Below are 57,671 nucleotides of genomic sequence, written 5' to 3'. Positions count from 1 at the left end.
CGCTCACGGTCTTCCTGCTGATCCCGCACTTCAATCCGCAGCACCACTTCGACTACTGGTCCAAGCTGCCGGGCGGCACCCACCCCAAGCTCTGGCAGGTGCTCAGCGGCCCGTTCACCCGGCTGACGGTCTGGAAGACGACCGGGTGGCTCTTCGGAATCGTCGGGTTCCTGGCCCTGCGCTCGCCGCTGGTGGTGCTCGCGCTGCCCACGCTGGCCTGGCGGTTCGGCTCGTCCAACCCGATGTTCTGGGGTCCGGACTGGCACTACAACGCGACCCTGATGCCGATCCTCTTCCTCGCGCTGGTGGACGCGGTGCAGCGGCTGGGCCGCTCCGCTCGTCCGGGCCTGCGGGCGTTCGCGGACGGGATGGTGCCGGCCGCGCCGGGCATCGCGGTGGCCTGCCTGGTGAGCCTGCCGGTCGGGTTCGGCGGCCTGGCCGACCCGGCGGCCTGGAGCGGCGGGCAGCACGCGGCGGTGTTGCGGGCGGCGATCGCGCAGATCCCGCCGGATGTCCGGGTCGAGTCCTCGATGGGACCGCTGGCACAGCTGGCGGCGCGCGACGACACGTACTGGCTCGGCGGCTGCACGCCGGTGCCGCCGGAGTACCTCCTGGTGGACCGGGACGGCTGGGGCGACGCGCCCACCGACATGCCCGGGTACGCGTCGGCGCTGCACCCGGGCGCGCGCTACGGCGCGGTCTTCGACCGGGGCGGTGTCGTGGTGCTGCGCCGACTGCCGTGAGCCCTGGGGCCGTTGGGGCTGTTGGTCAGCCCAGGCAGCTGCAGTTGGTCATCAGCGCCTCGACGCTCCGCACGTAGCCGGGGTTGGGGATCACCTCGGTGCCGGTGGCGGTGGCCACGCCGGTGGTGGGGTCGGTGGTGCTGACGGTGTTGTAGTGGACGCTGCCGGCGCCCGCGTTGTAGGCCGCGACGACCACGTCGAGCAGCGGGCTCTTGCCGGTGACCGGGTCCGGCGACAGGTCGTACTTGCCGCCGAAGTCCGAGTCGCCGTAGTAGGCGACCAGTTCGTCCAGCAGCTCGGCGCCCAGGTCGGTGTTGCCGGCCAGCGTCTGGACGTCGTTCCTGGTGCCGAACTTGCCGTTCATCCAGGTCGCGGTGGCCGGCATGATCTGCATCGTGCCGATGCCGCCGTCGCAGGCCTGGATGGCCGACTGCCAGCCGCTCTCCTGCCAGGCGATCGCCTTGACCAGATTGACGGGCAGCGGCGGGAGCTTGTCGGTGCCGCCGCTGCCGAGGGTCAGCGTCCTGGACTTGCCGGCGGCCGCGGTGAGCGCGGCGGAGACGTCGCCCTGCGGCTGGTTGGTGCCGTTGAAGCTCTTGCAGCCGCCCTGGGCGGGCGGCGTCTGCGGGGCGGCGACCGGCGGGGGCGGCGGTGCGACCGGGCCGGGCTTGGCGGTCGGCGCGGGCGCGGCGGAGGCGGCCGCCTGGGCCTTGGCTGTCGTGCCGCCGGACTTGGCGGAGGCCGTCGCGGAGGGGCCGCGTGAGGCCGAACGGGTCGCGGACGCACTGGGCGAGGCGCTGAGCGACGTGCTCGCGGACGTGCTGGGGCTCGGCGACGCGGCGGGCGAGTCGCTCGGCGCGCCGGTGGGGGACGGGAGCTGGGCGGCGGGCGGGTCGGCGACCGTGACGGTCCGCACGTCGGCGGTGGTGTGCTTCGCCCCCAGGTCCGAGACCCCGTAGGCCGCGAACGCGCCTACCGCCGCCACCGCCGCCAGTCCTGCCGCGGCCTTCTGACGCTTGCCCATGGTCATGATCCCCACCCCGTTGTGTCTCCGACCCTGTGCTCACACAGGAGTTCGCCATCGTACCCATTGCTCGAACGGTGATCGATGCCAGATTCGGCTGTTTGAGTTTGGGTGATTCTGCCGACTCTGCGCGCGATGGCTCGTAATTGAGTGTTAGTTATTGACCGATGATGTGGAATTTTGATTCCCTTGCTCCGCACCAGCACCCCTCCCGAGCACCTCTCACCACCCAGGAGATGGCATGAAGAAGGCGTGGGCCGCGCTGCTCGCCGCCGCGATGACGGCGGTGCCGCTGACCGTCGTCACGGCGGCGGCGACACCGGCGGCCGCACTGGACAACGGGCTGGCGAAGACGCCCCCGATGGGCTGGAACGACTGGAACACCTTCGGCTGCGACGTCAGCGAGAAGCTGGTCGAGCAGATCGCCGACAAGCTGGTCGCCAGCGGCATGCAGCAGGCCGGCTACCAGTACGTCAACATCGACGACTGCTGGATGGGCAAGTCCCGGGACGCGGCCGGCAACCTGGTCCCCGACCCGGTCAAGTTCCCGGACGGCATCACCGGCGTCGCCGCGTACGTGCACAGCAAGGGCCTCAAGCTCGGCATCTACGAGAGCGCCGGCACGATGACCTGCGCCGGCTACCCGGGCAGCCTCGGCCACGAGGACGCGGACGCCGCTTCGTTCGCGTCCTGGGGCGTGGACTACCTCAAGTACGACAACTGCTACAACCAGAACGTCCCCGGCCAGCAGCGCTACAAGGCGATGGGCGCGGCGCTGGCCAGGACCGGCCGGCCGATCGTCTACTCGCTCTGCAACTGGGGCAACGAGAACGTCGCCTCCTGGGGCGCGGGCGTCGGCAACCTGTGGCGCACCACCGGTGACATCAGCGCCGACTTCGGCTCGATGCTCGGCAACTTCCACACCAACGTCGCGCTGGCGGCCGGCGCCGGACCGGGCGCCTGGAACGACCCGGACATGCTGGAGGTCGGCAACGGCATGACGCCGACCGAGGACCGGTCCGAGTTCTCGCTCTGGGCCGCGATGGCCGCGCCGCTGATCTCGGGCGCCGACCTGCGCGCCGCGACCCCGCAGACCATGGCGATCTACACCAACCGCGACGTCATCGCGGTCGACCAGGATCCGCTGGGCAAGCAGGGCGTGGAGATCGCGCACAGCGGCGGCCTGGACGTGCTCGCCAAGCCGCTCGCGGACGGCAGCGTCGCGGTCGCCCTGTTCAACGAGAACGCGACGACGGCCACGATCAGCACCACCGCCCAGGCGGTCGGCCTGGGCGCGGCCAAGGGCTACACGCTGCGCGACCTGTGGAGCAAGGCGACCACCGAGTCGCCGGGCACCATCAGCGCCGCCGTCCCGGGCCACGGAACCGTCCTCTACCGGGTGGCGAAGACCGACAAGCCCGGCCAGTACGCGCCGAGCATCGCACTGAACACCGCGATCCCGGCCCAGTTGGACGGCGCCACGGCCACCGTGACCTCGGCCTTCACCAACAACGGCAGCTCGGCGGTCGGCCAGGTCACCCTCGGGCTGAACACGCCGGCCGGCTGGAAGGTCGAGCCGCTCACCGCCACCGGATTCGGCACCGTGCGCCCGGGCCACATGGCCATCGCGGCGTTCCGGATCACCGCGCCGACCGTGCTGACCGCGCCGATCGAGACCGACACGCTGACCGGGACGGCCACCGCCCGCTGGAGCGGCGGCAGCACCGCGGCCGACTCGCCGGGCACCGTCCGGATCGCCGCCCCGGTGCATGCGCCGTACCTGACCTACAGCGACACCACGGCGGTCTTCGGGCAGTCCGGCACCCGCCTCGGCCTCCTCGGCGGCGGCGCCGACGCCTGGGGCAGCACGGACGAGTACAGCGCCGTCTACCAGCACGGCGCCGAGCACGACGGCTCCACCACCATCGTGCAGGTCACCGCCCAGGCCGCCACCAGCAGTTGGGCCAAGGCGGGCATCATGGTCCGCAACGACGTGACGGCGCCGGGCAGTTCACCCGGCTACCTGATCCTCGCGGTCACCCCCGGCAACGGCTACGTCCTGCAGTGGGACAGCACCGGCAGCGGCCAGCTCAACAGCAACTCCTCCCCCTCCAACTCGGGTCTCGGCACCGCGAGTTACCCGACCTGGCTGAAGCTGGTGCGGACCGGCACCAGCTACACCGGCTCCTACTCCACCGACGGCACCACCTGGACGACGGTCGGCACCGCCACCGTCCCCGGCGTCGCGGCCGCCCAGGACGCGGGCGTCTTCATGACCGCCCACAACAACAACGGCGGCACCACCGGGGAGGTGGACTTCGATCACCTGACGCAGAGCTGATCGACTGAACGGCAGGGGCGGGTCTCGGCGGAGACCCGCCCCTGCGGGCATGAGCTCAATCGGACATCGTGCCCGGGGACCACACGCCGAGCCACTGCTCGGCGCCGTAGTCCTCGAACCGCTCCACCTCGGTGAACCCCAGCTTCGCCGCGACGCGCGCCGAGGCCTCGTTGGCGGTCTGGCTGGAGAGCACCACCGGCTCGCCGGGATGCGCGTCGGCGAACCAGCCGAGCACCGCCGCGCACGCCTCGGTGGCATACCCGCGCCCCCACGCCTGCGGCAGGAACATGTAGCCGAGCTCGGGCTCGCCGCCTTCCGGACGGACGTGACCCTTGCGCTCCGCGTCGCGCCGATCGAGCGTGATCATGCCGATCGTCGCCCCGTCGAGCTCGACCACGAAGAAGCCGAAGCGCTGCCCCGGCACCTCGGGCATCGCGCGCTCGAGCTCGTCACGCGGCCGAGCACCGCCGACGTAGGTGCCCACCTCCGGTGAGGCGAACAGGTCGATCAGAGCCGCACGGTCCCGGGCCTCGGACTCGCGGAGCACGAGCCGCTCGGTCCTGATCGGAGCAGGTGGCCAGGCGACGGGGTGCACGGTGATCTCATCCGGCATGGAACGGCTCCTGATCGTCTCGGCCACACGGTATGACCTCGTATGGCCATTGCGGGCAACGACTTCTGACGTCGCCACCATCGAGACGCGCTCCGACGAGATGCCAGTTGCGCGCAATCGCTGACACGAGCAGCCGTTGTCCCGGCTTCGCTGACAACCGTCCCGACTTCGCTGTCACAAGACAGCCACCGATATATCGGTGAGCGTTGACGAGCGACAGTTAGCGATATATCGTCGAAGCATCGAGACAGTACTTCGAGAGGAAGTACCGCCGATGAACCGAGAGGTGGTGCGCATCATGCGCGCGGAGTACTCGTTCGGCCCTGGCGGCCGGAGCAGGCGTGGACAGGGCAGGCGGCGCGGGCCGGGCTTCGGCGGGCTGCCGGGAGAAGGGGGAGAGCGCGTCGAGGGGCGCGGGCGCGGGGGGTTCGGGCCGCCGTTCGGCGGTGGCGGGCCGTTCGGCGGTGGGCCCTTCGGGCACGGCGGCGGTGGCCGGGGGCGTGGGCGGCACGGCGGGCGGGCGCGGCGCGGGGATGTCCGTGCCTCGCTGCTCGCGCTGCTCAAGGACCGGCCGATGCACGGCTACGAGATGATCACCGAGATCGGTGGGCGGACCGACGGCGCCTGGCGCCCCAGCCCGGGTTCGGTCTACCCGACCCTCCAGCTACTGGAGGAGGAGGGCCTGATCGCCGCTCAGGAGTCCAGCGGCAAGCGGCTGTTCACGCTGACCGACGCGGGCCGCACCGAGGCCGAGGCCGGCCCGGCGGAGCCGTGGATGCAGACCGGCCGCGAGGTCGGCTGGGAGGCGGTCCAGGAGGTCGGCCAGGCGCTCGCCTCGGTCGAGCAGGCGATCCGCCAGGTGATGGGCACCGGCACCGAGGAGCAGCGCGCCAAGGGGCTCGCGGTCCTCGTCGAGGCCCGCAAGAAGCTCTACCTGATCCTGGCCGAAGAGGCGTGAGGAGAAGGTGAGAAGGAGCACAGGGGTGGTCTATTCCAGTGGCGGTGCGTACTCGTACCGCCACCGGGAGCGTCCCTTGGCGTCGTACTCCTTGGCCCGGACGTAGCGCAGCGTCTGGGCCGGCACGTCCCCGTGCGCGGGTACCGGGACCCGGTAGACCTTGGGTACGCCGTGAAACGGGGACAGCAGGATCGGCAGCACCTGCCCGTCCAACGGCCCGCCCACGAATTCGGTGTCCGCACTCCTCATTCGCCCAGCTTCGCACCTGATCGGGTACGGACCCAAACCCCCGGGTCCGCAGTAGCCCGGCGCTCCCTTATCCTGCTCAGTACGCCCTCGGGGTTCACCCGGGTCAGCGGCCCCGTGCGGGCCGGGTGGCGCGCAGAACTGCGCCTGCCCGCCGAGCTCCGTTCTCGCGTTCCGCACAGTGGACCAGGCGTTGGCCGACCGGTGACCCCGGCTCCGGCCGCCCGGCCGATCGACCTTGCGCTCCCGGGGAAGCAGCGGGTGGCGCGGGACGTTGCGTCGGATGTGCGTCGAGCGCTGTGCCACCCAGACACAGCAGGTGCGAAAGGGGACCGATGGAAGCCAGCAGCAGGTGGACCACGTGGTGGCAGCGACGCGATCGGCAGCGCACCGGAACGGATGCCTACGCCGCGACCTCCCCGGCGGCCCGACTCGATCTGCTGCTCGCCGCCGTGCGGGCCGGCTTCCCGCTCGCCCCCGCCGCCCATCCGGCCGGCCATCGCTGCTCCTGCGACCGGGTCGGCTGTCCGGCCCCCGCCCAGCACCCGGTCTCGTTCGCCTGGCAGTCCCAGGCGACCACCGACGCCGAGCAGCTCGCCCGCTGGCTGTCCCGTGATCCGCAGGCCAACTTCATCACCGCCACCGGGCGGGCCCACGACGTCCTGGACGTGCCGGCCTCGGCCGGACGGCTGGCGCTGGAGCGGCTGACCGAGGCGGGCGTCGAGGGGCCGGTGGCGGCGGTCGGCGAGGAGCGCTACCTCTTCTTCACCGCCACCCGCGGCACCCCCGCCGACGAGGACGAGTGGTGGTCCAGCGCGCTGGACACCCACCCGGACACCGTCTCCGAGCACCCCGGCCTGCGCTGGCACTGCCGCGGCTCGTACACCCTGCTGCCCCCGGCCGCGCTGCCGGACGGCTCCGAGGTGCGCTGGCTGCGCGGCCCCGAGCAGCCGCTGCCGGACTCGCTGCGCGTGCTGGACGTGCTGACGGACGCGTGCACCGAGGTCGGCGCGGTCGCCGAGGAGCAGTGGCTGATCGGCTGATCAGCTGATCAGCCGTCAAGCCCCGAGCTTCAGGGGAGGGTGAGGACCTCGGCACCGTCGGCCGTGACCACCAGCGTGTGCTCGAACTGCGCGGTGCGCTTGCGGTCCTTGGTGACCACGGTCCAGCCGTCCGGCCAGATCTCGTAGTCGTAGGTGCCCAGGGTGAGCATCGGCTCGATGGTGAAGGTCATCCCGGGCTTGATCACCTCGGTGGCCCGCTCGCTGTCGTAGTGCGGGACGATCAGGCCGGAGTGGAACGACGTGTTGATCCCGTGGCCGGTGAAGTCCCGGACCACGCCGTAGTCGAAGCGCTTGGCGTAGGACTCGATGACCCGGCCGATCACGTTGATCTGGCGGCCGGGCTTGACCGCCTTGATCGCCCGGTCGAGCGACTCCCGGGTGCGCTCCACCAGCAGCCGCGACTCCTCGTCGACGTCGCCGCACAGGTAGGTGGCGTTCAGGTCGCCGTGCACCCCGTGGATGTAGGCGGTGGCGTCGATGTTGACGATGTCGCCGTCCTGAAGGACCGTCGAGTCCGGGATGCCGTGGCAGATGACCTCGTTGACGGAGGTGCAGATCGACTTCGGGAAGCCGCGGTAGCCGAGGTCGGACGGGTAGGCGCCGTGGTCGCACATGTACGCGTGGGCGACGGCGTCCAGTTCGTCGGTGGTGACACCCGGCGCGATCAGCTTCGCGGCCTCGGCCATCGCCTGCGCGGCGATCCGGCTGGCGATCCGCATCTTGTCGATGGTCTCGGCCGTCTGCACCTCGGGCCCGGTGTACGGCGTCGGCGCGGGCTTGCCGACGTACTCCGGACGGGCGATGTGCGCCGGAACCTTGCGGACGGGGGACTGGGTGCCGGGAACGAGGTGAGCCATGGCCGCGATTCTATCCCGCAGGCCTGTTCCACCCCGGTTGTGTGTGCGAGAAGGACGGCCGGGAATGATCTCCCCGAACGAGAGGAAGAGGCCCATGCCCCTGGGATTCGGCCGCAAGCCCACCGGAAAGCCGGGCGAGTGGTTCTACTGCGTCAAGCACGGCAAGGTCGAGGAGGGACCGGAGTGCCCGGCCAAGGACCGGCTGGGCCCGTACGCCACCCGCGAGGAGGCCGCGCACGCGCTGGAGATCGCGGCGGAGCGCAACCGGGAGTGGCAGAACGACCCGCGCTGGCACGACCGCCCCGCCGAGGAGGGGGAGGACCGGGACTGAGCCGGCGTCAGGCTGCCGGGGCCACCTCGGTGGCTTCGGCCGTCCGCTCCCGCTGGGCGCGGACGGCCGCCGCGTGCGGGTCGGTGCGGGAGTCGTAGGCGAGCAGCTTCGGCAGCACGGCGGCCAGTCCGAGCACCCCGGCCACGCAGGCCAGCCCGCCCATCCAGATCGAGCCGCGCACCCCGACCGTCCCGGCCATACCGCCGGCCCGGACCTGGCCGAGCTGCGGCCCCACCGAGTAGCTCAGCAGCTCCACGCCGGCCAGCCGGCCGCGCAGCTCGTCCGGGATCGACTGGTTCCAGATGGTCGACCGGCCCATCCCGCTGATCATGTCGGCGCCGCCCGCCACCGCCAGGAAGAACAGCACCAGCCAGAGGTTGCCCACCAGCCCGGCCAGCGCCATTGCTGCGCCCCAGCCGAGCGCCGCCAGCACCACCATCCGCCCGTGCCGGTGCACCCCGGACGCCCACCCGCTGGTCGCCGAGACCAGCAGCGCGCCGACCGCCGACGCGCCGTACAGCAGGCCCAGCGCCCAGTGCGCGTGCAGGTCGTCGGCGAGGAACGGGAAGATCGCGACGGGGAACGCGAAGAACATCGCGACGATGTCGACCACGTAGGTGCCCAGCAGTTCCGGACGGCTCCAGGCGTACTTCACGCCCGCGACGATCGCCGCGACGGACGGCCTCGAAGCGCCGCTGGGCGGCGGCACCGCGCTGAGCCGCGCGAGCAGCAGCAGCGAGACGGCGAACGTGGCGACGTCCAGCGCGTACGCGGTCTGCACGCCCGCGAACGCCACGACGAACCCGGCCAGTGCCGGGCCGAGCACCGAACTCGTGCTGCGGTAGAGCGAGATCAGCGCGAAGGCGGCGGTCATCTGGTCGTGCTCGACGATCCGCGGGACGAGGGTGTCCAGCGCCGGGCGCTGGAGGCCGTCCACGGCCGCGACCAGCGCGGCGACCAGGTAGATCGGCCAGAGCACGGGGTGCGGCAGCAGCGCGTTGACCAGCAGCAGCGCGGACAGCAGGCCGAGTCCCGCCTCGGAGGCCAGCACCAGCTTGCGCCGGTCCAGCGCATCGGCCAGCGCGCCGCCCCAGAGTCCGAAGAAGATCAGCGGCAGCAGTTCGACCGCGCCGATCAGGCCGACCGCAAGGTAGGAGCCGGTGAGGTCCTTGACCTGCAACGGGACGGCGACGTAGGTGAGGAAGCTGCCGAAGGAGGAGACGCAGCCCGAGCCCCAGAGCAGCCGGAAGTCGCGGGAGGTGCGCCAGGGGGACAGATCCGGGCGGATCCTGCCGAACAGGCTGGGACGGGTACTTCGGCTGTCGTCGCTCACGTGAGGTCATGATGCGCGGGCCGGCCGCTGCGGGCAACGGGATTTCGCCACGCCCGCCGCAGGTCGGCTACCAGCGGTTGACCGGCTCGGTGCTGAAGGTCGCCAGCAGCCGGGAGAGCCGCGAGCCGGCCCGCCGCCGTTCCCCGGCCGCCGCGCTGACCAGGTGCTGGACCAGGTCGAAGCCCGGCTCGTCCGGGCTGTCCACCGTCAGGCTCTCGTGCGCGAGCGCCGACAGCTCCGGGTCGCCCGCCTCCAGCGCCAGCACCGTCGCCCCGGCGCGCCGGGCGTCCTGCACCCGGTCCAGCAGGACGGCGTCGGCCGCCACCGGTGTGACCACCAGCACCGTCTCGCCGCGCCGCGCCTGCGCCAGCCGCCGCAGGTCGTGCCGCAGGTGCGCGGGCGCCCCGGCCGGGACCTCGTGCCGCACCAGCGCCGGGGCCAGCAGCGGCGCGCCGGACCAGGACGCCTCGTCGCGCAGGTGCGCGGCCAGGTGCCACGGTTCGTGCTGCGGGGTGCCGACCAGCAGCAGCCCGCGGGCGGAGCGCCGGGTGACCGAGCCGCGCAGCGCCCCGGCGAAGGCGCGGGTCGCCGCGAGCAGGCCCGAGCCGGCGCTCGGGCCGCCCAGCCGTCCGCCGACCGGTGCGCCGCTGTCGAAGGTGAGCTGCTCGGTGAGTTCCGACACTCGCATCGCGTCCATGCGCACAGGATGGAGCCGTTCGCACGTCGCCGAAAGGCTCTTCACCCCAGCGTCCCCCGATCCGGTGACGGGACTGCGCTGTGAAGATCGTGTGACGACACGGCGGGCCCGGCGCCACCCCGCTGCGGGTGGTCGACGGCCTTCGGCGAGAATGGGGGCCGACAGACCCCGACCCCTGGAGCCGGCCGCCATGCCCCGCAACGCCCTGTACGCCTCGATCGTCTTCGTCCTCGCGGTGGCCGCCGCCGTGGTCTCCTTCGTGCAGGGCAACTGGTTCGGCGTGATCTGGGTGCTGCTGGCCGGCCTCTCCAGCAACATGGCCTGGTTCTACCTCCGCAAGGAGCGCCTGGCCCAGGCGGCCGACAGGAACTGATCCGCGGGGTCAGTGCGTCCAGAACCGGAACAGGTACTGCCCCGCCTCGGCGAACCCGTCCTGGACCCCGAACAGGCCGAGGATGTCGTGCACCAGGCCGAAGAACCACTGGTTCACCTGCGACTGCCAGAGCACCACGAAGACCGCCATCAGCCCGTACGGCGCGAAGGGCTGCACCGCGCGGCGGGTCTTCAGCGAGAGCCAGGGCTCGACGATCCCGTAGCCGTCCAGGCCGGGGATCGGCAGCAGGTTCAGCAGCGCGGCGCTCACCTGGAGCAGGCCGAGGAAGGACAGTGCGGCCGCGAAGGAGCTCACCGGGTAGCCGTTGACCGCGATGCTCGCCGGCAGGTCGTCCAGCCAGCCGGCGCCGACCGGCACCAGCAGCAGCACCGCGCAGAGCAGGTTCACCAGCGGCCCGGCCGCCGAGATCAGGCTGTGCTTGAGCCGCCCGTGGATGCGGTGGCGCTCGATGAAGACCGCGCCGCCCGGCAGGCCGATGCCGCCGAGGATGACGAAGACCACCGGCAGCACGAAACTCAGCACCGCGTTGGCGTACTTGAACGGATTGAGCGTCAGATAGCCCTTGGCGCCCACCGTGATGTCCCCGCCGTGCAGCGCGGTGCGGGCGTGCGCGTACTCGTGCAGGCAGAGCGAGACCATCCAGCCGGCCACCACGAAGAGGAAGACGCCGAAGCTCGCGGTGCCGTACCCCGTCCACACCGCCCAGCCGGAGGTGCCCAGTATCGCCAGCAGGACCCAGAACACCGGACTGATCCGGCGCTCCTCACTACCCGGGCGTCGTGCGTCGGCATAGCTCATGGTGTTCGGGTCTCCGGGGGGACTGGGCATCGGGCGGGCTGACCCGACCGATCATGCCGGGCGGTACGGCTGCGGACAAACGACAGGACAGAATGGTCAGGTGTTCTACGGCATCCTCGGCACCACCACGGCCCAGCACGACGACGGCACACCCATCCCGCTGGGCGGTGCCCGGCTGCGTGCCCTGCTCGCGGCGCTGGTCCTGCGCCAGGGGCGGCCGGTGCCGGCCGACGCGCTGGTCGCCGAGGTCTGGGACGGCGAGCAGCCGCAGGACTCGGCCGCGGCACTGCAGACCCTGGTCGGGCGGCTGCGCCGGACCATCGGACGGGACGAGGTCGGCTCGGGCCCCGGCGGGTACTGGGTGACCGGGCGGGGCAGCGACCTGGGCCGGTTCCAGGAGCTGGCCGACCGCGGCCGCACGGCGCTGGAGTCGGGCGCGCCGGACCAGGCCGCCCAGTCGCTGCGGGCGGCGCTGGCACTCTGGCGCGGACCGGCGCTGGCCGACCTGCCGGACCGCTCGGGCAGCGCGGTGCGGCTGGAGGCGCAGCGAACCGAGGTGCTGCGCCAGCGGATCGCCGCGGACCTGGCGCTCGGGCGGGCCACCGCGGTGACCGCCGAACTGGCCGGCCTCTGCGCGGACCGGCCGCTGGACGAGCCGCTGCACGTGCTGTGGATCCGCGCACTGCACCAATCCGGGCGTACGGCCGAGGCGTTGAGCCGCTACGAGGCGGTGCGGCGGGCTCTGGCGGACCGCCTCGGCGTCGACCCTGGTATGCAACTCGCTGAACTGCACCGGCAGTTGCTCGCCGCCGACGGCCCGCGCAGCGCGCCCGAGCCCGCAGCTGCGCCGCTGGCTGCCCCCGCCCCGCCGCCGACCGGCAACCTGCGGGCCAGGCTGACCAGTTTCGTCGGCCGCGAGCAGGATCTCGACGCGCTGGCCGGTTGCCTGGTCCCCGCCATGACCCGGTTGGTGACCCTGACCGGCCCGGGCGGATCGGGCAAGACCAGGCTCTCGATCGAGGCCGGCCATCGCGCCCAGGCGGCCGGGCTCTGGCCCGACGGCACCTGGCTGGCCGAACTCGCCCCGCTGGACAGCCCGTCCGCCGTACCGGGCGCGGTGCTCTCGGTCCTCGGCCTGCGCGGCACGGTGCTGCACCTGGCCGACGCCGCCGAGGGCCGCCCGGAGGACCCGCTGCGCCGGATCATCGAACGCTGCGGTCCCGCCCGGATGCTGCTGATCCTGGACAACTGCGAGCACCTGATCCAGGCCGCCGCTGAACTGGCCGACCAACTCCTTGCCGAGTGCCCGGGGTTGACGATCCTGGCGACCAGCCGTGAGCCGCTTGGGGTGCCCGGCGAGGTGGTCCTGCCGGTCGAGCCGCTGCCGGACCCGACGGCGCTGCGGCTGCTCGCCGATCGCGGCGCCGCCGCCCGTCCGGGCTTCGACCCGGCCGAGGACCCGGCCTCCTGCACGGAGATCTGTCGCCGACTGGACGGCCTCCCGCTCGCCATCGAGCTGGCCGCGGCCCGGCTGCGCAGCATGACTCCGGGCCAGCTGGCCGCCCGACTGGACGGCCGCTTCGCCCTGTTGAACCGCGGCAGCCGGACGCTGCTGCCGCGCCAGCAGACGCTGCGCGCGGTGGTCGACTGGAGCTGGGAGCTGCTGGACGCGCGCGAGCGCGCGGTGCTGCGCCGGCTCTCGGTCTTCGCGGGCGGCTGGACACTGGAGGACGCCGCCCAGGTCTGCGCCGACGGGCAGGAGGTGCAGTCCGCGGACGTGGCCGACCTGATCTTCTCGCTGGTCGACAAGTCCCTGCTGGTGGCAGGCCTGGACCCGGAGGGGCCGCCGCGCTACCGGATGCTGGAGACCATCCACGAGTACGCCGCCGAGCGGCTGGCCGAGGCGGCCGAGCCCGAGGTCGCGCTGCGCCACCTGGCCTGCTTCCGCGAACTGGTGCGCAACTCCGAACTCAACCTGCACGGCCCGCAACAGGTCCACTGGCTCGGGGTGTTGGAGCGCGAGAAGGACAACGTCCGGGCGGCGCTGCGCCGCGCGGTGGACGCCGGCGCCGAGGCCGACGCGCTGGTGCTGACGCTCGGCATGTCCTGGTTCTGGGCGCTGCGTGACTACCGTGAGGAGTCCCGGAGTTGGTTCGAGGCGGTGGCCGCACTCGGCCCCGACCCGTACGCCGACGACGCTCCCGCGCCGCAGCCGCTGGACCGCCTGCTGATCGAGTACCCGCTGCCGATGGCCGAGCCGGTCCTGCATGAGGCCCGGCGCCAGGTCCGACTCCTGCTGCTGGTCAGCAAGTTCGACGGCGGCATGGACGTGATCGGCGACGAGGGCTGCGTCGACCTGGCCCAGCGGGTGCTGCGGCTGTACACCCCGGAGCTGCCGCAGTCGTACACCGTCACCCCGCTGCTGAGGATCTTCGCGGGCTTCCTGTCCGGCTGGATGGACCGGATGGAGGAGCTGCTGGACGATGCGGTGGCGGGCTGCCGTCGCTACGGCCGGGACAGTGCGCTGGCGTTCAGCCTGCAACTGCGGGCGAAGATGTCCAACGACAAGGCGGGCGGCCTGGCCCAGGCCGAACGGGACGGTACCGAGGCGCTGGAGATCTACACCCGGCTGGGGGACAGCTGGGGCATGGCCGAGGCGTTCGGCGCGCTGGCCGAGACGGCCTCGCACGGCGGTGACCCGACCGCCGCCGCGCCGTACTACCGCCGGGCCATCGAACTGGCCGAGGAGCTGGGTGCCACCCAGGAGACCCCGGTCCTGCGGGTCCAGTTGGGTGAGGCGCTGCTGGCGAGCGACGAGGCGGCGGGCGAGAAGCTGATCACCGAGGCGCTGAACGGCCTGCGGCCCGGCGCCTCCGCTTCGGCCGGCCCGCTGTTCTTCGGGCACCTGGTACTCGCCGCGCTCTACGGATCCCGCGGTGAGTTCGCCGCCGCCGAGCGGGAACTGGACAAGCTGGACGCGGTCAACGGACAGTTCGGCAGGGCCGTTCCGGGAGTCTTCCAGGGGATGGTCTCCTGTTCCCGCGCCCTGGTGGCCGCACTGGCCAGCGACCTGCCGCGCGCGCTGACCGCCCTACGGCAGGGCCGGAACCAGCTCGTCGAGGTCTCCGGCACCGCCACCATCTTCGCCCAGCACGTCACGATGATGACGATGCCGGTCGCGGTCGGGGTCCTGGCGCAGCTGGCTGAGCGGGACGAGGACCGCGCACTGGCCGGGCGGCTGGTCCTGATCCTCGGCGCGCACGGCCAGGTGATGGTGCAGGGCTCCCACCTGCAACGACTGGAGCACGAGCGCTGCCGTGCCGTGCTGGTCGGGCTGCTCGGCGAGCAGGAGTACGAACGGGCGTACGCCGAGGGCGGCGGCCTCCCGTTCGAGGAGGCCGTCGCTCTGCTGGACGAGGTGGTCGGCTGACGGGTCGGCCCGTCAGGCCTTCTTGCGGAACCGCGCGACCGCGAGCGGCGCGGTGATCGCGGTGATTCCCACCGACCAGATCAGCACCATGGTCACCGAGTGGGCCAGCGGCCCGCCGTTGATCAGGCTGCGGCAGGCGTCCGCCAGGTTGGAGAGCGGGTTGTAGCGGGTGAAGGCCTGTAGCCAGCCCGGCATGGTGCTGGTCGGCGCGAAGATCGAACTGCCGAACTGCAGCGGCATGATCACCACCATGCTCACCCCCTGGACGGCCTGCGCGCTGCGCATCACCAGGCCGAGCAGCATCGAGATCCAGACCATCGACATGCCGAAGGCCATCGAGAGCCCGACTGCGGCGAGCACGCCCAGCGGACCGGTCTTCAGCTGGAGGCCGAGGATCAGCGAGAAGCTGATCAGGACGGCGAAGGAGACCATCCCCCGGCAGGCCTCGGCCAGCATCTTGCCGACCAGGACCGAGGAGCGGGCGATCGGCAGGGTGCGGAAGCGGTCCATCACGCCGGTCTGGAAGTCGGTGTTCAGTCCGGTGCCGACCGCCATCGCCAGATTGAGGCCGGTGGTGCCCAGCAGCCCGGGGATCATGTACTGCTTGTACGCCTGCTGGCCGCCCGAGACGGCGCCGCCGAAGACGTAGACGAAGAGCAGTGTGAAGATGATCGGCACGACCACCGCGTCGAGCATCGACTCCGGGTCGGCCTTGATCCGCATCAGGTTGCGGCGGGTCAGCGCGCCGATGTGGCGCAGGTTGCCGGCCAGGCCGATCCGGCCGTCCGGTACGGGGTAGGTCACGGTGCTCATGCCTGGGACTCCTTCGCTGCGGCTGCGACAGCGGAGCTGCCGGTGATGGCGAGGAAGACCTCGTCCAGACTGGGCACTTGGGTGTCGATGCCCGCCACGCCGAACCCGCGGGTGCCCAGCACCCCGATGACGGCGGTCAGTTGCTCGTCGCCGGTGATCGGCACCGCGAGCAGTCCGGCGTCGGTCGACACGCTCGCGCCGACGATCCCCGCCTCGCCCAAGCAGTGGGCCATCTCCGGGAGTTCGGCCGCATCGACGGCCCGGATCTGCAGGGTCTGGCCGCCCACCTGGGCCTTGAGGCCCGCCACCGACCCGGCGGCGATCACCCGGCCGCGGTCGATCACCGTCAGGTCGTCGGCCAACTGCTCGGCCTCCTCCATGTACTGGGTGGTGAGCAGCACGGTAGTTCCCTCGCCGACCATCCGCTGCACCTCGGCCCACACCTCGTTGCGGGTGCGCGGGTCAAGCCCGGTGGTCGGCTCGTCCAGGTAGAGCACCCTGGGCCGCCCGATCATGCTGGCCGCCAGGTCCAGCCGGCGCCGCATGCCGCCCGAGTAGGTCTTGGCCTCGCGCTTGGCGGCCTCGGTGAGCGAGAAGCGCTCCAGCAGCTCGGTGGCGCGCGCCTTGGCGTCCCGGCCGGAGAGGTCGAGCAGCCGGCCGATCAGGTAGAGGTTCTCGTAGCCGGAGAGCAGCTCGTCGACCGAGGCGTACTGCCCGGTCAGCCCGATCGTGCGGCGCAGCTGCTTGGGCTGGCGCAGCACGTCGAACCCGCCGACGACGGCGCTGCCGGCGTCCGGCTTGATCAGCGTGGAGAGCACCCGGATCAGCGTGGTCTTCCCGGCGCCGTTCGGGCCGAGCACGCCGAGTACGGTGCCCTGCTTGACGGTGAGGTCGACGCCGTCCAGCGCCTTGGTCGCGCCGAAGTGCTTGACGATGCCGCGGGCCTCCACTGCGTTGCCGGAGTCTGGGGCGTTGCCGGAGTCGGGCCGGCTCCCGGTGCGCTGCCCCCGGTCGGTCGGGGCGGTGACGGTCTGTGTCATGCCCCCAGGCTGTCCGGCCGTGCTGTCAGCCCGCTGTCAGGGCGCTGTCGCCCCCGACAGCGGGCTGTCATGCCGCTCCTGCGGTTACCAGATGCCCGCGAACGGGACGTCGCCCGGGGAACCGAAGAGGAACGAGGTCGCCGCGGTGGCGTTGTCGTTGCTCAGGTAGAACCTCATGGTGCTGGGGTCGAGGGCGCCGATGGTGTCCGTGCCGTCGCCGTTCCAGTCGCCGACCATCGGGGTCCAGCCGGGGTTGCCGAACGTCTTGGTGATGGCGGAGGTGCTGTTGTCGTTGCTCAGGTAGAAGGTGCCGGTGCTGGGGTCGTAGGCGCCGATGGTGTCCTTGCCGCTGCCGGTCCAGTCGCCTGCGAGTGGGATCCAGCCGGGGTTGCCGAACTTGATGGGGGTGATGGAGTGGGCGTTGTCGTTGGTGAGGTAGAAGATGCCGGTGCTGGGGTCGTAGGCGCCGATGGTGTCCTTGCCGCTGCCGGTCCAGTCGCCTGCGAGTGGGATCCAGCCGGGGTTGCCGAACCTGATGGGAGCGGAGGCGGTGGCGTTGTCGTTGCTCAGGTAGAACGTGCCGGTGCTGGGGTCGTAGGCGCCGATGGTGTCCGGGCCGGGGCCGGCCCAGTGACCTGCCAGGGGCTTCCAGTTGGGGTTGCCGAACGGCAACGCATGGCTCAGCGTGTCACCGGCCCGGTCGCCCTCGTAGAAGGTCCCCGTGCTCGGGTGGTAGACGCCGACCGAGCTCGCGGGGCGGATGGGGGTGCCGTTGATGATCGCGCTGCCCATGGCCTGCTGCGAGGCGAGCGACTGGGGGGTGGTGGAGGTGGCGGTCGCGATGCCCCTCCAGCGGAAGCCCATCAGGTACGTGACCCGGGGGTCGGCGGCCGCCAGGGCCTCGTAGTCGGGCAGGGCGTTGGCGACGGCGCCGTCGCTCGCGTCCCGGCAGTCGCCGCCCAGGCGGTCGGTGCTGGCCTCGGGGACGAGGAACATGTGTGTGTTGGAGGCGGCGCCTCCCACCTCCTGCTCCAGCGTCCCCAGCAAGTTGGCCAGGACGGCCCGACCATGGCAGTAGCGGTCGAAGCCGACCAGGTCGACGCCGGCGGGCACCGGGTAGTTCGTCGTGTCCCCGATGGTCGTATAGGCCATGGTGAGGACCATCGGCTTGTCGGGGAACGCGGCCCGCACGTTGGTAACGACGTCCCTCAGCTGCTGCTGCGTCAGGGCTGGGTTACCGGGGCCGTGGTCCAGGTAGGGCTCGTCCTGCAGGTAGACCGCGCCGACCTTCTCGATGCTGGCCCCCAAAATCTGCACCAGCTGTGCGAGGGCGGTCGGGCTCGCTTCGTACTTGTCCACCGAGAGGATGCACGATGAGGGCAGGCAGTAGTCCAGGAACCCGGTCGTCGGGTCGCCGGCATAACCCGCGTTGCTGAAGTACTGGTTCAGGTTGGTCCAACCCGCGGCCTCGGGAGCGCGGTTGACGGGGGAGCTGGCGGTGGCGTCGGTCACGTCGGACGAGTCGAAGTAGCCGTCGAAGCTGAGCCCGCCCACCATCGACAGCCGCAGGTCGTCGACCGTGCTGACGTCATTCGCATTCGCCGAGCCGCCCAGGTACACGTAGCCGTCGCGCGGGTAGGCGTTGGTGGGGGTGGGCACTGTGAAGCTCGTCCCGTTGACGACGAGCGTCGCCTGCGGCGAGGTGCCGTCGAGTACGGCCATCGACACGTCGTACGAGGGAGCGGCGGTCACCTGCTGCTGGGCGGACCACAGCGGGGTGCCGGCCTGGAAGAGCTGCAGCGCGCCGTTGACCTGAATCTGCAGGCCGAGCGCGACGTCGGATCCCTGCACCGAGCCGGTCGCCGTCGCGGAGTTGCTCACGACCAGCGAGGACGAGTCGGTGCTGCTCGTGCTGCTCGTGCTGTTGGCCACGGGCGTCAGCACGGCGTGCACCGTGTAGGTGCCGGAGAGGTCGGCCGTGACGGGCTTGTTGAGGCGGACGGCCGCCCTGGTCAGCGAGAGCACGTTGGGGTACGCGGGGCTGTTGACCTGCACGGAGGCGGTGGGGTCGCCCGCGCCGGAGGCCACCGTGTAGCCGCTGGTGGCGACGGTCGGCTGGCGGGCGCTCAGATCGTCGTTCAGCCCGTGGTCGGGGTTGTTGTTCGGCGCGCCGTCGAAGGTGTCGACGAGCGGCTTGATGCTGGCACTCGCGACGGTGTCGACGTTGCTCACGGTGAGCCCGTTGCCGTTGCCGTCGCCGAATGTCGTCACCTCGCTCGAGTTCGACTGGCTCGCACCGAGGTACAGGTAGGAGCTGCTCGGCCAGCGGGTGACGGAGCTGGGTGTCGAGATCCCGGTTTCCGCGACGCCGTTGATCGACAGCGCGACCGTCGGCACCGCGCCGGTGAAGACCGTCAGCGAGACGGTGAAGACACCTGTGTTGGGGGTGACCTGGCCGGTCCAGAACGGGGTCTTGGCGTGGTACAGCGTGAGCGTCCCATTGGACGCCACGGTCAGGCCGAGGTCGACGTCGCTGTTGGTCGCGATGCCCGTGCTGCGGTGGCTGCGGCTGAGGGCCAGGGAGGCCCAGTCGCTGCTGCCGGTCTGGCCCACCACGGGTTCGACGGTGGTGCTGATGGTGTACTGGCCGTTGGCGTCGGCGAGCGCGGGCGCGCCGAGCATGACGGCGGAGGTGCCGCCGTTGAAGAAGCCCAGCTTGTTCGGGTGCTGTGCGTTCCCGGTCTGCACGTCCGAGGGGTCCGGCGCGTTCGTGTTGCTTCCCACCGGCCCCGAGACCCGGGTGTAGGCGATGCCCTTGGCGGACCCCGTCTCGCGCTTGTCGAGACCGACGTTCAGGCCGTACATCGGAGTGGTGTCCGAGGTCGACGGCAGGGTGAACGAGTCGGAGAAGCTCCCCGAGCCGTCGAGGCTCGCGACGGCGGGCCCGGTCGCCGCGGCGGCGACGGTCGTCCCCACCCCGAGCGGTAGCGTCGCCAGCACCAGCGCCGTGGCGGCGCCAGTGGCCAGTCGGCGGCCCAATGTTCTTATGTGTAGCACCAGTTGTCTCCCCTGAGGAGCGACCGGCAGCAGTTCTGCCACCGCAGGGGGACAAGGAAGGCCGACGGCATGCCGCCGGTGACGTTGGTGCTGTGGAAAACCCCTGGTCACGGCCCTGACAGGCGCGCGGACGACTGTCGGCCGCCCCCCTTGCGCGGAGCTTATGCGACGCCGTCGACGGCGGAGTGAGTGGCCACCTCACTCCGCCGTCGCTGCCGGTCCGTCAGTGGAAGCTGTGCTCTGCGGCCGGGAAGCTGCCGCCCGACACGTCCGCGGCGAACTCCCGTGCGGCGTCGCCGAGTACGGCGCGCAGGTCGGCGTACTGCTTGACGAACTTCGGCACCCGTCCGGCGGTCATGCCGGCCATGTCCGTCCAGACCAGCACCTGGGCGTCGCAGTCGGGGCCGGCGCCGATGCCGACGGTCGGGACCGACAGCGACGCGGTGACCTGGGCGGCGAGCTCGGCCGGGACGGCCTCCAGCACCACGGCGAAGGCGCCGGCCTGCTGGACGGCCTTGGCGTCGCGCTGGAGCTTGTGCGCCGCCTCGTCGCCGCGGCCCTGGACGGGGTAGCCGCCGAAGGCGTGCACGGACTGCGGGGTCAGCCCGATGTGGGCCATCACCGGCACCCCGGCGTCGACCAGCAGCTCGATGGTGCGGGCGCTGCGCTCGCCGCCCTCCAGCTTGACGGCGCCCACCCCGGCCTCCTTCATCAGCCGGGCCGCGTTGTGCAACGCCTGGGCGGGGGACTCCTGGTACGAGCCGAACGGCATGTCGCCGACGACCATCGCGCGCTTCGTTCCGCGCACCACGGCTGCGGACAGCATCGTCATCTGGTCCATCGTTACCGGCACGGTCGTCTCGTAGCCGAGGTGGCAGTTGCCCGCCGAGTCGCCGACCAGCAGGACCGGGATGCCGGCCTCGTCGAAGACGCCGGCGGTGAGCGCGTCGTAGGCGGTGAGCATCGCCCAGCGCTCGCCGCGCTGCTTGGCGGCGGCCAGGTCGCGGACGGTGACGCGGCGGTTGGTGATCCCGCCGTAGAGAGAGGTGCCCGCCGGCGCAGAGGGGGTGTTCGGCGTCTGGGCAGGCGAAAGCGGAGAAGCGTTCATGGAACAGGCTCCTGAAGGGTTGTCGTCTCGTGGCGCCGTGCGGCGTCCCCGGATCCCCTCCATGCTTGCACGCCGTCGCGGTGCTGCAAAAGACCCGTGCCGTTGCCGAATGTTTATTCGATACGGGTCTGTCTCGTATCGAAAAGCGGCTACGCTGAGAGAGGATTTACGAGACGAGCGCGTCTCGTAGAGCAGGAGCACTTTCGTCCCGGACGGGGAACACGTATGACCACTGCCGTAGCCGCCGCGCCACCGCGCGTGCCGGAAGCCATCCACCGCCGCCGCTGGGTCATCCTGAGCACGCTGGTCCTCGCGCTGCTGGTCGTCGTGCTGGACAACTCGATCCTCAACGTGGCGATGAAGACCATCGCGACCCCGGCTCCGGTGGGTCTGGGCGCCACCCAGAGCGACCTCGAATGGGCGATCAACTCCTACACCCTGGTCTTCGCCGGCCTGCTCTTCACCTCCGGCCTGCTCGGTGACCGCTTCGGCCGCAAGAAGGCGCTGCTCGCGGGCATGCTGGTGTTCGGCCTGGGCTCGCTGCTCTCCGCGCTCGCCACCGGTCCCGGGGAGCTGATCAGCTTCCGCGCCGTGATGGGCCTCGGCGGCGCCTTCGTGATGCCCGCCACGCTGGCCATCATCATGAACGTCTTCGAGCGCAGCGAGCAGCCGAAGGCGATCGGCATCTGGGCCGGCGCCGTGGGCCTGGCCATCGCGATCGGCCCGATCACCGGCGGCCTGCTGATCGAGCACTTCTGGTGGGGCTCGGTCTTCCTGATCAACGTGCCGATCGTGGCGGTCGCCCTGGTCCTGATGTTCGTGCTGGTCCCGGACTCCAAGGACCCGAACCCCGGCAAGCTCGACCCGATCGGCGTACTGCTCTCCATCGTCGGCCTGGTCGCGCTGATCTACGGCATCATCAAGGGCGGCGACCTGGCCTCCGTCACCGCCCCCGAGGCCGTCGTCCCGGTGCTCATCGGCGTGGCCGCGCTGGTCGCCTTCGTCCTGCACGAGAAGCGGACCAGCCACCCGGCGCTGGACGTCACCTGGTTCCGCAACAGGGCGTTCTCCACCTCGGTGACCGTGGTCGGGATGGTCTTCTTCGCGCTCATGGGCGTCTCGTTCTTCGGCGTCTTCTACACCCAGAGCGTGCGCGGCTACAGCCCGCTGGCGGCGGGCGCGCTGATGCTGCCGCTGGCCGTCGCCCAGCTGCTCTTCGCGCCGCGGGCCCGGCTGGTGGTGGACCGTCTCGGGGTTCGCGCCACCTGCGCCGGCGGCATGGCGCTGATCGCGATCGCCTTCCTCGGCTACCTGCTGCTCGGCACCGACACCCCGATCTGGGTGCTGGAGGTGATCGGGTTCGTGATGGGCGCCGGCATGGCGCACGTGATGCCGCCGGTGACCGTCGCCATCATGGGCTCGCTGCCCCGCGAGAAGGCCGGCGCGGGCTCCGCGCTGAACAACACCTTCCGCCAGGTCGGCGGCTCGCTCGGGGTCGCGGTGCTCGGCGCGGTGCTCTCCACCGTCTACCGCAACGGCATCAGCGACCACCTGAGCGCGCTGCCGGCGGGCATGCGGCAGACGGCCGGCGAGTCGATCGAGGCCACCCTCGGCGTCGCGGGCGCGCTCGGCCCCAAGGGCCAGGCGCTGGTCCACCCGGCGTACGACTCCTTCATCCACGCCATGCACGTGGTGGCGGGCCTGTCGGCCGGGGTGACGCTGGCCGGCGCGCTGCTGGCCTGGTTCTTCCTGCCCGCCAAGGTGCCCGGCGCTCCGGCCGGCGGCCCGGCCGCCCCCGCGGAGGCTTCCCGCGTCGCCGAACCGGTGCGGCAGGCGAAGGCCTGACCGGTCCGATGGAGAATGGTGACATGGACACGGATCGTCAGACCCCTCCCAGCGCCCTCGCCGTGGAGCCGCACTGCGCGGCGCCACGGCGGGGGCGTCCGCGCTCGGAGGCGGCGGAGCAGGCCATCTTCGCGGCCATCGAGCGGCTGATGATGGAGGGTGCGGGACTCGGGGACCTGACCATCGAGGGCATCGCCCAGGCCGCCGGGGTCGGCAAGGCGACCATCTACCGGCGCTGGCCCAACAAGGAGGCCCTGCTGGTCGACGCCGTCGTCCGGCTGGAGACCCCGGAGCCCGAGCTGAGCGGCAGCAGCGCCCGGCAGGATCTGATCGAGACCCTGGAGTACATGCGGCGCCGCGGGCTGGACAAGCGCTCGCGCTGGGTGCTGATGGTCATCTTCCACCAGCTGCACTCGCTGCCCGAGCTGAAGTCCGTGTACTACGACCGGGTGATCCAGCGCCGGCGCCAGGTGATCCGGGACGTGGCCCGGCGGGGCGTCGCCTCCGGCGAGTTCCGCGCGGACCTCGATCTCGACCTGCTGGCCGAGATGCTGGTCGGGGCGATGCTGGTGCGCACCGTCCTGTGGGACGACTCGCCGCTGGACGACCCCGCGCTCCCCGTCACCATGGTGGACGCGCTGCTCTCCGGTCTCGGCGGCCCGGCCCACGCCGCCGCGCGCTGATCCGGCCGTGCCGGAACTGCGGGTGACCGGTCGAGCGTCTGTCCCGTCATAGGCTGGGCCGAGAATCCGATCATTTGCGCCGAAACTCGGCACGGCCCGGACAGTACGCGAGCACCAAGGGGTCACGGTATGACGCAGGCCGGCGAAGCATGGGCACCGACGGACGGCGCCGAGCAGCCCGTCCAGAGCCCGCCCGGCCGGTGGAGCTGGGGGCCCGACCGCCGGGGCCGCTCCACCTGGCGGCGCGGCCGGGTGCTGGCCGCGCTCGCCGTGCTGATCGCTGTGCTGCTGGCCTTCCACGCGCAGCTGCCGAACTCGGTCGGCAACCTCGGCAGCCTGCTGGAGACCTTCCTGCCGTGGTTCGGCCTCCTGGTCGTCCCGGTGCTGCTCGGGTTCGCGCTCTGGCGCCGCTCGGCGACCGCGCTGCTGGCGCTGCTGCTGCCGGCGGCCGTCTGGGTGAACCTGTTCGGCGGCCTGCTCAGTGACAAGAGCACCGGGAAGGGCGACTTCACGGTCCTCACCCACAACGTCGAGGCCGGCAACACCGACCCGGCCGGCACGGTGAAGCTGGTGACCGGCTCCGGGGCGCAGATCGTCGCGCTGGAGGAGCTGGCCGGCACCGCACTGCCGGTCTACGAGTCGGGCCTGGCCGCCGCGTACCCGTACCACGTGGTGGAGGGCACCGTCGGGCTCTGGTCGAAGTACCCGATCGCGGACACCCGGGTGGTGGACATCAAGATCGGCTGGACCAGGGCCTTCCGCACCCAGGTGACCACCCCGAAGGGGCCGGTCGCGGTGTACGTCGCGCACATGCCGTCCGTCCGGGTGAAGTTCGACGCGGGATTCACCGCGGACCAGCGCGACGTCAGCGCGCAGGCGCTGGGCGACGCCATCCAGGCCGAGGAGCTGAAGAAGGTACTGCTGCTCGGCGACATGAACGGGACCATGAACGACCGCAGCCTGGCCCCGCTCACCTCGCAACTGCGCTCGGCCCAGGGCACCGCGGGCGCCGGGTTCGGCTTCAGCTGGCCGTCCGCCTTCCCGATGGCGCGGATCGACCAGATCATGAGCCGCGGCCTGGCCCCCACCGACTCCTGGGTGCTGCCGGCCGACGGCAGCGACCACCGCGCGATCGCCGCCGACTACCGCTACTGACGCAGACCGACCGGCAAATGGTGGGCGGCGTCGCGGCGCCCGGACTCTCTCCCCCACCCTTCGGGCGGGAGGTGCCCCCTTGGACGGCTTCTCCTCAGTCGCCGATGCTCCGCATGGACTCCTTCGTCGGCACCGCCCAGACTCGGCCCGGACGCCGCTCCTTCACCCACCCACCATTTGCCGGTCGGTCTCAGCCGCGCCGCCAGCCGTTGGTGATCGGCAGCCGACGGTCGCGCCCGAAGCCCTTCGCGGAGATCTTCGGGCCCGGCGGGTACTGCCGGCGCTTGTACTCGGCGGTGTCCACCAGCCGCACCACCCGGTCCACCACGGCCGCCTCGAAGCCCAGCGCCACGATGGCGTCGCGGCCCTGGTCGCCCTCGATGTAGGCGTCCAGGATCGAGTCCAGCAGGTCGTAGTCGGGCAGCGAGTCGCTGTCCACCTGATCCGGCCTCAACTCGGCGCTGGGCGGCTTGAGGATGGTGTTCTCCGGGATCGGCGGGGTCTCGCCGCGCTCGGCCGCCGCCTCGTTGCGCCAGTTCGCGAGCCGGAAGATCAGCGACTTGTAGACGTCCTTGATCGGGCCGTAGGCGCCCACCGAGTCGCCGTAGAGGGTCGAGTAGCCGACCGCCAACTCGCTCTTGTTGCCCGGCGCGAGGACGAGGTGGCCCTCCTGGTTGGAGATCGCCATCAGCAGCGTGCCGCGCAGCCGGGACTGCAGGTTCTCCTCGGCCAGGCCGGTCAGCCCGAGCGCGCCCATGTAGGCGTCGAACATCGGGGTGATCGGGACGGTGCGGAAGTTCAGGCCGGTGCGGCGGGCCAACTCGGCGGCGTCGTCCCGGGAGTGCTGCGAGGAGTAGCGGCTGGGCATCGACACGCAGTGCACGTTCTCGGCGCCGACCGCGTCCACCGCGATGGCGGCGACCAGTGCCGAGTCGATGCCGCCGGAGAGGCCGATCAGCACCGACTTGAAGCCGTTCTTGCGTACGTACGCCCGGGTGCCGGAGACCAGCGCGGCGTAGATCTCCGCTTCGTCGTCGATCCGCGGCGCGATCTGCGCGCTTGCCCCGATCGGTGCCAACTCGTCCTGCTCGCCGCCGAGTTCGGTACGGACCAGGTGCAGGCCGTCGCTGAGCAGCAGCCCGTCGGTGTGGTCCGAGGTCGCAGCCGGCAGTTCCAGGTCCAGGACGACCAGGCTCTCCTCGAACTGCGGTGCGCGGGACAGTACTTGGCCGTCCGCGCCGACAACGAGCGAGTCGCCGTCGAAGACCAGCTCGTCCTGCGCGCCGACCATGTTCAGGTACGCGAGCGTGCAGCCCGCCTCGGCGGCCCGGCGCTGGACGAGCTCCAGGCGCTGGTCGTCCTTGTTGCGCTCGTAGGGCGAACCGTTGATCACCAGCAGCAGGCCGGCGCCGGCCTCCCGGGCGGCGGTGACCCGGCCGCCGTCCTGCCAGATGTCCTCGCAGATCGCCAGCGCGACGTCCACGCCGTGCAGGCGCAGCACCGAGAGCTGGTCGCCGGGGACGAAGTAGCGGTACTCGTCGAAGACGCCGTAGTTGGGCAGGTGGTGCTTGGCGAACCGGGTGGCCACCGTGCCGCGGTGCAGTACGGCCGCGCAGTTCTGCGGCGAGCCGGCCGGTCGGCCGAGCTTGGGGGACTCCCGTTCGGAGCGGCCGAGATAGCCGACCACGACGGGCAGCTCACCCAGGCCCTCGGCGGCCAGCCGGGCGGCCAGCTCAACCAGGGCGGCCCGGGAGGCCTCCACGAACGATCGGCGCAGCGCGAGGTCCTCGACCGGATACCCGGTCAGGGCCATCTCGGGGAACGCGACCAGTTGCGCACCGCGCTCGGCGGCGCGCCTGGTCCAGCGCACCACCTGCTCACTGTTGTGCGCGATGTCGCCGACGGAGGGGTCGAGCTGGCTCAGGGCGATGCGGAGACCGGGCATGTCGGCAGTCTAATCGTCGTTCTGACGCTATGGGGGGTCGGGGCGAGCGCGAACCACCTGTTCATCCGCCCTGGGTGCCCGCGGGCCCGTGCATCCGCGATGATGGGGCCAATAGTGCATACGTCCCAGTGGAGTGCGCTGGCATCGCCACAGGCGTAACACGAACGTAAAGAGCAGAGGTGAGACTGTCCCCATGGGCAAGCAGCAGGAGTTCGTGCTTCGTACGCTCGAAGAGCGTGACATCCGGTTCGTCCGGCTGTGGTTCACCGATGTGCTCGGCTTCCTCAAGTCGGTGGCGGTCGCCCCGGCCGAGTTGGAGCAGGCCTTCGAGGAGGGCATCGGCTTCGACGGCTCGGCGATCGAGGGATTCGCCCGGGTGTACGAGTCCGACATGATCGCCAAGCCGGACCCGACCACCTTCCAGATACTGCCCTGGCGCTCGGAGACGCCCGGCACTGCCCGGATGTTCTGCGACATCATGATGCCGGACGGTTCCCCCTCCTACGCCGACCCGCGCTTCGTCCTCAAGCGCACCTTGGAGAAGGCCTCCGCGCTCGGGTTCACCTTCTACACCCACCCCGAGATCGAGTTCTTCCTGCTCAAGAACCTCCCGCACGACGGCACCCCGCCCGAGCCCGCCGACCAGTCCGGCTACTTCGACCACACCCCGCGCGGGGTGGGCCACGACTTCCGGCGCCAGGCGATCACCATGCTGGAGTCGATGGGCATCTCCGTCGAGTTCTCGCACCACGAGGGCGCCCCCGGCCAGCAGGAGATCGACCTGCGCTACGCCGACGCGCTCTCCACCGCCGACAACATCATGACCTTCCGGCTGGTCATGAAGGAGGTCGCGCTGGAGCAGGGCGTGCACGCCAGCTTCATGCCGAAGCCGTTCTCCCAGCACCCCGGCTCGGGCATGCACACCCACCTCTCGCTCTTCGAGGGCGACCGCAACGCCTTCCACGAGACCGGCGCCGAGTACCAGCTCTCCAAGGTCGGCCGCTCCTTCATCGCCGGCCTGCTGCGGCACGCCGCCGAGACCGCCGCCGTCACCAACCAGTGGGTCAACTCGTACAAGAGGATCTGGGGCGGCTCGCAGCGCACGGCGGGCGCCGGCGGCGAGGCCCCCTCGTACATCTGCTGGGGCCACAACAACCGCTCCGCGCTGATCCGGGTCCCGATGTACAAGCCCGGCAAGCAGGGCTCCACCCGCATCGAGGTCCGCTCGCTGGACACCGGCTGCAACCCCTACCTCGCCTACGCCGTCACCCTCGCCGCCGGCCTCAAGGGCATCGAGGAGGGCTACGAGCTCCCCCCGGGCGCCGACGACGACGTCTGGGCCCTCTCCGACGCCGAGCGCCGCGCGATGGGCATCCAGCCCATGCCGCAGAACCTCGGCGAAGCGATCGACCTGATGCAGCGCAGCGAACTGGTCGCCGAAACCCTCGGCGAGCACGTGTTCGACTTCTTCCTGCGCAACAAGCGCCAGGAGTGGGAGGAGTACCGCTCCGAGGTCACCCCGTTCGAGCTCCGGAAGAACCTCCAGGTGCTCTGACGCGTCGTCCGTCCGACGGGCCCGCTCCCTGCCTGGGGAGCGGGCCCGTCCGCGTGTGGCGCCCGCCGCGCAGGAGGCGTTCGCAGGGCGCCTCCACCGCGTGGTGGAGAAGGGCGGCGGCGGCCAGGGTGAGGGCGGTCAGCAGCAGCCAGACGGCGGCGGTGGCCGGGCCGGGGGAGGGGCGGCCGAACCCGTGCAGCCAGAGTCGCAGCACGATCTCCTGCACCAGGTACCAGGCGTACGACCACTGCCCCAGGCGCAGCGCCCAGGGCCCCGGGCCAGGGCGGCCGGCCAGGTCGCGCTGGGCGACCGCCGTGATCAGCCCGGCGAAGAGCACGGCCGGGCCCAACTGCGCGGCCGAGTACGCGCCGTACCAGAGGTCGTCGCCGGCGGCCAGCGACCACGGGACCAGCAGCAGGTGCCAGCCGGCCAGCGCGGCCGCCCACCGGTGGGCCCGCAGCCTCGGCAGCCGGCCGCGCCGCAGCGCGAGCCCGGCCAGCATGCCGAGGACGAACTGCGGGGTGCGGGAGAGTGGCAGGTAGTCGAGCAGCCACCAGCGCAGGGCGGTGTCGTTCGTCAGCGAACCGGCGAGCCAGAGGGCCGGTCCGGCCGCCACGCAGAGCACGGCGAGCGGGAGCCAGCACCGGGGACGGCCGCGCAGCGCCGCCAGCAGGGCGGGCAGCAGCAGGTAGAACCAGGCCTCGTCGCCGAGCGACCAGGACGCCGGATTGCCGCCCTTGGCGAGACCCTGGACCCAGGGGTGCACCAGCAGCAGGGACCAGAGCGCCGCGGCGGTCGGCACGGCCGCGCCGATCGCCGCGTACGCCGCCGCCGACAGGGCGGTGGTCAGCGCGTGCAGCGGCCAGATCCGGGCGAGCCGGCGGCGGTAGAAGCGGGCTGCGCCCACCTTGGCGCCGTCGTAGGTCCAGGCGAGGACGAAGCCGGAGAGTACGAAGAAGAAGGTCACCCCGCTGCGGCCGTACCAGACCAGCGGCCCGAGCCAGGGCAGCGGGCCCACCTGGCGGGCGAGGTGGTAGAGCACCACCAGCAGGGCCGCCCAAAAGCGCAGTCCCGTCAGGGAGGGCAGCCGGGCGGGCGAGGAGGCGGACACCTGGGCCTAACGGTTCGACCGGTCGGTGAGTCACTCGCTCGGGCGGGGGAAGGAGGGTGGCGAACCATCTACGCTACAAAATGATCAGTTGCGAACGAGGAGGCGCCGGATGACGGCAGCGGGCAGCCGTACCAGCAGGCCGGAGGTCCGGCTGGTACGCCGCGGCTTCACGGACCCCGAGGCGGCCGTCCGGCGGCTCTCGGCCCCCGCCCTGACCGGGCTGGCCGACGATCCGGTGCTGCTCGACGCGCTCGGCGCCACCGCGGATCCCGACCTCGCCCTGCTGGGCCTGGCCCGGCTGCTGGAGGCGCTGGAGGACTCCGAGCGGCACACGCTGCGCGACACGCTCACCACCTCCAAGCCGCTGCGCGACCGGCTGCTGGGCGTGCTGGGCGCCTCCGCCGCGCTCGGCGACCACCTGGCGGGGCATCCGCGCGACTGGCACACCCTGGTCACCTTCGACGTCTTCGACATGCACCCCGGCACCGCGGAGTTCCACCACGAGCTGGCCGGGTGCGTGGCGGCCAGGCCGGACAACCCCGCCGACGCGCTGCGGGCCGGCTACCGGCGCTGCCTGCTGACCATCGCCGCCCGCGACCTGACCGCGACCACCGACCTGGCCAAGGCCGCCGCCGAGCTGGCCGACCTGGCCGCCGCCACGCTGCGCACCGCCCTGGCGATCGCCGCCGAGCAGGACCAGGAGGCGGCCGACGCCTGCCGGCTGGCGGTGATCGCGATGGGCAAGTGCGGCGGACGGGAGCTCAACTACGTCTCCGACGTGGACGTGATCTTCGTCGCGGAGGCCCGCGAGGGCGTCGAGGAGCACCGCGCGCTGCAGGCCGCCACCCGGCTGGCCGCCCGGATGATGCGGCTCTGCTCGGACACCACCGGGGAGGGCACGATCTGGCCGGTCGACGCCAACCTGCGCCCCGAGGGCCGCAACGGACCGCTGGTCCGCACGCTGGCCAGCCATCTGGCCTACTACCAGCGGTGGGCCAAGACCTGGGAGTTCCAGGCGCTGCTCAAGGCCCGCCCGGTCGCGGGGGACGAGGCGCTGGGCGCGGCGTACGTCGAGGCGCTGGCGCCGATGGTCTGGCAGGCGGCCGAGCGGGAGAACTTCGTGGCGGACGTGCAGCGGATGCGCCGCCGGGTGATCGAGGCGATCCCGGCCACCGAGCTGGACCGCCAGCTCAAGCTGGGCCCGGGGGGCCTGCGGGACGTGGAGTTCTCCGTCCAGCTGCTTCAGCTGGTGCACGGCCGCACCGATCCGGCGCTGCACAGCGCCAACACCCTGGAGGCGCTCGCCGCGCTCTCGGCCGGCGGGTACGTCGGGCGGGCCGACGCGGCCTCGCTGGACTCCGCGTACCGGTTCCTGCGCTCGTTGGAGCACCGGATCCAGCTGTACCGGCTGCGGCGCACCCACCTGATGCCCACCGACCCGGCCGACCTGCGGCGACTGGCCCGCTCGATGGCGTCGATGATCAACGACGACACCCGGGCCGACCCGGTGGCCGCGCTGGAACGGGAGTGGAAGCGGCACGCGCTGGAGGTCCGGCGCCTGCACGAGAAGCTCTTCTACCGCCCGCTGCTGGACGCGGTGGCCGGGCTCTCGGCGGGCGAGGCGCTGACCCCGGGGACGGCCGCGATGAGCCCGGCGGCGGCCAAGGCCCGGCTGGAGGCGCTCGGCTTCGCCGACCCGTCCGCGGCGCTGCGCCATCTGGGGGCGCTGGCCGCCGGGGTCAGCCGCAAGGCCGCCATCCAGCGGACGCTGCTGCCGGTGCTGCTCGCCTGGTTCGCCGACTCCGCCGACCCGGACGCCGGGCTGCTGGGCTTCCGCCAGGTCTCCGACGCGCTCGGCCGCACCCCCTGGTACCTGCGGCTGCTGCGCGACGAGAGCGCGGCCGCCGAGCAGCTGGCCCGGATTCTGTCGGCCGGGCGGCTGGCCCCCGACCTGCTGCTGCGGGCCCCCGAGGCGGTGGCGATGCTGGGCGACCCGCAGGGCCTGGAGCCGCGCGGCCGGGCGGCGCTGGAGCAGGAGATCCTGGCCGCGGTCGGCCGGGCGCCGGGGCCGGGTGCGGCGGTCGTGGCGGCCCGATCGGTGCGCCGCCGCGAGCTGTTCCGGACGGCGGCGGCCGACGTGCTGGGCCGGTTCGGCGAGGATCCGGGCGAGGCGCTGGAGGGCGCGGCCGGCGCGCTCACCGCGCTCAACGCGGCCACCCTGCAGGGGGCGCTGACCGCCTGCACGGCGGGTTGGGAGGCGGCGCACGGCGAACCGCTGCCGACCAGGATCGCGGTGATCGCGATGGGCCGGTTCGGCGGCCACGAGCTGGGCTACGGCTCGGACGCGGACGTCCTCTTCGTCCACGAACCGCTCCCGGACACCGAGCACGACGCGACCGCGGCCGCCCGGGCGGTCTGCAACGAGCTGCGCACCCTGCTCGCCGCGCCGTCCACCGAGCCGCCGCTGCTGGTCGACGCGGACCTGCGCCCCGAGGGCCGGCAGGGGCCGCTGGTGCGCACCCTGGGCTCGTACGCGGCGTACTACGCGCGCTGGTCGCACGTCTGGGAGAGCCAGGCGCTGCTGCGGGCCGAGCCGATCGCCGGCGACGCCGACCTCGGGCTGCGGTTCCGCGCGCTGATCGACCCGCTGCGCTACCCGGTGCAGGGCGTGCCGGAGCGGGACCTGCTGGAGATCCGCCGGATCAAGGCGCGGATCGAGAGCGAGCGGCTGCCGCGCGGCGCCGACCCGACCACGCACACCAAGATCGGGCGCGGCGGCCTGGCCGACGTCGAGTGGACGGTGCAGCTGCTCCAGCTCCAGCACGGGCACCACCTGCCCGGCCTGCGCACCACCCGGACCAGGCGGGCGCTGCTCGCGGCGCACGACGCCGGGCTGCTGGCGGTCGAGGACGCCGAGGTGCTGGATGCCGCCTGGGTGCTGGCCTCGCGGGTGCGCAGCGCGGTGATGCTGGTGCGCGGGCGCCCGGGCGACAGCTTCCCCGGCGAGGCGCGCGAACTGGCCGGAGTGGCCCGCTACCTCGGGTACGGGGAGGGGCACTCCGGCGAGCTGGTGGACGACTACCGGCGCACCACGCGGCGGGCGCGCAGCGTGGTGGAGCGGCTCTTCTACGGGTGAACGTGCCTAGCGGCTGCCGGCGCCGATCGGGCTCGGGCGCTGCTCGGGCACCGCGTGGGCGCTGTCCTGCCAGGCCGCCGGGATCTGCGGGAACTGGTAGGCCCAGCGGTGATAGAACAACCGCGTGCACAGGAAGCCGATGCCCAGGCAGAGCGCGCCGCCGACGGCGTCCATCCAGAAGTGGTTGGCGGTCGAGATGATCACCAGCAGGGTGGCCGTCGGATAGGCCAGGCCCAGGGCCCGGACCCAGGTCCGCTCGGCCAGGAAGAACATCGTCAGGCCGCACCAGAGCGACCAGCCGATGTGCATCGAGGGCATCGCCGCGAACTGGTTGGAGACGCTGGCGCCGGGGCCCGAGGCCAGCGAGCCCCAGGTGTGGTGGGCCTCGACGGTGCCGATGAAGTTGCCGTTGGTCATCAGCCGTGGCGGGGCCAGCGGGTAGAAGTAGAAGCCGACCAGGGCGATGCTGGTGGTGATGAAGAGCACCGTCCGGCTTGCCGCGTAGCGGCCGGGATGGCGGCGGTAGAGCCACACCAGGACGCCGATGGTCATGATGAAGTGCAGCGTCGCGTAGTAGTAGTTCATCCCGACGATCAGCCAGGTGACCGAGTTCATGCCGTGGTTGATCGAGCGCTCGACGGCGATGCCCAGGGTCTGCTCGACGTGCCAGACCCAGGAGGCGTGCTGCTGTGCGATCGCGGCCTGCTCGGGCACCGCGTTGCGCACCAGCGAGTACAGCCAGTAGCTGATGCCGATCAGCGCGAGCTCGAAGAGCAGCCGCGGGCGGACCGGGACGCGGCGCTGGGCGCCGATCCGGGTGCGCAGGGCGGTAGCGCCCCGCAGGCCGGTGCTCCCGGTGGCTCCGTCGGCCACCTCGTCCATCGGGCGAGGTGCTGCGACGGAACCGCCTGCGGAGGCCTTGGCCGCGCGCTCGGCGCCTGGCTCATGGTTCTCGGTCGGTTCCCCCATGGACGAGAAGTCTGCCAGACGTTCCGTGGCCGTCCGATCATCCTCTGGTCGTGGATTCGTCACCGGCTGTCCTCCCACAGTGCTAGATGGCTACCCCCGACCGGCGTGGGGGAGGCGGCACGAGGCGCGCGAGTACGGCGCGTCGGAGAGACACACATGCGTTCCATTGTTACTCGTTCGCAACGTGGGCTGCGAGGCGGGCCCCTCGGGGCCTGGGGGAACAGGGCTTGAAATCCTTTCAGCATCTTGCTGAAACATATTTCAAGCGCTAGCGTCCAGCCACTCGACGACGACGTCCCGCCCAAGGGAGCCCGCTGTGGCCGCTGTTCAGCTCCGCCCCGTCCGGACCATCAGACGAAGCCGACCACGCAGCGGGGTGCTGCTGGCCGTCGCGCTGACCGCCGCCTCGCTCGGCTCGGCGCCGCTGGCCATCGCCGCCGCGGCCCCGCCGCCGCCCTCGGACCGGCAGCTGGCCGCCACCGCGGACCGCCACGACCTGACCCGCGAGCAGTACTACTTCGTCCTGCCGGACCGCTTCGCCAACGGCGACCCCGGCAACGACACCGGCGGCATCACCGGCAGCCGGATGGACAACGGCCTCGACCCCACCGACAAGGGCTTCTACCACGGTGGCGATCTGCAAGGCGTGATCGACAAGCTCGACTACATCCAGAACCTCGGCACCACGGCGATCTGGATGGCCCCGATCTTCAAGAACAAGCCGGTCCAGGGCACCGGGGACGCGGCCTCGGCCGGCTACCACGGCTACTGGATCACCGACTTCACCCAGGTCGACCCGCACTTCGGCACCAACGCCCAGCTCAAGGAGCTGATAGCGAAGGCGCACGCCCGCGGCATCAAGGTCTTCTTCGACGTCATCACCAACCACACCGCCGACGTCATCTCCTATGCCCAGCCGGGCAGCGCCTACCGCTCCACCGGCGCCTACCCCACGCTCGACAAGGACGGCGCGCCGGTCGACGAGACCGCCGTCGCCAACGCCGACGCGGCCACCGGGAGCACCGCGTACCCGAAGCTGACCGCGAACTCGTTCCCCTACACCCCGGTCGTCACCGACCCGAAGGCCAAGACACCGGCCTGGCTGAACGACCCTTCGCTCTACCACAACCGCGGCGACTCGACCTTCGCCGGCGAGTCCGGCACCGAGGGCGACTTCTCCGGCCTGGACGACCTGGACACCCAGAACCCCAAGGTCGTCCAGGGCTTCGAGAAGATCTACCAGGACTGGGTCAAGCAGACCGGCGTCGACGGCTTCCGGATCGACACCGTCAAGAACGTCGACATGGCCTTCTGGCAGCAGTGGGCGCCGGCCCTGAAGGCGTACGCCACCAAGCAGGGCAACAAGAACTTCTTCATGTTCGGCGAGGTCTACGACGCCGACCCGGCGGTCACCTCGCCGTACGTGACCAAGGGCAAGTTGCAGGCCACCCTGGACTTCCCGTTCCAGGACGCGGCCCGCCGCTACGTCTCGCAGGGCGGCTCTGCCCAGGCGCTGGCCGCCCTCTACGCGCAGGACTACCGCTACACCACGGCCGACACCAACGCCTACGAGCTGCCGACCTTCACCGGCAACCACGACATGGGCCGGATCGGCAGCTTCCTGCAGGCCGACAACCCCGGCGCGGACCCGGCCATGCTGCTCGCCAAGGACCAGCTCTCCGACCAGCTGCAGTTCCTGACCCGCGGCCAGCCCGTCGTCTACTACGGCGACGAGCAGGGCTTCACCGGCCCGGGCGGCGACAAGGACGCGCGGCAGGACATGTTCGCCTCCAAGGTCGCCTCGTACAACAGCGACGCGGTGATCGGCGGCGTCCCGGGCTCGGCCGACCGCTACGGCCAGAGCGGCCCGCTCTACCAGGGCATCGCCGACCTCGCCGCGCTGCGCAGGGCGAACCCCGCGCTGGCCGACGGCGCGCAGATCGAGCGGTACGCCGCCGACGGCCCCGGCGTCTACGCGTTCTCCCGGATCGATGCGAAGCAGCAGGTGGAGTACCTGGTCGCGGTCAACAACGCGACCGAGCCGAAGACCGTCACGCTGGACACCTACTCGGCTGCGATGGGCTTCGACCAGCTGTATCCGAGTACCGGGCAGAAGCTGACCAGCGGCGCCGACCGCAAGGTCACGGTGACCGTCCCGGCGCTCTCCTCGGTGCTCTACAAGGCCGCGGGCAAGCTCGCCCCGGTGGCCGCCGCGCCCGCGATCACGCTGAACCCGCCCGCCGCCGGCTCCACCGGCACCGTCACGGTCGGCGCGAGCGTCGGCGGCGACGGCTTCCACCGGACCACCTTCGCCGCGCAGATCGGCGACGGCCCCTGGCAGACCCTCGGCGGCTCCGACACCGGCGCCGACAAGGTGACCCAGGACCTGAGCGCCGTCGCCCCCGGCACGGTGGTCCACTACAAGGCGGTCGTCCAGGACTCCAGCGGCCACCTGAGCTCCGCCACCGCGAGCTTCACCACCGGCACCCCCGCCCCGCAGCCCCCGCCGACCGCCACCGCGCGCCCGTACGCCGTCGTGCACTACCAGCGCAGGGACGGCAACTACGACGGCTGGAACCTCTACGCCTGGGGCGACATCGCCGACGGCGAGGGCACCAGCTGGCCCGCCGGGCACCCCTTCGTCGGGCGCGACGCGTACGGCGCCTTCGCCTACGTCAAGTTGAACAGCGCTGCCTCCGACGTCGGGTTCATCGTCGAGAACAACGGCACCAAGGACGGCTCGGCAGACCGGCACATCGACGTCGGCGCGACCGGCGAGGTCTGGCTCAAGGACGGTGATCCGACCGTCTACACCAGCGATCCGGGACCGGTCTCCACGGTGCCCGCCGGCATGGCGGTGATCCACTACCACCGGGCCGACGGCGCGTACGACGGTTGGGGCCTGCACGACTGGACCGGCGCCGCCACCCCGACCGACTGGACCCACCCGCTGCAACCGGCCCGCAAGGACGCCTTCGGGGACGTCTTCGAGGTCCCGCTCGCGGCCGGCGCGACCAGCCTCAGCTATATCCTGCACAACGGCGACACCAAGGACCAGAGCGCCGACCAGTCGCTCGACCTGGCCACCTTCGGCCACGAGGTCTGGGTGATCGGCGGCCAACCGGGCTACCTGCTGCCGCAGGTGGCGACCAACAGCGCGCAGCTCGACCTGGGCACGGCCAAGGCGCAGTGGATCGACGCCAACACCGTGGTGGTGCCGCCCGGTTACGGCGCGGGCGACGGCGCGCTGAACGGCGGCACCAGCGCCCAGCTCGTCTACGACCCGGCGGGCGGGATCACCGTCGACAAGGGGGTGCTGAGCAAGCAGGGCTACTGGCTGCGGCTCAACCCGGTGGCGGGCGGCCTGACCGACGCGCAGAAGAAGAAGTACCCGAACCTCGCGGGCTACCGCGCCTTCGCCGTCGACCCTCGGGACACCGCGCGGGTGGGCAAGGCGCTGCGCAGCCAGCTGGCCTTCACCGAACACCTCCCCAACGGCGCCGTGCTGGCCGCCACCGGCGTGCAGATCCCGGGCGTGCTGGACGCGCTGTACGCGGGCGGCGCGTCGAAGGCGGCGCTCGGGCCGGTCTACAGCGGCGGCGCGAGCTGGTGGCCCTGGGACCGCAAGGTCACCCTGTCGCTCTGGGCGCCGACCGCCGCCGACGTCTCCGTCCAGCTCTTCGACGGCCCCACCGGCGGCACGCCGCGGACCGTCCCGATGCACCGCGACGACGCCACCGGAGTCTGGTCGCTGACCGGTGACCGGTGGCAACTGGACGGCAGGTACTACCAGTACCAGGTCAAGGTCTGGGCGCCGAGCGTCCAGCAGGAGGTCGTCAACCTGGTGACCGACCCCTACTCGGTCGCGCTCTCCACCGACTCGCAGCGCAGCCTGGTCGCCGATCTGGCCTCCGCCCCGGCCAAACCGGCGGGCTGGGACGGCAGTAGCAGTCCGCAGCCGATCCCGGCGGTCAAGCAGCAGATCCAGGAGCTGCACGTGCGCGACTTCTCGGCGGCGGACACCACCGTGCCGGCCGCCGAGCGCGGCACCTATCTGGCCTTCACCCAGTCGCAGTCGGCCGGCATGCAGCACCTGCGCGACCTCGCCAAGGCCGGCGTCACCACCGTCCACCTGCTGCCCACCTTCGACAACTCCTCTATCCCGCCTGCCTCCGAGCAGAAGCTGCCCGCCTGCGACCTGGCGGCGCTGGCCGCGAACAGCGACAAGCAACAGGCCTGCATAGCCGCCGTGCAGGCCGACGACGCGTACAACTGGGGCTACGACCCGGTGCACTACACGGTGCCCGAGGGCGCCTACTCCACCGACCCGACCGGCCTCGGACGCACCGTGCAGTTCCGGCAGATGGTGCAGGCGATGCACCAGGTCGGGCTGCGGGTGGTGCTGGACGTGGTCTACAACCACACGGCCGCCGCCGGGCAGGACCCGCACTCGGTGCTCGACCGGATCGTCCCCGGCTACTACCAGCGCCTCAGCGACACCGGCGCCGTCACCACCGACAGCTGCTGCGCGGACACCGCGCCGGAGCACGCGATGATGGACAAGCTGGTCGTCGACTCGGTGGTCACCTGGGCCAGGCAGTACAAGGTGGACGGCTTCCGCTTCGACCTGATGGGCCTGGACCCGAAGTCGACCATGCTCGATGTGCAGTCCGCGCTGCGGAAGTTGACGCCGCAGCACGACGGCGTGGACGGATCCTCGCTCTTCCTCTACGGCGAGGGCTGGAACTTCGGCGTCGTGGCGAACAACGCGCGCTTCGAGCAGGCCACCCAGCAGAACATGGCCGGCACCGGCATCGCCACCTTCGACGACCGGGTCCGCGACGCCGGGCGCGGTGGCAACTTCATGCTCTCCTCGGCGCAGCAACAGGGCTTCGCCTCGGGCCTGTTCACCGACCCCAACGGGTCGGCCGCGAACGGGACGCCGGACCAGCAGAAGGCCGCGCTGCTGCACCAGATGGACCAGATCAAGGTGGGACTGACCGGCGACCTGGCGGGCTACGCCTTCACCGACAGCTCCGGAAAGCCCGTCACCGGCGCGGGAGTCGACTACGGCGGCTCACCCACCGGGTACGCGGCCGAGCCGGGCGACGCCGTCAGTTACGTCGACGCGCACGACAACACCGACCTGTTCGACGCGCTGGCGTACAAGCTGCCGACCAGCACCTCGCCGGCCGACCGGGCCCGGATGCAGGCGCTCGGGCTCTCGCTGACCGCGCTCACCGAGGGGCCCGGCTTCGCCCAGGCCGGCAGCGACCTGCTGCGGTCCAAGTCGCTGGACAGCAACTCCTTCAACTCGGGCGACTGGTTCAACGCGATCCACTGGCAGTGCGCCGACGGCAACGGCTGGGGGCACGGCCTGCCGATGGCGGCCGACAACCAGTCGATGTGGCCGACGGCCGGCGCGCTGCTGGCCGACCCGCGGCTGACGGTCGGCTGCCCGCAGATCACCGGCGCGAGCGCGCAGTACCAGGCGTTCCTGGCGATCAAGCAGTCCTCGCCGCTCTTCGCGCTCTCCACGGCGGCCCAGGTGCAGCAGCGCCTCTCCTACCCGCTCTCCGGCACGCCCGGTGAGACCCCCGGAGTGATCACCATGCACCTGGACGGCACCGGTCTGGCGGGAGCGGAGAAGGGCATCACCGTCGTCTTCAACGCCACCCCGACGGCGCAGACGCAGACGGTGGCCGGGTTGCAGGGCAGCACGCAGGCGCTGCACCCGGCACAGGCGGACGGCGCCGACCCGGTGGTCAAGCAGTCCGTCTTCGACCCGGCGAGCGGCACGTTCACCGTGCCCGCGCGCACGGTGGCGGTGTTCGTCCAGCACTGACCCGCCACGCTGCCTCCCCCCGCCGCCGGCGGGGGGAGGCTCGCGCTGCTCCCACACTGGTTTCGCGGTGGTCTCACGCGGCCGGACCGTTGCCCAAACCGTTGCCTTCGGAAGTCTTGACGCGATCTTGAGGTCGCTCTAGGTTCAGCGCTGAAAGTTTCCTGCAAGTTTCAGCAAGCTTTCAGTGATGTGTTACCCGCCGTATCCGGCTGCCCCACCTCAGCCACCCCCCAGGAGACAACGTGGTCACCTCAGTTCCGACGCGCTCTGGCCGCTCCGGCCGCCGGGGTCGCAGAGTCGTCAGCGCACTCACCGCCTCGACCGCCCTCGCGTTCTCGCTGGTGTCCGGCGTCGCCGCCGCGCCGGCTGCGCAGGCCGCCCCGCCCGGGGCCAAGGATGTCACGGCCACCCTGTTCGAGTGGAAGTTCGACTCGGTCGCCCAGGCCTGCACCGACACGCTCGGCCCGAAGGGCTACGGCTACGTCGAGGTCTCGCCGGCCGAGGAGCACATCCAGGGCAGCCAGTGGTGGACCTCCTACCAGCCCGTCAGCTACCAGATAGCCGGCCGGCTCGGCGACCGGGCCTCGTTCCAGAACATGGTCAACACCTGCCACGCGGCCGGCGTGAAGGTGATTGCCGACGCGGTGATCAACCACATGACGGCCGGCTCGGGCACCGGCACCGGCGGCACGGTCTACAGCAAGTACAACTACCCCGGCCTGTACCAGGACCAGGACTTCCACACCTGCCGCCAGCCGATCACCAACTACCAGGACCGCACCAACGTCCAGGACTGCGAGCTGGTCAACCTGGCGGACCTGGACACCGGCAGCGCCTACGTCCAGCAGACCATCGCCAACTACCTGAACGACCTGTCGAGCATGGGCGTGGACGGCTTCCGGATCGATGCGGCCAAGCACATCGCCGCCTCCGAGCTGGCCGCCATCAAGGCGAAGACGTCCAGCCCGAACGCCTTCTGGGTGCAGGAGGTCATCTACGGTGCGGGCGAGCCGATCCAGCCGTCCGAGTACACCGGCAACGGCGACGTGGACGAGTTCCGGGTCGGTACCGACCTGAAGCGGATGTTCACCAGCGACAAGCTCGCCAACCTGAGCAGCTGGGGCGCCTCCTGGGGCTACCTGCCGAGCAGCCAGGCCCGGTCCTTCGTCGACAACTGGGACACCGAGCGCAACGGCTCCACGCTCAACTACACCTACGGCAACACCTACACGCTGGCCAACGTCTTCCTGCTGGCCGAGAACTACGGTTCGCCGAACATCTACTCGGGCTACTCGTTCACCAACACCGACGACGGCCCGCCCAACGGCGGCACCGTCAACGCCTGCTACCAGGACGGCTGGAACTGCACGCACGCCTGGCGGCAGGTCGCCAACATGGTGGGCTTCCACAACGCGGTGGCGGGCACGGCGGTGACCAACTGGTGGTCCAACGGCAACAACGCGATCGCCTTCGGCCGCGGCAACAAGGGATTTGTTGCTCTCAACCACGAGAGCGGCCCGGTCACCCAGACCTTCCAGACCTCGCTGCCGGCCGGCAGCTACTGCGACGTCGAGCACGGTGACCCGGCCTCCGGCGGCTGCACCGGCCCGAGTTACACGGTCGCCTCCAATGGCACCTTCACCGCCACGGTCGGCGCGGGCGACGCGATCGCGCTCTACGTCGGTGCGCCGGGCGGGGGTTCGGGTGGCGGTTCGATCAGCAGCGGGGCCTCCTTCGCGGTGAACGCGACCACCGTGCCGGGCCAGAACATCTACGTGGTGGGCGACAACGCGGCGCTCGGCGCCTGGAACACCGGGCAGGCGCTGCTGCTCTCCTCCGCGGCCTACCCGGTCTGGAAGCTGGACGTCCCGCTCGCCGCCGGAACGTCCTTCCAGTACAAGTACATTCGCAAGGACGCGAGCGGCGCGGTGACCTGGGAGTCCGGGGCCAACCGCACCGCCACCGTCCCGGCGAGCGGCGAGGTGGCGCTGAACGACACCTGGCAGTCCTGAAGTCTGACGTCTCGTCAAGACTGCGATGCCCCACCACGGTTGCCGTGGTGGGGCATCGGCGTCTCAGCCGCGTCCGACGTAGGGCATCGTGGTGGCCAGCACGGTGACGGACTGGATGTTCGCCTCCAGCGGGAGCTGGGCCATGTGCAGGACCGTGCGGGCGACGTCGGCGACGTCCATGGTCGGCTCGGCGGCGATCCGCCCGTCGGCCTGCCGTACGCCCGTGCTCATCGCGGCGGTCATGTCGGTGGCGGCGTTGCCGATGTCGATCTGGCCGCAGGCGATCCGGTAGGGGCGGCCGTCCAGCGAGAGCGACTTGGTGAGGCCGCTGACGGCGTGCTTGGTCGCGGTGTAGGCGATGCTCTGCGGGCGCGGCACGTGGGCGGAGATCGAGCCGTTGTTGATGATCCGGCCGCCCTGCGGGTGCTGGCCCTTCATCTGCCGGAAAGCGGCCTGCGCGCAGAGGAAGGCGCCGGTGAGGTTGAGGTCGACCACCGCCCGCCAGTCCTGGTAGCTCAGATCCTCCAGCGGGACGGGCGCGCCGAAGGTGCCGGCGTTGTTGAACAGCAGGTCGATCCGCCCGTAGCGCTCGGCGACCTCGGCGAACAGGGCGTCCACCGCGGCCGGGTCGGTGACGTCGGTCGGGATCACCGCGGCGGGGGAGCCGGTCAGCTCGGCCGTCTCGTGCAGCGGCTCGGCGCGCCGCCCCGCCAGCGCCAGCTGCCAGCCGGCGGCCGCGAGTTCGAGCGCCACGGCGCGGCCCACGCCGGTGCCGGCTCCGGTGACGACGGCGATCTGCTGTGGCATGGGCTGCTCCCTGTGCTGGGGTGACCTCCCGATGATCGCCGACGGTGGTGTCCACGTCATTGGTAGGAGCGGCCAAAGAGTGGGGGTGCGCGGGTCGGGGGACTGGAGAGTGGCACGGAATGAATGATTTAATTTCCGAAACTAACTAGCTGACGGCGTTAGAGTGCGGGGGAGGAGGCAGCCATCGTGGACGTCCGGAACGACCAGCCCCAGGGCCTGGTCACCCCAGGTCAGCGCGCCGAGTACATGCGGCAGGGCAACGCCTCCGCCGTACTGCGCGCGGTACTCGCCTACGGCCCGGTCTCGCGCGCCGAGATCGCCCGGCACACCGGCCTCTCGGCGCCGAGTGTCACCAAGCTCACCAGCACCCTGATCGAGGTCGGGCTGCTCGGCCAGCTCGCCCCCGTCGAGCCCACCCAGGGGCGCCCCCGGGTGCCGCTGCGGGTCGACCCGGACCGCACCGCCGCGCTCGGGCTGCACATCGGCGTGCTGCGCACCACCTTCGGCCTGGTCGGGCTGGACGGCCGGGTGCTCGCCGAACGCGAGCTCGCGCACGCCGAGCTGGCCGACACCTCCCCGCGGGCCGTCGCCGACCAGGCGGTCCGCGGGGTCCGGAGCCTGCTGGACGACCGGCTCGGCGACCGCCGGCTGGTCGGCACCGGCGTCAGCATCGGCGGCTGGGTGGACGGCGTGCGCGGCCGGGTGGTCGAGCACGGCCCGCTGGGCTGGCAGGACGTCCCGCTGCTCGACCTGCTCGCCGGGCGGCTGCCGGGACCGGTGGTGCTGGAGCAGACCGTCCGGGCCATCGCGCGGGCCGAACTCTGGTTCGGCGCCGGGCGCGAGGTCGACGACTTCGTCCTGATCTCCATCGGCAACGTGCAGGGCGCGGCGATCGTGGTGGACCGGACGGTGCACCGCGGTCCGGGCGCGGCGGCCGGCGGCATCGAGCACCTGCGGGTGACCGACGACCCCGAGGTCCGCTGTCCGCGCTGCGGCGCCGGCTGCCTGAGCGCCGCCGCGGGCGACATCGCGCTGACGGCCCAGGCCCGCGCGGCCGGACTGCTCGGCCCGGCGCAGGGCACGCCGGCCGGCGAGGGCGGCGCGGCGGGCTCCGGCCTGGACCTCGAACGGCTGGTGGCCGCCGCGCGCCCGGCCGGCTCGGGCACCGGCGACGTCCGCGCGCAGGAGCTGCTGCGCCGCCGCGCCCGCCGGGCCGGCCGGGCCGTCGCCACCGTCGTGGACCTGCTCAACCCGAGCCGGATCGTGCTGGCCGGCGGCATCCTGGTCGCCCCGGAGTACCTGGACGACCTGCGGGCCGAGGTCGCCCTGCGCAGCCACCGCGGGCCCGCGGTGGCCGAGGACATCGTGCCCGCGGCCTTCGGCGCACGCACCCTGGTCCGTTCCTCCGCGGTGCCCGCGCTGGAACGGGTCATCACCGAACCCTTCGCTGCCCTGGGGATGTTGTGACCACTGCGAGCCACGCCCAGCAGGTCGAGCTGTACCGCTGCTCGGTCAGCCTGCGCACCGACTGGCTGCTGCTGCGGCTGACCGACTCCGACGGGGTGACCGGCTGGGGTGAGTGCTCGGACGCCGGGCCGGTCGCCGCGGTGCTCCGGCAGCTCGACGGCTGGGCCGAACACCCCCTGGACGGCGGCGCGTTCACCCGGACCACGCTGCTCGGCGGCTTCCAGCAGGCGCGCGCCGACCAGGCCGCCCGGCGGGCCGGGCTGCCGCTCTGGCAGTGGCTCGGCGGCACCTGCACGACGTCGGCGCCCTCGGTCGAGCTGTACGCCACCCTCAACCGCGCACCGGGCGGCCGGGCCCCGGCCGCGCTGGCGGCGACCGCCGAGGCGGCCGTCCGCTCCGGGTTCCGGATGGTCAAGCTGTCCCCCTTCGACAGTCCCGGCGGCGACCGGCTCGCCCATCTGGGGCTGGCCCGGGTGCGCGCGGTGCGCGAGGCGGTCGGGGCCGGTGCCGAGCTGCTGGTGGACTGCCGCGAACGCCTCCCGCTGAGTCAACTCACTCGCCTGCTCCACGCGTTCGCCGAGCTGCGGATCGGCTGGCTGCAGGGCGGTGTCGGCATCGACCGTCCGGAGGAGCTCGCCGAGCTGCGGGCGCGCACCGATATCCCGCTGGCTGGTGGGGAGTTTGCCGCCACCGTGGAGGAACTCAAGGCTGTGGCAGGGCTGTTGGACGTGGTGACGCCGGATGTCAGGCATGCCGGAGGGCCGGCGGCGGTGCTGGCGCTGGCCGCTGCCGGCTCCGCCCGGGTCTCGCTGCACAATCCGGCCGGACCGATCGCCACCCTGCACAGCGCGCAGCTGGCCGTGCAGTTGCCCGCCGAGCCGCTGGAGTACGCCTTCGGGGAGGTGCCCTGGCGCGGTGATCTGCTCGGTGGCGCCGAGCAGATCAGCGGCGGGCGGCTGACCCTGCCCAGTGGGCCGGGTCTGGGCGCGGAGCCCGACCTGCGCCACCCCTCGGTGACCCCGCTCTGGCGCGGGACCGTCGACCTCGCCGGCCTCACGAGCTGATTGTCGGATCGGGTCCGGGTCGAGTTCGGATCGGTTTCCCAGCACATTCCGGCCCTTTCCGACAGACGTCCGAATTCCCGGGAATCCCCGCCGAACGACCCCCGCCGATCAGCGGGGATTTTGCCAAAACCCGACCAAATGTTGGCTGGTGGGCTGCCTGGTCGCAACCATGGGAGGTTGGGACCACGTCATAGGATCAGCATCATCGCGCGCCGTTTTCGCCCCGGCGCCGCCGCTCGGATCCGCCACGGTCCGAACGCCGTCCACCAGCCGGAAAGACCCGCCTTGCTACCGCAGTCCGCCCGCCCACGCGCCGTCCTGACCGTCACCGCCGCCCTGGCGCTGGCCGCCACACTCTCCGCATGCGGTGGGAGCGGGGGCAAGCCGGCCGCACAGAGCGCGCCGACCACCACCCCGAGCACGCCGGGCAGCCCGGCCGCGGTGCCGCCGAGTTCGACGCCGTCGTCCTCCGACAAGGTGCTGATGCCGACCGGTCCGGCCACCCAGCTCAGCAAGGCGCGGGACACCGCGGCCGGCCCGATCATGATGACCACGCTGACCGGCAAGAAGTCCGGGGTCAGCGCCAAGGTCTGGGTCTGGCTCCCGCCGGAGTACAACGACCCGAAGTACGCGAACTACGGCTTTCCGGTCCTCACCCTTTATGCGGGCGGCCAGAGCAACGGCTACAACACCTGGACCGACGACCAGCTGCCGATCCAGGTCGCCGACGCCCAGCTCTCCAAGGCGGGCAAGGCCCACCCGTTCATCATGATCATGCCGGTGCAGAACCTGATCTCCGACGAGCAGCGGGCGCTGGACTGCAGTGACATCCCCGGCCAGCCGAAGATGGGCACCTGGATGTCCCAGGACATCCCGGACTTCGTGCGCGCCAACTTCCGCACGCTGAAGAGCCGGGACGGCTGGGGCCTGATGGGCGCCTCGACCGGTGCCATGTGCAGCGCCAAGCTGGCCCTGGAGCACCCGGACCAGTTCAAGGCCGCGGTGCCGATCGACGGCTACTTCAAGCCGGACTCGCTGGACTGGAAGGGGCACGAGGCCGAGGAGCAGGCGGGCAGCCCGGACGTCCTGGTCAGCCAGGGCAAGGCCGACGTGCGGATGCTGGCGACCGCGGGCGGCGCCAACGCCGAGGAGGTCAAGCTGGTCAAGACCTGGGTGGCCAAGGCCGTGCCGCCGCTGAAGATCGACTACTACGAGCAGCCCGGCGGCAAGCACCTCACCTCGGACTTCAAGAAGATGATCCCGAACACCCTGCAGTGGCTGACCCAGAACATGGCCGGTCCGACGGCCCCCTGACGCCCGCCCGCAGAAACCGCCGAAACCCGCTCTGACCTGCACGGCAATCGAGTATTGATTCGCTACTGATCGACTGTGACCACATTGGGTGGCGGCGCCGTCTCCACCGGTCTCACCACCGGACCGAGCGGCGCCGTCCCGTCCCCCGAGTTCAGTCGTGAAGAGAGCGCCATGCAGACGCACCTTCTGTCCGTCCCCGCCCCGCGCGGCCCCGCCGAGCCGGTCCAGGCCGTCCGGCCGCCGTTCCGCTTCGCAGGGCTGCGCCTGGTCCATGCCGCACTGCGCCGCGACCTCGCCCGGCTGCCCACCGCGCTCCGGCTGCTCCAGCCCGGTGACGACGCGAGCGCGACGGCGCTGCGCAGCCACTGGGAGTTCCTCACCGCGATGCTCACCTGCCACCACGAGCAGGAGGACAACCGGGTCTGGCCGCTGCTGCGCCGCTTCGCCCCCGAACTGCGGCTGCTGGTCAACTGGTTGGAGGACGACCACCACAACCTGGACCACTCGTTCACCCGCGCCACCACGCTGATGCGGGTGGCCACCGGGGACCCGGCCAGCGCCTGGCCGGTCGCCTACGCGCTGGAGGAGCTGGCGGCCCGCCTGGAGACGCACCTGCGGGTCGAGGAGGACCAGGTGCTCCCGGCGATGGAGGAGCTGTTCTCGCCGCACTCGCGGGTCGGCACCCTGGCCGAGCTGCTCGACCTGCTGCGGGCCGCGCAGGGGCCGGGCGCGCCGGACGCGCTGGCCTGGCTGCTGGATGGGGTCGCGCCCGAGCAGGTCGAGGCGCTGATCGGCCAGTGCGACGACCTGACGGCGCGCCAGTGGCCGCACTGGCAGGCCGTCTACGCCCGCTGCACGGCCGAGTTGTGGGGAACTCCGCCGGTCGGCGAGTGAACGTCCTGTACGTGAGGGAAGTGAACGGTGCTCCCGCTGTGCCCCAGCCGGCGCCTGCTAGCGTCCTGCGGATGTCCTCACTCCTCGAACCACCCCTGTTCGCCCGCCTGACGGGCGCCTCGCGGATCCTGGTCGCGGGCGCGGGCGGCGGCTTCGACGTGTACGCGGGCCTCCCGCTGGCGCTCGCCCTGCGGGCGGCGGGCAAGGAGGTGCACCTCGCCAACCTGTCCTTCAGCCACCTGCACGGCCTGCCACTGGACGTCTGGCTGGACCAGGACGTCGCCGAGATCGGCCCGGACACCCCCTCGCACGAGCGCTACTTCCCCGAGCGCACGCTGGCCCGCTGGCTGCGCCGGCACGCCATGCCGGACACGGTCTGGGCGTTCGCCCCGGTCGGCGTCCAGCCGCTGCGGGCCGCCTACCGCGCGCTGATCGCGCACCTGGACATCGACGCGGTGGTGCTGGTGGACGGCGGCACCGACATCCTGATGTGCGGCGACGAGATGGGCCTCGGCACGCCGGAGGAGGACATGGCGAGCCTGGCGGCGGTGGCCGGACTGGACGGTCTGGTCGAGCGCCTGGTGGTCTGCCTGGGGTTCGGTGTCGATGCGTATCACGGGGTCAGCCACGCGCTGGTGCTGGAGAACCTGGCGGCCCTCGCGCGGACCGGCGACTACCTCGGCGCCCTCTCGCTGCCGCGCGACAGCCGCGAGGGCGTGCTCTACCTGGACGCCGTCGCAGACGCCCAGGCGGCCACCCCCGAGCGCCCGAGCATCGTCCAGGGCTCGGTGGCCGCGGCCCTGAGCGGCGAGTTCGGCGACGTCCGGTTCACCGACCGCACCCGGAACAGCGAGCTCTTCGTCAACCCGCTGATGGCGGTCTACTTCACGGTCACGGTGAGCGGGCTGGCCGCGCGCAACCGCTACCTCGACCGGCTGGAGCGGACCGTCCTGATGCGCCAGATCAGCTCGGTCATCGCCGAGTTCCGGGACGAACTGCCGCGTCAGCGACCGCCGCGCGCCTTCCCGCACTGACCTGCCACCAGCACGTCCCGCTCACGCCTTCTTCTTCGCGGCGGCCACGATCTTGACCGTGGTGTGCAGGAAGCGGGCGGTGCCCAGGCCCCGGTAGGACCTGCCGAACGCCGCGCCGGGATTGCCCGCCGGGCGCCCGTTGATGATGTGCGCGACCACGAAGGCCGCGTCCTCGGTGGCGCCGATCACCTCCAGGTCGCCCTTCGGGGTGCTGTGCGGGAGCTCCAGCTCGGGCGGCAGCGGCTCGGAGAGGAAGACCACGCAGAACCTGTTCTCCGCGGTGAGCTCGATCCCCCGGAACGGGTCGGAGGCGATCAGCTCCTCCACCTCCGCGACCGTGCGCAGCATGACCGGGACCGGGAAGCCGAGCGCCTGCTCCAGGTGCTCCTCGATCCGGCGGGTCAGCGCGGGCCGGTCGATCGCGGCGTCCGCGGAGAAGAAGACGTTCCCGCTCTGGATGTACGTCCGCACGTCCGCGAGGCCGAGCTCTCCGACGAGCCCGCGCAGGCGCTCCATGGTGACGGTGCGTCCGCCGACGTTCACGGCGCGCAGGAATGCGATGAAGGTCTCTGCCATGCCCCCATTGTCAGTCCCCGGTGCCAGAGTGGGTGCCATGGCTACTTGGCAGGATTTCGAGAAGGAAGCCCCCGAGCTCGCCCCCGCCGTGCTCGCCCGGCTGGAGGCCCACCGCCACCATGTGCTGGCCACGCTCCGCAGGGACGGATCGCCCCGGGTCAGCGGCACCGAGGTGCTGCTGATGGGAGCCGACCTGACGTTCGGTTCGATGCTCGACGCGGTCAAGGTGCGCGACCTGCGCCGCGACCCGCGCTTCGCCCTGCACGCCAACCCGGGCGACGGCACGATGGCGGGCGGCGACGCCAAGCTCGCCGGGCGGGCGGTGGAGATCGTCGACGAGGTGAGCCGGCTGGCCTACGAGTCCGAGCTGCCGCAGCCGCCGCCCGGGCCGTACCACGCCTTCCGGTTGGATCTCACCGAGGTGGTGCTGACCTCCATCGGCCCGGGCGGCGACCACCTGCTCATCCAGAGCTGGCGGCCCGGCGAGGAGGTACACACCGTGCGTCGCGACTGAGACCGTCAGGCCTTGGGGGACGCCTTCGGCAGCACCGAGCGCACCGCCTCCGGCGTGCGCGCGATGATGGCGTGCCCGTCGTCCGCCGTGATGATCGGGCGCTGGAGCAGGATCGGGTGCTCGGCCAGCGCGGCGATCCAGCGCGCCCGGTCGCCGTCCCCGCGGGTCCAGCCGCGCATGCCCAGCTCCTTGGCGATCGGCTCGTCCAACCGGGTGATGTCCCAGGGGTCGAGCAGCAGCCGGCCGAGCACCTCCTCCAGCTCGGCCGCGTTCGGCGGGTCCTCCAGGTAGCGCCGCACGGTGTAGTCGGCCTTGGCGGCTTCCAGCTCGGTCAGGGCGGCGCGGCACTTGCCGCAGCGTGGGTTGATCCAGATCTCCATGCCGCCAGGGTACGCACCCGTCCGGCAGCGGAACCGGAACGGGGAACTCCGCCCGACCGGTCCTCTGTTCTCCTACCGTCCGGACTCTCGGTGGAAGGCTGGAAGGCTCAGGCATGAACGGTACGCAGATCATCGACCAGCTGCTCACCCCCGCGGGTTCGGCGGACCCGTACCCGCTCTACGCCCAGGCCCACCGGCTCGGCACGGTCGCCCCGATCTGGGACGGCATGCTGATGGTGGTCGGGTACCGGACGGTCCATCAGCTGCTGCGCGACCCGGGCTTCGGCGTGGCCGACGCCGAGCGGCGGGTGGGCTTCGACCCCGACTTCGCCGAGCACGCCTCCAGCAGAATGCTCAGCCACTCCATCCTGGAGGTCAACGCGCCGGACCACGCCCGGATGCGCTCACTGATCGCCTCCGTCTTCACCGCGCGCCGGGTGGCCGCGCTGGAGCCCGCGGTGGCCGCCACGGTCCGCCGACTGCTGGAGGAGATGGCCGAACTGGGCGCCGGTGGACGCACGGTGGACTTCCTGGACACCTTCGCCTTCCGGCTGCCGGTCAGCGTGATCTGCGAGCTGCTCGGCGTCCCCGAGCAGGACCGCTACCTCTTCCGCACCCTGGCCGCCGACCTCACGGCCTCCCTGGAGATGATCGTCGAGCCGGAGGAGACGCTGGCCGCCGACGCCGCCACCGAGCAGCTCGCCGGGTACTTCAGCGAGCTGGCCGCACAGCGCCGCGCCCACCCGCGCGAGGACCTGGTCAGCGCGCTGGTCCAGGTCGCGGACGCGGCGGACGCCCGGCTCACCGACGAGGAGCTGCTGGCCAACCTGGTCCTGCTGCTGGTGGCCGGCTTCGAGACCACCACCAACCTGCTCGGCAACGGGCTCGCGCTGGCCTTCGAGCACCCGTGGACCGCGGACGGCCTGCGTACCGGCAAGGTCACCCCGGCCGGCTTCACGGACGAGGTGCTGCGCTACGACTCGCCGGTGCAGCTCACCTCGCGCCTGCCGCTCAAGCCGGGCCTGACGATAGACGGGCATCCCGCCGGCACGGGCGCCTTCCTGCTGCTCGGCGCGGCCAACCGGGATCCGGCGCGCTACGTGGACCCGGACGTCTTCGACCCGACCCGCACCGAGAGCCAGCCGCTCTCCTTCGGCGGCGGCCCGCACTTCTGCCTGGGCGCCCAGCTGGCCCGCCTGGAGTCGAACCTCGCGCTGCCCGCCCTGCTCGCCCGGTTCCCCGCGCTCACCCCGGCAGGCGACGCCGTCCGCCGCGACCGGCTGGTCCTGCGCGGTTACCAGACGCTCCCGGTCGCGCTGGCCTGAACCGGGACGAAGGTCCCGACTCTGCGAGGCGAACGGCCCCCGCCGCCCTCACGTCCACTACGAGAGGATGGAATCTCCCCACTGACCCCCCACCCCCACCACCCCCACCGGAACGGCCGAGGAGGTCCGCTGTGTCCGCACCCGCCCAGCAGCGCCGTGCCCCGGCCGTCCCGTACCGCGACGCGCCGCCCGCCCGACGCACGCCCCCTCCCGCCGCCGAACGGCGGCTCGACCCGCGCTGGGTGCGCTGGCTCCCGGTGCTGCTGATCCTCACCGACCTGGTCGTCGAGGTCGCCCTCCCGCAGCTCACCGCAGCCGGCTTCCTGCTCACCACGCTCCCCGTGCTGGTGGCCTTCGGCTTCGGCCCGCTGGCCACCGGGCTGTCCACGGTGGGCGCGCTGGCGCTGCAGCTGCTGCTCGCGGCCCGGGTCGACCACCTGATCGAACACCACCACCTCTGGGTCTACGTCTCGACGCTGCTGGCGGGCCTGGCCGGCGTCGCGCTCTCGCACCAGCGCACCCGCCAGGACGGCTACCTGGTGCGCGCCCGGACGGTCAGCGAGGCCCTGCAACGGACCGTGCTGCGACCGGTGCCCGAGCTGGTCGGCGGGCTGCGCACGGCCGGCCTCTACCGGGCGGCCGAGGCCGAGGTGGCGATCGGCGGCGACCTCTACGAGGTCTGCCACACCCGCTTCGGCACCCGGATCCTGCTCGGCGACGTCCGCGGCAAGGGCCTGGAGGCGGTCCGGACGGTGGCCGACGTGCTGGGCGCCTTCCGTGCCACCGCCCACGAGACGGCGGACCTCGGCGAGCTCGCCGAGCAGCTGGACCGCCAGGTCCGCCGCGAGGCGGCCGAGTGCGGCGACGAGGAGCTCTTCGTCACGGCCGTCCTGGTCCAGCACGAACCCGACTCAGGCCGAGCCGAGGTGATCAGCCGGGGCCATCTTGACCCGGTGCTGCTGACCGGCGGCACCGTGCAGACCGTGCACTGCCCGCAGGACCTGCCGCTGGGCCTGGGCCACCTGCGCGCCCAGGGCCCGCCGCCGGTCACCTCGGTCCCGCTCGGCGCAGGGCAGACCCTGCTGCTGCACACCGACGGCGTCACCGAGGCCCGTGACCCGGCCGGCCGGTTCTACCCGCTGACCGACCGCCTCGCCGAGCGCTTCCAGGGACGCACCACCGTCGCCCCCGACCAGCTGATCGCCTTCCTCGCCGAGGACGTCTGCGCCCACGGCGGCCAGGCCACCGACGACCTGGCCGTCCTCGCGCTCTCCCCGCTCCCCACGACCTAACCAACGAGACCCTCATCCACCCCCGCACGCGCGAACTCCTCGGCCCGGCCGCACCATCCACCTGCACGCCACCGACTCCCCGCCGCAGCTGTCCGCCGAGTGGCTGCTCGACCTCACCGGCGACACCCTCACCTGGACCCGCACCCACACCAAGGCCGCCGTGGCCGTCCGCGCCCCCCTGACCGACCTGCTCCTCCTCGTCTACAAGCGTCGCCCGGCCACCGGCGCACCCATCGAGATCCTCGGCGACGAACAACTCCTGCACTTCTGGCTGGACCGCGTCAGCTTCGAGTGACCCTCACAGCCCGTTCTCGTCCAGCCACGCGCGCGAGCTCCGCATGCGCGCCTCGAAGACCTCCCGAGCCTGCGGGTTGATCGCCCTCAGCGCGACCAGCGCCGAGAGCGCGACATCGACCAACTCGTTCTCCACGTCCTCCCAGGTGTGCGACACCCCCTTACGCGGATTCTGCCCAGTCACCCCGATCACGGCCTGAGCAGCCTCCCCGGCCTCCTCGCTGACCTTGAGCACCCGCAGAATCCGTTGCTGCTCAGGAGAGTTCGGGCTCCCCGCATCGATCCACCGGTCGAGCCGATCGACGTTCTCCCACATCAGATCGTCCACGGGCGTCCTCTCCTAGGGGTCAGCGCTCCATCATCCGCATGCCGGCCTTGTTGTGGGTGTCTCCCGCGGCCGGGGGGAGGCTGCTCAGAGCGGCTAGCTGCTCGTCGGTGAGGTGGACGGCGTCGGCGGCGGTGTTCTCCTCGACCCGGGCGACGCGGCGGGTGCCGGGGATGGGCGCGATGTCGTCGCCCTGGGCGAGCAGCCAGGCGAGGGCGACCTGTGCCGGGGTGGCGCCGATCTCGGTGGCGATGTCGGCGACCTGGTCGGCCAGGTGCAGGTTGTGCTGGAAGTTCTCCTCGGCGAACCGCGGGTTGTCGGCGCGGAAGTCCGAGGGGTCGAACTGGTCGGTGGAGCGGATCGTGCCGGTCAGGAAGCCGCGCCCGAGGGGCGAGAAGGGCACGAAGCCGATGTTCAGCTCGCGCAGCACCGGCAGCACCCGGGCTTCGGGGTCGCGGGTGAACAGCGAGTACTCGGACTGGACGGCGGTGATCGGGTGGACGGCGTGGGCGCGGCGGATGGTCTCGGGGCCGGCTTCCGAGAGGCCGATGTGCCGGATCTTGCCCTCGGCTACCAACTCGGCCAGCGCCCCGACGGTCTCCTCGATCGGGGTGCCGGGGTCGACGCGGTGCTGGTAGTACAGGTCGATGCGGTCGGTGCCCAGTCGCCTGAGCGAGCCCTCGACGGCGGCGCGGATGTTCGCCGGGCTGCTGTCCGGGCCTGCCTGGCGGCCGGTGTGGGAGATCAGGCCGAACTTCGTCGCGAGCACGACCTGGTCCCGGCGGCCCTTCAGGGCGCGGCCGACGAGCTCCTCGTTGACGTAGGGGCCGTAGACCTCGGCGGTGTCGATGAGCGTGACGCCCAGCTCCAGGGCGCGGTGGACGGTGCGAACGGACTCCGCGTCGTCGGTTCCCGCGCCGGTGTAGCCGTGGGACATGCCCATCGCGCCGAGGCCGATCCGGGAGACATCCAGGTCACCCAGTGTGATGTGCTTCATGATTCTCCGATCATCATGGGCGGCTGAGCAGCCAGTGCGGGCCGACGGTCCAGCCGAGCAGGCGGCGCGAAGTGCCGTCTCCGGCGGTGCCGTCGTGCTCGAATTCTCCACCGGAGGCGACCAGCGCGAGGCCAGCCATGGCCGGGGCCAACCGGGTGGGGTGGTCAGCCATGAGCTTGTCGAGCACCGCCGTACGGGCCTGCGGTGTGCAGAGTGACAGGTGGAAGATCATCTGCCGCCAGGCGAAGGCGGCGTTCTTGATCGTGGCCATCGGGTACGGGAGCCGCTCGGCCCGGGCCGCCAGTCGGGCGGTGGTCGCGAAGGCGCCGAGGGCGAGGGTGTCCCAGCCGTCGGCGGGGGTGGCGCCGACGGGACCGACCAGGGTGGCCAGGTTGTGGGTGGTGAGGATCTGGGCCTGTTCGATCACCGTGCCGTTGCCTGCGACCGACCAGGAGGAGGCTGCGCGGCCCGCCCGCTGCCCGCACAGGGCGGAGAAGCCGGCTGAGGTGACGGCGCGTCGGCCGCGATCCGGCTCGTCGAGCGGCATGGCGCGAACGGCCGGGTAGTCGATGCCGAAGTACCGCTCGTAGAGCGTCCCTTCCAGCAGGTCGGTGGCGATCTTGGCGGCCGCGAGGTACTTCGGAGTGAAGCTGCCCATGAAGATGTCGGCGGCCAGCTCCTCCACGAACGGCGTGCCGGTCCCGGCCCGGCGGGCCAGCGCCGCGAGTTCGCTCACCAGCGGGTTCGGCAGGATGGTGCCGGGAAAGGCGTTGACCGCCAACCCGCCCAGCCGCCGCAGGACTTCGAGCTCGCGCCCGCCGGTGCTACGGTGCGCCTCGACCGCCCGCACCCAGGGGAGCTCCTCAGCCCGCACCTGGCGCGCGTAGTCGAGCAGCAGGAGCGAGCGCCGCCCGGCGAAGGCCCGGTGGTGGGCCGCCGCGAGGGCGCCGATCGCCCGGTCCGGGTAGGCGTCCGCCTGCGCCGCCGAAGCCAACTGCGGTGCCAGCTCTGCCAGTACCTCGGCCGAGGGCACCAGGCCGAGGCTGATCAGGGCCTCGACCGGAGCACTGGTGGCAGCCAGCACCGGCTTGCGCAGCTCGGCCGGGAACGCCGTGCCGACCGGGATCCCGCCGTTCTGCGCCTCGGCCGGGCCTGTCGGCGCGAGTACGTGCGCGGGATCGGCCAGCCCGTCGTCCTGGGGCAGTTCGGCGAGCCGGGCCACCAGCAGCTGGGCCAGCGCGGAGTGGGAGGGCAGGGCGGCCTGCGCGGCCTGGGTCCGGCGCAGCGCGGTGTGTCGCTCGGAGCCGGGCAGGCCACGCCGGCGCACCATCGACTCGGCCGCGAGCCGCAGCAGCCCGGTCATTCGGGGGGTCAACTCCTCTCCAGCTACCGTCAGTTCGAGGGCGGCCCGGAGGACACCGAGGTTCTGCCGCGGGCTGCGGTGCTTGCCGCACAGCCGGTTTGCGGCAGCCAACGTCCGGTAGCGGAGGAGGAGTTCGGCCCCGCGCTGGTGCCACCCGGGGTCCGGGACGTGGCGCAGCACTCGGCCGTCCGACCCGGCGGTCTCCAACCAGTGGGCGAGCAGTTCGTCGGAGAACGGCAACCAGACCGTCAGCGCCTCGCGTTGCGTCTCCACCGCGTGGTTCGGGCCACGTCGTTCCAGAGCGGCGACAGTATCCGCGACGGTCTGCCGGTGCACGGCGTCGGCCTCGGGTGACGGGCCGTCGCCGATCGGCGGGGTGAACCGCAGGCGGGCGGCGAACGGCGCCAGCACGGTGACCAGTTCGAGGGCGGCGTCCTGCTCGCCGGCCCGCACCAGCCAGGCCACCGTGAGCAGCGCGGCCTCCTCCGGCACCGTCACCCGGTAGCGCCCGCCGTCCAGTAGCTCCCAGAGCCGGGCCAGTCCGGCCTCGGTGAGCGAGTGGGCGAACAGCTCGGCCCGGTCCGCCGGGATGCCCGCCGCCCGGCAGGCCTCGGCCTCGTACGGCTGGAGGGTGCCTTCGGCACAGGCCCGGCCGCTGGCGAAGCCGCCGTGCAGCACCTCAGGGGTGACCCACGCGGGCAGGCCGGCCACCGGGGTCCGCGTGCCGATCTGCAGGCTGCCGTCCTTCATCCCGGCCAGCGCCGCGCGCCACCGGTCCAGGCGGCCCTCGGCCCGCGAGCGGGTCGCGGCGTCGGGGTGCGAGAGCGCGGTGACGAACGCCCGGGCGAGCTGCCCGTGGGCGTAGTCGGTGGAGACGGCGACGGTCGGGTGCTGCTGATCAGCGTTCTTGTCCATGGCCGACATGGCGGGCCCTGCCCCCGCGCCCTCCAGATCCCGAGTCCGGCGCTCTACCTACCTGAGCTACACGTCGCTGGCGGCCACCCTACGGAGCAGCCCCGGCGACGGGCAACGCGATTTCCCGCAGGCCAGCGGGCCTCTACAGGTCGCAGTACTACATGGAGAAGCTTTGACCAGCGGCTTTGCAGTGCCTGATTGATCATCTTGCACAGCCGCTGCACAAAGAGTTGACGAGGATTGCCGAATGCTGATCAGTTCACGTAGGGATTCCTCAGAGTCATCGGGGTTCGCGCGATTTCCAGAGTGGACTGAGGGAAACGTGGACCTGCTGTGTAGTAGCGGGCCCGGGTCCGGCCGACCGGTTCGAGGATCTGCGCGGTGACGAGGTCGCGGAGGTCTCGTTGCGCCTGCTGCAGGCTCAGGCCTTCGGCCTGCTCGTATCGGGAGCGGCGGACGCGGCCGGCCATGGCCACGTCGTGGAGGGCGGTCACCGCGCGCTCGTCCAGGCGGTTGTTCTCAGCGAAATCGGAGAGCGATCCCCATACCCGCCCGGAGCGGTCGATTCGGCCTTGTACTGTCTGGGTCTGCTGGTGGTAGGCAGTCAGGTTGAAGCGAATCCAGCTGGAAACGTCCTGGTCGGGGACGTACTCCGGTCCCCGGTCGGCGAGTTCGCGGTAGTACTCCCAGGTGTTGCCGGGGCGGCCCAGCCATGCCTCGATGGACGAGAACTCCGGGGCCAGGACTCCTTCGCGAGCGATCATGAGTGTTTGCAGCGAGCGGGACATCCGGCCGTTCCCGTCGGCCCAGGGGTGGATGGAGACGAGGTGCAGATGTGCCATTGCAGCTCGTACCAGTAGGTGGGTTCCATCATCGGCGTTGAGCCAGTCGACGAGTTCATTTATCAGCACGGGAACGCGCTCGGCGTCCGGGGCAGTGTAGGCCGCGATGCTGGGGTCACGGGCGTCGGTGACGTAAACCGGGCCACGACGCCACTGCCCGGCAGGCTTTCGCACGGTGTGGCGATGACCCTGCAGCATCCAGTGCAGTGCGTTGAGCAGGCCGTTGCTGTAGCTGAAGTCCTGTGCGTCGTGGAGTGTCTGGATGTACGTCATCATCTGCTGATACGCCAGGGTTTCTTGGCGGTCTTCCTCCGAGACCTCGACATCGCGCTCGCCGTCCATCAGGTCTTCGACGTCGACCGTGGACACCTTGAAGCCCTCGATGGAGTTCGAGGCTGCGACGGCATCGGCGGTCAGGAACTTGCGGAGTCCGGCAGTCCATTTCGACGGCGCTGTGCGCACTTGGTGCCGCATTTCCTCTCGCATGCGGTCGATCTCGCCGAGCACAGGTTCGTCGACAGGGCTGAGGGTGGGGGTCGGGTAAAGCATGCAGGAATAATACATTGACGCAGTCATTGTGTCAATATGGCGAGCGAAGGCCGTGAGATTGGAGGGGTGGGCCACCTTCGGCTCGTCGGAGAAGCCGCAGATGTGATGGGGATCGCCGAGTCTGCCGCGCACCGGCTCATCAGAGCAGGGGAGTTCCCTTTCCCCATGGCGAGGGCGGGGCGGAGCTACAAGGTCTCCGTCAGAGCCCTCATGCACTTCAAAGATATTCCGGACGCTATCGTCCATGTCGACGACGTCGAGAACGGCGCCCTCCATGCGAGTTGCGGCGCACTGTGAGCCTTGATGCCGTCAGCCGGAGGCTTTCCCCTGCATGAGCTGCGGAGGGCCTGGAAAGAAGGGCTGCCACCCTGATCTTGGCCCGAGATTTTCACCGACACGGCATCTCCGCAGGTCAGCAAATCGCTGACCTGCGGAGACTCAAATATGAGACCGCACGTTTCCGCAGGTCAGAGGCCTACAGGTCGGTGTACTGATCGAACATGCCTCTGACCTGCAGAAATAGTGACCACCTAGAAGATCATTTCACAACCAGTGCACACGCGGCGGCCTCAACGGATGAGAAGAGCCGCGACGTGTCGGGCCGTGATGAGAGGTC

The 57,671-nt window shown here is 71.6% G+C and carries 44 protein-coding genes and 1 tRNA gene (1 of these 45 only partly in view); 23 read left to right on the top strand and 22 right to left on the bottom strand.

Translation table 11 applies throughout. The features are described from left to right. On the top strand, positions 1-743 hold the 3' portion of the coding sequence (locus tag P3T37_RS21350) for a DUF2079 domain-containing protein (protein WP_280725346.1). It extends 700 nt beyond the left edge of the window; 743 of the gene's 1,443 nt are visible here — the last part of the coding sequence; its start codon lies off the left edge, out of view; it ends in the stop codon at positions 741-743. A 25-nt stretch (positions 744-768) separates the two neighbouring features. Here P3T37_RS21350 and P3T37_RS21345 read toward each other — a convergent pair whose 3' ends face one another. Further along, entirely contained in the window at positions 769-1,767 is a 999-nt protein-coding gene (locus P3T37_RS21345) for a transglycosylase SLT domain-containing protein (RefSeq protein ID WP_280725345.1), read from the bottom strand. Between the two features lie 277 nt (positions 1,768-2,044). Here P3T37_RS21345 and P3T37_RS21340 point away from each other — a divergent pair, with 277 nt between their 5' ends. Then, the gene (locus tag P3T37_RS21340; RefSeq protein ID WP_280725404.1) at positions 2,045-4,108 is read left to right on the top strand and encodes an NEW3 domain-containing protein; all 2,064 of its coding nucleotides are present in this window, start codon (positions 2,045-2,047) and stop codon (positions 4,106-4,108) included. A gap of 55 nt (positions 4,109-4,163) precedes the next feature. On the opposite strand, the gene P3T37_RS21335 is transcribed toward P3T37_RS21340, so the two are convergent. Then, complete coding sequence (locus P3T37_RS21335; protein ID WP_280725403.1) at positions 4,164-4,721, bottom strand: GNAT family N-acetyltransferase; 558 nt, start codon at positions 4,719-4,721, stop codon at positions 4,164-4,166. A 274-nt stretch (positions 4,722-4,995) separates the two neighbouring features. On the opposite strand from P3T37_RS21335, the gene P3T37_RS21330 reads away from it, so the two are divergent. Beyond that, complete coding sequence (locus P3T37_RS21330; protein WP_280725344.1) at positions 4,996-5,679, top strand: PadR family transcriptional regulator; 684 nt, start codon at positions 4,996-4,998, stop codon at positions 5,677-5,679. A 30-nt stretch (positions 5,680-5,709) separates the two neighbouring features. Here P3T37_RS21330 and P3T37_RS21325 read toward each other — a convergent pair whose 3' ends face one another. Then, entirely contained in the window at positions 5,710-5,928 is a 219-nt protein-coding gene (locus P3T37_RS21325; protein WP_280725343.1) for a hypothetical protein, read from the bottom strand. 332 nt (positions 5,929-6,260) lie between these two features. Between P3T37_RS21325 and P3T37_RS21320 the strand changes: the two genes are divergently transcribed. Next, a complete protein-coding gene (locus P3T37_RS21320; protein ID WP_280725342.1) occupies positions 6,261-6,968 on the top strand; it encodes a bifunctional DNA primase/polymerase in 708 nt (235 codons plus the stop codon). Between the two features lie 29 nt (positions 6,969-6,997). Here P3T37_RS21320 and map read toward each other — a convergent pair whose 3' ends face one another. Next, positions 6,998-7,855, bottom strand: a complete 858-nt coding sequence (gene map, locus P3T37_RS21315; protein WP_280725402.1) for a type I methionyl aminopeptidase — start codon at positions 7,853-7,855, stop codon at positions 6,998-7,000. An 85-nt stretch (positions 7,856-7,940) separates the two neighbouring features. On the opposite strand from map, the gene P3T37_RS21310 reads away from it, so the two are divergent. After that, positions 7,941-8,177, top strand: coding sequence for a hypothetical protein (locus tag P3T37_RS21310; RefSeq protein WP_280725341.1), 237 nt, complete (start codon positions 7,941-7,943; stop codon positions 8,175-8,177). 7 nt (positions 8,178-8,184) lie between these two features. On the opposite strand, the gene P3T37_RS21305 is transcribed toward P3T37_RS21310, so the two are convergent. Continuing rightward, positions 8,185-9,510, bottom strand: a complete 1,326-nt coding sequence (locus P3T37_RS21305) for an MFS transporter (protein WP_280725340.1) — start codon at positions 9,508-9,510, stop codon at positions 8,185-8,187. A gap of 67 nt (positions 9,511-9,577) precedes the next feature. Then, entirely contained in the window at positions 9,578-10,207 is a 630-nt protein-coding gene (locus P3T37_RS21300) for a hypothetical protein (protein ID WP_280725338.1), read from the bottom strand. 190 nt (positions 10,208-10,397) lie between these two features. On the opposite strand from P3T37_RS21300, the gene P3T37_RS21295 reads away from it, so the two are divergent. Beyond that, positions 10,398-10,580, top strand: coding sequence for a hypothetical protein (locus tag P3T37_RS21295; RefSeq protein ID WP_348533263.1), 183 nt, complete (start codon positions 10,398-10,400; stop codon positions 10,578-10,580). Positions 10,581-10,589: 9 nt separating this feature from the next. Here the strand turns inward: P3T37_RS21295 and P3T37_RS21290 are convergent, their stop codons facing one another. Beyond that, positions 10,590-11,399 carry a site-2 protease family protein gene (locus P3T37_RS21290; RefSeq protein WP_280725336.1) on the bottom strand — a complete coding sequence of 270 codons (810 nt, stop codon included), beginning with the start codon at positions 11,397-11,399 and terminating at the stop codon, positions 10,590-10,592. Positions 11,400-11,499: 100 nt separating this feature from the next. Between P3T37_RS21290 and P3T37_RS21285 the strand changes: the two genes are divergently transcribed. Next, on the top strand, positions 11,500-14,829 hold the full coding sequence (locus P3T37_RS21285; RefSeq protein WP_280725335.1) for a BTAD domain-containing putative transcriptional regulator: 3,330 nt from the start codon (positions 11,500-11,502) through the stop codon (positions 14,827-14,829). A gap of 12 nt (positions 14,830-14,841) precedes the next feature. Here P3T37_RS21285 and P3T37_RS21280 read toward each other — a convergent pair whose 3' ends face one another. The 4 genes from P3T37_RS21280 to panB all read right to left on the bottom strand — a co-directional run bounded on the left by P3T37_RS21280 (position 14,842) and on the right by panB (position 20,847). Then, positions 14,842-15,642 (bottom strand): ABC transporter permease, encoded by an 801-nt coding sequence (locus P3T37_RS21280; RefSeq protein ID WP_280725334.1) that lies wholly within the window; start codon positions 15,640-15,642, stop codon positions 14,842-14,844. Further along, positions 15,639-16,682 carry an ATP-binding cassette domain-containing protein gene (locus P3T37_RS21275; protein ID WP_280725333.1) on the bottom strand — a complete coding sequence of 348 codons (1,044 nt, stop codon included), beginning with the start codon at positions 16,680-16,682 and terminating at the stop codon, positions 15,639-15,641. Before P3T37_RS21275 ends, P3T37_RS21280 begins: the two co-directional genes overlap by 4 nt. Positions 16,683-16,766: 84 nt before the next feature. After that, the gene (locus tag P3T37_RS21270; protein WP_280725332.1) at positions 16,767-19,739 is read right to left on the bottom strand and encodes a hypothetical protein; all 2,973 of its coding nucleotides are present in this window, start codon (positions 19,737-19,739) and stop codon (positions 16,767-16,769) included. A gap of 223 nt (positions 19,740-19,962) precedes the next feature. Beyond that, positions 19,963-20,847 (bottom strand): 3-methyl-2-oxobutanoate hydroxymethyltransferase, encoded by an 885-nt coding sequence (gene panB, locus P3T37_RS21265; RefSeq protein ID WP_280725331.1) that lies wholly within the window; start codon positions 20,845-20,847, stop codon positions 19,963-19,965. Between the two features lie 225 nt (positions 20,848-21,072). On the opposite strand from panB, the gene P3T37_RS21260 reads away from it, so the two are divergent. From P3T37_RS21260 to P3T37_RS21250, 3 genes are all read left to right on the top strand, one after another. Next, positions 21,073-22,692 carry a DHA2 family efflux MFS transporter permease subunit gene (locus P3T37_RS21260; RefSeq protein WP_280725330.1) on the top strand — a complete coding sequence of 540 codons (1,620 nt, stop codon included), beginning with the start codon at positions 21,073-21,075 and terminating at the stop codon, positions 22,690-22,692. Positions 22,693-22,715: 23 nt separating this feature from the next. Further along, the gene (locus P3T37_RS21255) at positions 22,716-23,375 is read left to right on the top strand and encodes a TetR/AcrR family transcriptional regulator (RefSeq protein WP_280725329.1); all 660 of its coding nucleotides are present in this window, start codon (positions 22,716-22,718) and stop codon (positions 23,373-23,375) included. 129 nt (positions 23,376-23,504) lie between these two features. Beyond that, a complete protein-coding gene (locus tag P3T37_RS21250; RefSeq protein ID WP_280725328.1) occupies positions 23,505-24,530 on the top strand; it encodes an endonuclease/exonuclease/phosphatase family protein in 1,026 nt (341 codons plus the stop codon). A 190-nt stretch (positions 24,531-24,720) separates the two neighbouring features. Here the strand turns inward: P3T37_RS21250 and P3T37_RS21245 are convergent, their stop codons facing one another. Further along, positions 24,721-26,475 carry an NAD+ synthase gene (locus P3T37_RS21245; RefSeq protein WP_280725327.1) on the bottom strand — a complete coding sequence of 585 codons (1,755 nt, stop codon included), beginning with the start codon at positions 26,473-26,475 and terminating at the stop codon, positions 24,721-24,723. Between the two features lie 193 nt (positions 26,476-26,668). Here P3T37_RS21245 and glnA point away from each other — a divergent pair, with 193 nt between their 5' ends. Further along, positions 26,669-28,030 (top strand): type I glutamate--ammonia ligase, encoded by a 1,362-nt coding sequence (gene glnA / locus P3T37_RS21240; protein ID WP_035805776.1) that lies wholly within the window; start codon positions 26,669-26,671, stop codon positions 28,028-28,030. On the opposite strand, the gene P3T37_RS21235 is transcribed toward glnA, so the two are convergent. Further along, the gene (locus P3T37_RS21235; protein ID WP_280725326.1) at positions 27,990-29,141 is read right to left on the bottom strand and encodes an acyltransferase; all 1,152 of its coding nucleotides are present in this window, start codon (positions 29,139-29,141) and stop codon (positions 27,990-27,992) included. The genes glnA and P3T37_RS21235 overlap by 41 nt on opposite strands. A 109-nt stretch (positions 29,142-29,250) precedes the next feature. Between P3T37_RS21235 and P3T37_RS21230 the strand changes: the two genes are divergently transcribed. Continuing rightward, complete coding sequence (locus P3T37_RS21230) at positions 29,251-32,277, top strand: bifunctional [glutamine synthetase] adenylyltransferase/[glutamine synthetase]-adenylyl-L-tyrosine phosphorylase (protein ID WP_280725325.1); 3,027 nt, start codon at positions 29,251-29,253, stop codon at positions 32,275-32,277. 6 nt (positions 32,278-32,283) lie between these two features. On the opposite strand, the gene P3T37_RS21225 is transcribed toward P3T37_RS21230, so the two are convergent. Beyond that, entirely contained in the window at positions 32,284-33,246 is a 963-nt protein-coding gene (locus tag P3T37_RS21225; protein ID WP_280725324.1) for a phosphatase PAP2 family protein, read from the bottom strand. 316 nt (positions 33,247-33,562) lie between these two features. Here P3T37_RS21225 and pulA point away from each other — a divergent pair, with 316 nt between their 5' ends. Continuing rightward, positions 33,563-39,091 carry a pullulanase-type alpha-1,6-glucosidase gene (pulA, locus tag P3T37_RS21220; protein ID WP_280725323.1) on the top strand — a complete coding sequence of 1,843 codons (5,529 nt, stop codon included), beginning with the start codon at positions 33,563-33,565 and terminating at the stop codon, positions 39,089-39,091. 341 nt (positions 39,092-39,432) lie between these two features. Then, positions 39,433-41,103, top strand: a complete 1,671-nt coding sequence (locus P3T37_RS21215) for a carbohydrate-binding module family 20 domain-containing protein (protein ID WP_280725401.1) — start codon at positions 39,433-39,435, stop codon at positions 41,101-41,103. A 63-nt stretch (positions 41,104-41,166) separates the two neighbouring features. Here the strand turns inward: P3T37_RS21215 and P3T37_RS21210 are convergent, their stop codons facing one another. Next, positions 41,167-41,910, bottom strand: coding sequence for an SDR family oxidoreductase (locus P3T37_RS21210; protein WP_280725322.1), 744 nt, complete (start codon positions 41,908-41,910; stop codon positions 41,167-41,169). A gap of 186 nt (positions 41,911-42,096) precedes the next feature. Here P3T37_RS21210 and P3T37_RS21205 point away from each other — a divergent pair, with 186 nt between their 5' ends. From P3T37_RS21205 to P3T37_RS21185, 5 genes are all read left to right on the top strand, one after another. After that, positions 42,097-43,377 (top strand): ROK family transcriptional regulator, encoded by a 1,281-nt coding sequence (locus tag P3T37_RS21205; RefSeq protein ID WP_280725321.1) that lies wholly within the window; start codon positions 42,097-42,099, stop codon positions 43,375-43,377. Next, positions 43,374-44,441 carry an enolase C-terminal domain-like protein gene (locus tag P3T37_RS21200; protein WP_280725320.1) on the top strand — a complete coding sequence of 356 codons (1,068 nt, stop codon included), beginning with the start codon at positions 43,374-43,376 and terminating at the stop codon, positions 44,439-44,441. The genes P3T37_RS21205 and P3T37_RS21200 overlap by 4 nt, the downstream gene beginning before the upstream one ends. A gap of 285 nt (positions 44,442-44,726) precedes the next feature. Next, the gene (locus P3T37_RS21195; protein WP_280725319.1) at positions 44,727-45,755 is read left to right on the top strand and encodes an alpha/beta hydrolase-fold protein; all 1,029 of its coding nucleotides are present in this window, start codon (positions 44,727-44,729) and stop codon (positions 45,753-45,755) included. A 75-nt stretch (positions 45,756-45,830) separates the two neighbouring features. Continuing rightward, positions 45,831-46,649, top strand: coding sequence for a hemerythrin domain-containing protein (locus P3T37_RS21190; protein WP_280725318.1), 819 nt, complete (start codon positions 45,831-45,833; stop codon positions 46,647-46,649). A 71-nt stretch (positions 46,650-46,720) separates the two neighbouring features. Then, a complete protein-coding gene (locus P3T37_RS21185; RefSeq protein WP_280725317.1) occupies positions 46,721-47,683 on the top strand; it encodes a DUF1152 domain-containing protein in 963 nt (320 codons plus the stop codon). 21 nt (positions 47,684-47,704) lie between these two features. On the opposite strand, the gene P3T37_RS21180 is transcribed toward P3T37_RS21185, so the two are convergent. Next, positions 47,705-48,259, bottom strand: coding sequence for a DUF1697 domain-containing protein (locus tag P3T37_RS21180; protein ID WP_280725316.1), 555 nt, complete (start codon positions 48,257-48,259; stop codon positions 47,705-47,707). 37 nt (positions 48,260-48,296) lie between these two features. On the opposite strand from P3T37_RS21180, the gene P3T37_RS21175 reads away from it, so the two are divergent. Beyond that, the gene (locus P3T37_RS21175; protein WP_280725315.1) at positions 48,297-48,773 is read left to right on the top strand and encodes a pyridoxamine 5'-phosphate oxidase family protein; all 477 of its coding nucleotides are present in this window, start codon (positions 48,297-48,299) and stop codon (positions 48,771-48,773) included. A 5-nt stretch (positions 48,774-48,778) separates the two neighbouring features. Here P3T37_RS21175 and P3T37_RS21170 read toward each other — a convergent pair whose 3' ends face one another. After that, positions 48,779-49,153, bottom strand: coding sequence for an ArsC/Spx/MgsR family protein (locus tag P3T37_RS21170; protein WP_280725314.1), 375 nt, complete (start codon positions 49,151-49,153; stop codon positions 48,779-48,781). 113 nt (positions 49,154-49,266) lie between these two features. Here P3T37_RS21170 and P3T37_RS21165 point away from each other — a divergent pair, with 113 nt between their 5' ends. The 3 genes from P3T37_RS21165 (at position 49,267) to P3T37_RS21155 (ending at position 52,065) form a co-directional block, all read left to right on the top strand. After that, entirely contained in the window at positions 49,267-50,478 is a 1,212-nt protein-coding gene (locus tag P3T37_RS21165; RefSeq protein ID WP_280725313.1) for a cytochrome P450, read from the top strand. Positions 50,479-50,609: 131 nt separating this feature from the next. Beyond that, positions 50,610-51,770 (top strand): PP2C family protein-serine/threonine phosphatase, encoded by a 1,161-nt coding sequence (locus P3T37_RS21160; protein WP_280725312.1) that lies wholly within the window; start codon positions 50,610-50,612, stop codon positions 51,768-51,770. A 55-nt stretch (positions 51,771-51,825) separates the two neighbouring features. Continuing rightward, positions 51,826-52,065 carry a hypothetical protein gene (locus P3T37_RS21155; protein WP_348533268.1) on the top strand — a complete coding sequence of 80 codons (240 nt, stop codon included), beginning with the start codon at positions 51,826-51,828 and terminating at the stop codon, positions 52,063-52,065. A 3-nt stretch (positions 52,066-52,068) separates the two neighbouring features. On the opposite strand, the gene P3T37_RS21150 is transcribed toward P3T37_RS21155, so the two are convergent. The 5 genes from P3T37_RS21150 to P3T37_RS21130 form a co-directional block, all read right to left on the bottom strand. Beyond that, a complete protein-coding gene (locus tag P3T37_RS21150) occupies positions 52,069-52,392 on the bottom strand; it encodes a MazG-like family protein (RefSeq protein WP_280725311.1) in 324 nt (107 codons plus the stop codon). Positions 52,393-52,411: 19 nt separating this feature from the next. After that, positions 52,412-53,386 carry an aldo/keto reductase gene (locus tag P3T37_RS21145; protein WP_280725310.1) on the bottom strand — a complete coding sequence of 325 codons (975 nt, stop codon included), beginning with the start codon at positions 53,384-53,386 and terminating at the stop codon, positions 52,412-52,414. 13 nt (positions 53,387-53,399) lie between these two features. After that, the gene (locus P3T37_RS21140; protein WP_280725309.1) at positions 53,400-55,664 is read right to left on the bottom strand and encodes a hypothetical protein; all 2,265 of its coding nucleotides are present in this window, start codon (positions 55,662-55,664) and stop codon (positions 53,400-53,402) included. Next, positions 55,664-55,740, bottom strand: a tRNA-Pro gene (locus P3T37_RS21135). Before P3T37_RS21135 ends, P3T37_RS21140 begins: the two co-directional genes overlap by 1 nt. Positions 55,741-55,918: 178 nt before the next feature. Next, complete coding sequence (locus P3T37_RS21130) at positions 55,919-57,055, bottom strand: Fic family protein (RefSeq protein WP_280725308.1); 1,137 nt, start codon at positions 57,053-57,055, stop codon at positions 55,919-55,921. Between the last annotated feature and the right edge of the window lie 616 nt (positions 57,056-57,671).

This window comes from Kitasatospora sp. MAA4 (genome assembly GCF_029893355.1).
GTDB lineage: Bacteria > Actinomycetota > Actinomycetes > Streptomycetales > Streptomycetaceae > Kitasatospora.
Note: the sequence above shows the minus strand (reverse complement) of the source record. Positions and strands in the feature narration are given on the sequence as shown.

Bases quoted from the DNA above. Each gene is read 5' to 3' on its own strand.
- P3T37_RS21345 (WP_280725345.1), bottom strand. From the start codon at position 1,767: ATGGGCAAGCGTCAGAAGGCCGCGGCAGGACTGGCGGCGGTGGCGGCG.
- P3T37_RS21340 (WP_280725404.1), top strand. From the start codon at position 2,045: ATGACGGCGGTGCCGCTGACCGTCGTCACGGCGGCGGCGACACCGGCG.
- P3T37_RS21335 (WP_280725403.1), bottom strand. From the start codon at position 4,721: ATGCCGGATGAGATCACCGTGCACCCCGTCGCCTGGCCACCTGCTCCG.
- P3T37_RS21330 (WP_280725344.1), top strand. From the start codon at position 4,996: ATGAACCGAGAGGTGGTGCGCATCATGCGCGCGGAGTACTCGTTCGGC.
- P3T37_RS21325 (WP_280725343.1), bottom strand. From the start codon at position 5,928: ATGAGGAGTGCGGACACCGAATTCGTGGGCGGGCCGTTGGACGGGCAG.
- P3T37_RS21320 (WP_280725342.1), top strand. From the start codon at position 6,261: ATGGAAGCCAGCAGCAGGTGGACCACGTGGTGGCAGCGACGCGATCGG.
- P3T37_RS21310 (WP_280725341.1), top strand. From the start codon at position 7,941: ATGCCCCTGGGATTCGGCCGCAAGCCCACCGGAAAGCCGGGCGAGTGG.
- P3T37_RS21300 (WP_280725338.1), bottom strand. From the start codon at position 10,207: ATGGACGCGATGCGAGTGTCGGAACTCACCGAGCAGCTCACCTTCGAC.
- P3T37_RS21295 (WP_348533263.1), top strand. From the start codon at position 10,398: ATGCCCCGCAACGCCCTGTACGCCTCGATCGTCTTCGTCCTCGCGGTG.
- P3T37_RS21290 (WP_280725336.1), bottom strand. From the start codon at position 11,399: ATGAGCTATGCCGACGCACGACGCCCGGGTAGTGAGGAGCGCCGGATC.
- P3T37_RS21280 (WP_280725334.1), bottom strand. From the start codon at position 15,642: ATGAGCACCGTGACCTACCCCGTACCGGACGGCCGGATCGGCCTGGCC.
- P3T37_RS21275 (WP_280725333.1), bottom strand. From the start codon at position 16,682: ATGACACAGACCGTCACCGCCCCGACCGACCGGGGGCAGCGCACCGGG.
- panB (WP_280725331.1), bottom strand. From the start codon at position 20,847: ATGAACGCTTCTCCGCTTTCGCCTGCCCAGACGCCGAACACCCCCTCT.
- P3T37_RS21260 (WP_280725330.1), top strand. From the start codon at position 21,073: ATGACCACTGCCGTAGCCGCCGCGCCACCGCGCGTGCCGGAAGCCATC.
- P3T37_RS21255 (WP_280725329.1), top strand. From the start codon at position 22,716: ATGGACACGGATCGTCAGACCCCTCCCAGCGCCCTCGCCGTGGAGCCG.
- P3T37_RS21250 (WP_280725328.1), top strand. From the start codon at position 23,505: ATGACGCAGGCCGGCGAAGCATGGGCACCGACGGACGGCGCCGAGCAG.
- P3T37_RS21245 (WP_280725327.1), bottom strand. From the start codon at position 26,475: ATGCCCGGTCTCCGCATCGCCCTGAGCCAGCTCGACCCCTCCGTCGGC.
- glnA (WP_035805776.1), top strand. From the start codon at position 26,669: ATGGGCAAGCAGCAGGAGTTCGTGCTTCGTACGCTCGAAGAGCGTGAC.
- P3T37_RS21230 (WP_280725325.1), top strand. From the start codon at position 29,251: ATGACGGCAGCGGGCAGCCGTACCAGCAGGCCGGAGGTCCGGCTGGTA.
- P3T37_RS21225 (WP_280725324.1), bottom strand. From the start codon at position 33,246: ATGGGGGAACCGACCGAGAACCATGAGCCAGGCGCCGAGCGCGCGGCC.
- P3T37_RS21210 (WP_280725322.1), bottom strand. From the start codon at position 41,910: ATGCCACAGCAGATCGCCGTCGTCACCGGAGCCGGCACCGGCGTGGGC.
- P3T37_RS21185 (WP_280725317.1), top strand. From the start codon at position 46,721: ATGTCCTCACTCCTCGAACCACCCCTGTTCGCCCGCCTGACGGGCGCC.
- P3T37_RS21180 (WP_280725316.1), bottom strand. From the start codon at position 48,259: ATGGCAGAGACCTTCATCGCATTCCTGCGCGCCGTGAACGTCGGCGGA.
- P3T37_RS21175 (WP_280725315.1), top strand. From the start codon at position 48,297: ATGGCTACTTGGCAGGATTTCGAGAAGGAAGCCCCCGAGCTCGCCCCC.
- P3T37_RS21170 (WP_280725314.1), bottom strand. From the start codon at position 49,153: ATGGAGATCTGGATCAACCCACGCTGCGGCAAGTGCCGCGCCGCCCTG.
- P3T37_RS21165 (WP_280725313.1), top strand. From the start codon at position 49,267: ATGAACGGTACGCAGATCATCGACCAGCTGCTCACCCCCGCGGGTTCG.
- P3T37_RS21145 (WP_280725310.1), bottom strand. From the start codon at position 53,386: ATGAAGCACATCACACTGGGTGACCTGGATGTCTCCCGGATCGGCCTC.
- P3T37_RS21140 (WP_280725309.1), bottom strand. From the start codon at position 55,664: ATGGACAAGAACGCTGATCAGCAGCACCCGACCGTCGCCGTCTCCACC.
- P3T37_RS21130 (WP_280725308.1), bottom strand. From the start codon at position 57,055: ATGCTTTACCCGACCCCCACCCTCAGCCCTGTCGACGAACCTGTGCTC.